Here is a 57,671-nt window from a genome sequence, read left to right on the forward strand (position 1 = left end):
ATAGGGAACACGCCCATGCCCTTGCCCGGGGGCTAGACACCGGGAGCATCATGGCCGAGATGTATGGGAAACAGGAAGGCTGCAGCAGGGGTCGGGGCGGCTCGATGCACATTTTTGACAAGGAAAAGAATTTCTTTGGCGGAAGTGCTATCGTGGGCGGTCATCTCCCCCTGGCCACGGGCATGGCCCTTGCTTCCAAAAGGTTGAAAAAAGATAATATTACTGTTTGCTTTTTCGGTGAAGGTGCCGCAGCAGAAGGTGTTTTCCATGAGACCATGAACCTGGCTGCCCTCTGGAAGGTACCCATCCTCTTTGTTTGCGAAAATAACCTGTATGCCATGGGTACTGCCTTGCGTTATTCTCATTCAGTTCGGGAAATAGAAAAAAAAGGTCCAGCCTACGGAATTGAATCTGTTGCCGTAGACGGGATGGATCTCCAAAAGGTGATGGAGGCAGCCAATAAAGCTGTGCAACAGGTAAGAAGCTCGGGTGAACCTTATTTGCTGGTATGCAACACCTACCGTTTCAGGGCACATTCAATGTTTGATGCGGAATTGTACCGGGATAAAACCGAGGTGGAAGAATGGAAGCAACGCGATCCCATTCCAAAGTTCCGTGAATATCTGCTGAAGGAAAACCTGATAAACGAAGCGCAGCTCAGGGAAATGGAAGAAAAGGTAAAGGCTGAAATTGAGAATGCAGTAGATTTTGCCGAAGCCGGAACCTGGGAACCCAAAGAAGAGCTCACCAGATTTGTCTATACCGAAAAGCCGGCATCATGAGTGACATGATCAAAATAACCTATCGCGAAGCCCTGAAAGCCGGGATAAGGGAAGCCCTTCAAAATGATGAGCGGGTTTTCCTTATGGGGGAAGATGTGGGCCGCTACGGGGGAGCTTTTGCGGTAAGCAAAGGCTTGTTGAAGGAATTCGGGGAAGACCGCATAATGGATGTGCCCCTTTCTGAAGCCGGATTTGTAGGGGCAGGGATTGGTGCCTCGCTGGCAGGACTCAAACCTATTGTGGAGGTTATGACCGTCAATTTCGCACTGCTGCCTATGGACCAGATCGTGAACAACGCAGCCACCTGGCTACATATGTCGGGCGGACAGCTCAATGTGCCTGTGGTGATCCGCATGAGCGCAGGGATAGGAAAACAGCTCGCTGCCCAACATTCCCACAGCTGGGAACCTTTATACGCGCATATTCCCGGGCTGGTGGTGGTTTCTGTAGGCACCCATGAAGACGCGCGAGGTATGCTACACAGCGCCCTGCAAAGTCAGGATCCGGTGCTCATCTTTGAATATACCTCCATGCTCAATATGGAAGGCGAAATCCCCGCCGATGCCGGCCCGACCGATATTTCCCGGGCTAAGGTTCGGCGGGAGGGCAAAGATATTTCTATCATCACCTACGGGATCGGGGTCTATAAATGTCTCGAGGCTGCAAAGCAACTTTCGGAACAGGGTATAGATGCTGAAGTTATTGACCTTCGGGTACTGCGGCCTTTGGATGAAGACTGCTTTTTAGAGTCGGTCACCAAAACCCATCGGGCTTTGCTGGTGGAGGAAGCCTGGAGGTCTGTCAATATTTCTTCGGAAGTGAGCTCCCGCATCATGGAAAAGGCCTTTTATGAACTGGATGCGCCCGTAAAAAGATTGGGCGGGGTCGAGGTGCCTATCCCCTATCCCCTGCACCTGGAAAATGCCTCTGTGCCGCAGGTGGAAGATATCGTGAATGCAGTGAACCAAATACTTGGACCATGACAGAGTTTTTAATGCCCAGCCTTGGAGCAGATATGGAAGCAGGTACCCTGGTAGAATGGAGAAAAAAACCCGGTGACCTGCTGAAGCCGGGGGATATCCTTGCCGAAGTAGAAACCCAGAAAGGCCTTATTGAGATAGAGGTCTTTGAAGCGGGGATCCTGGAAGATTACCTCATAGCCGAAGGAGATAAGGTGCCGGTGGGTACCCCTATGGCAAACATCAGGCCTGAAGGAACTGCCGGTGAGACCTCAGAAAAGACTCCTGAACAAGTGCCCGGTTTACATCCCATTCAGGAAAAAGAGCAACCTGCAGAAAGTACGGTACCTTCGCAAACGGCAGGTATTTCAGAAGAAAAACCTTCAGAAGAACAACTTTCCGAAGAGAAACACAGGATCAAAGCATCCCCCCTGGCCCGAAGCATCGCCGAAAAGAATGGTATAGATCTTTCTACCCTCACTGGCACCGGGGAAGGCGGTGCGATCACGAAAGCTGATGTGGAAAAAGCTATGCCCGTGAAAAAAGAGCCAGTCCCCGAAACTAAAGAAACTTTGGGACCTGCCCCCGTGACAAAAACCATTGAAAAAGAGCAGGAACCTGAACCAACCATGCTTCGGGCACCTGCACCCTTAACAGAGACCGCGGAAAAGGCGGAAGCACCTACCCCTGTGATGAAAACTAGCCCACAGGAAAACATTCGAGCTGCAGTGGCCGCTGCCATGAGCAGGTCCAACCGGGATATTCCGCATTATTACCTGGAAAAAAAGATAGACATGCAGGCGGCGATGACCTGGTTAAAAGAAACCAACCGCCAACGAGAGATCTCCGCGAGGTTGTTACCGGCTGTCCTGTTTATCAAAGCCGTAGCCAAAGCCATAGACAGTGCCCCACAACTCAACGCGGTATGGGACAATGGCCTGCAGCTTAAAAATGAGGTCAACATAGGTTTTGTGGTCTCTCTGCGGGCGGGAGGATTGCTGGTGCCGGCCATCAGGAATGCCGACACTAAAAGTCCGGAGGAGATCATGGCCTCTCTCAACGACCTCATCACCCGTGCCCGTGCCCTTAAGCTCCGCAGTTCTGAGTTAAGCGAATCCACCATCACCATTACCAGTCTTGGAGAGAATGGAGCTGATAAGGTATTTGGGGTGATCTATCCGCCACAGGTCGCCATCATAGGCTTCGGCAGCATATTGAATGAAGCGCTGGTACATGACGGGATGCTGGGAATACACCCGGCAGTTCATGTCACCCTGGCCGGTGACCACAGGGCTACAGACGGCCTCACCGGCAGCCGGTTCCTGGAAGCTTTAAATGATCACTTACAAAAACCCGAAACCCTATGACCCGCGAAGAAATACAAACGGCCATCTTTGAGCTACTCAAAAAAGCAGCTCCCGAAACAGATCCCTCTACCCTCAAACCCAATGAGAACATCAGGGAAGCGCTCAATATTGACTCTTTCGATGCCCTGCAGTTCCTGGTAGCCATTAACGAGAAACTGGGCATCGATATTCCGGAAGAAGATTACGGAAAAACCGCTACACTCGGCTCATTAACAGATTACCTGGAAAAACGATCAGGAAAATAAATACGAAGTTAGAAGTTAGAAGTTCAGTCATGAAACTTATCATTCATCATTATTCATTGATCATTGAAAAAGATCTCGCTGATTTCCGTAGATCACTCTTTAAAACCCCCCAGACTCCGGATACTTTTAGAGCTACCGAATCTCAGCCCTCCCCTGAAGAAATTCCTACGGAAGACAAAAAAAGATCTTCAGTCTTGAACGGCTGGTGCAGCTTTCCAAACAAGATTCTGAAATTCTTCAGAAACTGATCGGGAATTCGCTAAACAATATACAATATACATTATTCCTTTCCGAACCTATAATTCAGGGTTTCCCGGCAACACTTCCCGCCACTTACCACTTTCTGCATATTCTTTGAGCGTCTTGTTACGTCCCTTTAGAAAATTGGTCATATAAGCTTCCAGGAAAAGTTTATTTGCAAGGCTACCTAAAATGCCCAACGGCGCTTCAAATTTGAAGACATCCTTCATAATTGTTTCTTCTCCGGAAGTGGAGAAATAATGTTCATGCCTCATACTCTTAAAAGCACCTTTCTCCATTTCATCGGCAAAGAAGTTAGGCCCGTCAAATTCTGTAACCCTGGAAGTTAGCTGTTGCGACACCCCAAGATGTTTCCCCCGGTAGGTGACCGTTTCATTTAAGCCTATTAATCCGCTGGTTTTTCCTGCCACCGCTTTTTCGTTGGAGGAGGTCACCGCCTTTGTCTGAAAGTCAATACTTCTGGCCAGATCAAATACGATCTGAATGTTCGCTTTTATATGGGTTTCTAATTTGATTACCGGCATTTTGTTGTTTTGAGTTATTACAAGATAAGGAATAATGTAGTGATGATTGATGAGTGATGAGATATGAACCAAAGGTTTCACACAAAGATCACTAAGCCGAAAAATAAGAGCACGAAGAATGTTATCTCGGTATGGTTGCAGAATGCCCGCATTATGAATGCCTCCTACGATGCGGCTGAAGCCATGCCGGAAGTTAATCGTGGAAAAAACATTGGTAATAATCCTATGCATAAGCTTGCAATTATTGTTAGAGAATTAGAGGATTATTGTAATTTCGATCCTTCACCTACATGTGCTAATTATGCAAAATTTTACTCTACTCCTATTAATTCTTATGGTCTATAGTTGTTCTGATCCTATAAAAGAAGCTAAAGAATCTAATAAAATAACAGAACGGGTCGTCTGGAAAAAAGTAGATACTATTGATATTAGATCCTTTAATAAGGATTTGGAAGTTGGTAAACTAACGATGGACGTTGGAGTTTACTTTCCTTCCAATCTAGATACGGCATTCCATAAGGTGACACTGGCGCAGATGATGGAAAGTATACGGAACGCTAAAGAAATTTTCCAACCAACCGGTGTACAAATTAACTTATTGTTTGTAAAGACCGGCGAGGTGAATCCTGAATATTTTTCAATTCAGGCAAACGAGGTACCTGGAATTCCGGAAACAGAATATGTAAACATGTATGTACATGCAAAGCGTCATCCCTCTCAACTCACCGGGCATGCAAAAGAAGCCTTTACAAGTATAATTGAACCTGAAGAGAGCAATGAAAGAACAATCTATCTGATCACGCTTCAGGATGTTTTCTTTCCCTTTATGGAAGTATCGGAAGGTCGTAACTGGACGGTAAAATCTGTACGTACAGGAGGATTATCCTTTCCAACCTATTCTTATTCCAATACAATTCCCAGTGCTTATCGCGGGGTGATTACCATTTCAAATCTTGCCCGGCCAGATCGTTTACGGGGAACGGTTGCTCATGAACTAGGTCATAAGGTGATGAATGTAAGCCACGAATACAAGTCTACAGATCCGGGCCATGAAGTCTTTGCAGACGGTGGTCTGATGTTGTATGGAGATGGCGAAGATATTCCCTCGGGAAAGGAAGGAAGATGGCATCTTGAAAGACTTCATCTTTCACCATTTCTGTACAGAATTGAAGATGGGACGAAAATATGGAATAGCGACTACAAGGAAGGTGGCCATTATTATGATCCCCTTTACGGAGAAAAAGTAATTTACTTTAGCGGTAAGGAAGAAATCGACACCAATTGGTAAAATGGATACCGTTGAAAAACTCCTCCTGGGTGTCAATCTGAAAAAACCTTTGGCATCGGGAGGAATTGGAAAGCATGATCTCAGAAATGAAAGATTTAAGCGGAAACCTATTATTCAATATACATTAAGCGCCAGCGAATTTAAAACGCCACCTTTTGTCGCCGCCTCTCACTATCTTAGTCAGATAAAACAAATACAATGTCTCAACGTCTTCTCACCAAATCCCGTTTTAAACAAGCTCTGGAATGTCCCAACAAGCTCTTTTACACCAAAAAGAGGGAGTACGCCAACCGGAAGCTTGAAGATCCGTTTCTGGAAGCTTTGGCCCAGGGTGGCTTCCAGGTGGAGGAACTGGCGCGGCTTCATTATCCCGATGGAATCCTCATAGAAGACAACGACTGGAACTACGACCTGCTGGCACGACAAACAGAGGAACTACTGCAACGGGAGAACGTGGTGATCTTTGAGGCAGCTTTTAAGTTCGAGAATCTTTTCATTCGTACCGATATCCTGGTGAAACGGGGGAATGATGTCCAGCTCATTGAAGTGAAGGCGAAATCTTTTGATCCCGCAGATGAGCACCTGCTGGTGGGAAAAAAGGGCGGCTTAGTCGCCGGCTGGAAACCCTATTTATTTGATGTGGCTTTTCAGCGGTATGTGATCCAAAAATGTCATCCTGACTGGAAGATAAGATCTTACCTGATGCTGGCCGATAAAAGCAAAGAGGCTCCTGTGGAAGGGCTTAATCAGCTGTTCAGGATCAACAAAACCGCCGGCAACCGCACCGGAATTACAAAAAAGGTGAACAGCCTGGAGGAGATTGGCGGTAGCGTGCTTGGTACGATAAACATAGACACGATCCTGGATGAAATAGAAACCGGCAAGCATCTTTGTTATGAAGACCTGGACCTGCAGCAAAGCATAAAGGTCTTTTCAGAGCATTATGAAACCGATAAATTATTCAACTCCCCTGTCACCTACTCCACCTGCAAAGGCTGTGAATTCAAAGCTACGGAAGAGGAACTGGCAGAAGGAAAGAAGTCGGGCTTCAGGGAATGCTGGAGCAGTCAGCACCGTTGGAGCGAAAGTGACTTCAGCAGACCTTCCACTTTTGAGGTGTGGGATTTCAGGAGGGGCAACAGCCTACTGGAAAAGGAAAACAAGATCTTCCTGGAAGACCTCACCGATGACGACATTGGTTACAAACCCGAAGCCGGGAAACTCTCCCGCACCGAGCGGCAGTGGATACAGATCGAAAAAGCGGTAACGGGTGATGATTCCCCCGTGATCCTGAAAGAGGAACTCAGCGAGGAAATGAAAAGCTGGAAATTTCCGCTTAACTTCATCGACTTTGAGACCAGTGCCACTGCCCTGCCCTTCAACAAAGGCCGCAGACCTTATGAACAGATAGCATTCCAGTTCTCCCATCATACGGTTGACGAAGCAGGAAACATAAAGCACGAAAGCGAATACATCAATTTCGAGCCCGGAAAATTCCCCAATTTTGAATTCGTGCGGGAGCTGAAAAGAAGCCTCTCCAAAAATTCTGGCAGCATCTTTAGATATGCCCCGCATGAGAACAGCATTTTAAATGCCATTTATCAGCAGCTGGAAGAATCTGGCGAACCCGACAAAAAGGAACTGCAGGAATTCATCAAACATATCACCCAATCCACCAAAAGCAATGCGGAAACCTGGTGCGGCGAACGCAACATGATCGACTTGTTCCGGGTGGTCAAGGATTATTATTACAGTCCCCACATGGGTGGCTCCAATTCCATCAAAGCCGTACTACCCGCTGTGCTGAATTCCTCCTCACAACTGCAACAAAAATATTCCCGTTCCCTTGGCGACATTGGCCTCACCTCTAAAAATTTTGAGCAGGATCATGTTTGGCTACAGATGGAAGAAGGTAAGGTGGTGAATCCGTACAAGATGCTCCCTCCCCTCTTTGCAGACTGGAATGAGGAACAGATCGAGGAAACGGTCTCGGGCCTCACAGGCATAGCAGATGGAGGCGCTGCACTAACCGCTTACGGCAAACTTCAATACACCGACATGCCCGAGGAAGAACGCCTGGCGATCAAACAATCCCTCCTAAAGTATTGTGAGCTTGACACCCTGGCGATGGTGATGATCTGGGAGTATTTTTTTGAGGTGATTGGGTAATGGTTAATTGGATAATCGGGGATTGGTTAATTGGGTAATTTGGGATTGGTTAATCTTTAATTCTGAAATTATTTATCTCCAGCCAGGTAATTCAGTTTCGACTTCGGGACCCGTAGGTGGAAAAGACGTTCTGCATCCGACGACCGCAGGGAGAGGAATGCATCTATCCACCTTTCTTAATAATAAAAATTATAGTCCCTTCCCTGAAGGTTTTCATTTTTTTTAGTCTTTTTCACCGTAACGGTGAAAAAGAAAATGAAGACTAGATTTTTGGGTTCTTTTTCATCAATGGAAAAAGAACATAAACCACTCATATAGTCAATCTCCCGGTGGTTAGCAGACCACATGTTCAGACTTCAAAGAAAAAAATAAATTCCCGAAGGGGGAGATTGCCTGCCTGCCGGCAGGCAGGCTTCAGTCGCCACAGGACTCCTTCGCAAAGACGGTAAAAACAGTTACCCGATAATATAGTAGTTGCAACGATCGCAGAATGGGTGGGAAAACACTATCCTTCCAATTACATACTTAAAACTTTTTCTGCACACTGTCCTCTGTCCTCTGTCCTTTAATTCACAATAAAATTCATCCTGTCTACCCCCGTATTCCCGGTGACGGGATCGTAAGCGTAGATGAACAGTTCATAAAGCCCCTTTTCCAGCGTGGTTTCCGCAGAAAAAGTGCTGGGCTTCTCCCCTGCTTTAAGTTCCAGTTCGCTGACTTTTGAACCATCACGGCTGAGGATGGCTTTAACTTCATACTGATTTGCATCCCAGATCCCATCAGGGGTGATGGGACAACCACACATCATTACCACATTGGCTTTTATTTCTATTTGGTTCTCCTCACCTATCCGTTCATGAGTCTGAGGGGAAAGAATATCTATTACAAATCCGGGAACTTCTAAAATTAGTCCGTCCCCGGTGATGTTCTTCCCCGGCAGCAGCCACAGCTGAGTGCTGCTCATTACCCGGGCTTGTTTTTTATTGTAAGGTGCGTACGCTTCTACCGTAACAAATACAGGTTCTTCCAGGTCCAGTTTTGCAGAAAATCCTGCAGTTGCTTCATCGGTGAGTCTTTGATCACGACTGTGGGCCTGCTTCATGATAAGCTCTGTGTTCCCGGTACTTCCCTCGGTCATCCCGCTGGCCAGCAGTTCACCCGTTTCGGCATTTTTAATGAGGATCTTAGCTCCTCCTATCGAGCTGCCAATAAATTTCGCGTCTTTTGATTTTACCCTAACCATTACTTCCGTTTCCTGGGCCTTAATTACCGGAGTCGCTAAAAGAAGTCCCAACACAAACCATAAATTGATATACCACTTTTTCATTTTTCTGTTTTTGATACTTCTAATTTACGTTTTATTCGGTAATTGATGAATTGGAGATTGGTTAATTGGTTAATCGTTACTTCGGGGATCGTTAATTCGGGAATCGTTAATTCGGAAATCGTGATTGATTATTAGGGATTGGTTATTAGGGATTGGAAAATTGGTTAATCTTTAATCCTGAAATTATTTATCTCCAGCCAGGTAATTATAAATTTTAGGTAATTCGTCCTCAGTTTCGAGTTCGGGACCCGTAGGTGGAAAAGAAAATGAAGACAAGATTTTTTGGTTGTTTTTCATCAATGGAAAAAGAACATAAACCATTCATATAGTCAATCTCCCGATGGTTAGCATTTTACGTTTCGGGATTCGTGAGTCGTTAATTGGGGATTCGTGAATCTCAGGCAAAGATTGCAAAGGAGCTACCAAGATCGCAGAACACACCTTTGGTCATTTTGTAAGCCTGACGAAGGAGGGATCTCTTGCAGTGATGCAAGGAAAATTATCTTCAGATTTCAAAATTGAGTGGTATTTAGCGCTCATTCTTATCATTTAGAAGCTCAAATTTCCATCAGAATTTCGTACTTCCCCCTTCGTAATTCCAACTTTATATCCTTTCCTCTCTACTTTCTCAAAGCCAGAACCCAAAAAAAACCGTCCCGGCTACTATTCACTCCCTTAACCCCTACACTATGGGAGAAACAGTGTTGTGCCGAAACGGTTGTAATTCTTGTTCTTTTTTAAACCCGCGGCTGTAAAAAGCGAATCGCTCAACCAGATTAAGCCGGTAAACCTCTGCCCCATCCCGGCCGGCCTCTTTAAGTTCAGCCCTCACCTTCAATTCATCATCAGTCCTGAGCACCGGGATGATCACCCGGAAGCTTTCCTGACGAGGAACCCAACCTTTCAATTTTTCCTTTACCTCTTCAGGCTTCAGAAACAAATAGAGTCGGTTAACCGATTCTTCTGAAGCAGCAGCCAAAGCCGGTACTCCATTAAATTCTTTATACGTTAGAGAAAATCCCTTTTCCAACAGGACCTCCGCGAGGAAATCCATCAAGGGATGTTCTTTATTTATTAGTGTCATAACCTTCAGATTTGTTACAAAACTATTTACGGAAAGCGACAAAAATCGACGTAAGTAAAATAATTTCCGATGAAATTATTAGCGGTATAGTTTAAGGGCTGCCTCGAGCTGTTTCTTTACCTCCTCCCGGAAGCTTTCCGGCTCTATCACCTTTACCTGATCCCCGTAAGACAGGATCTCCATTCTAAGGTCATAGGTGGGAATGAGATTATAAGAAAAGACGGTTTCTTTAGTGGTCTCTTTTACCAGCTTCTGGGAATGATGGAGCGGCAGGGACTTTACGTATTTGCCTTCTGTGGGTGTAAAAGAAAGTACGATGTTCTGTGGACTTACGTCTATCCCGTTAATGATGCCAAAGCTATGCCTGTATTCCTTTTCAACATCATATTCTATAGCCTCAAATTTCCTGTGGCTCAGCTCAAGTTCCGAAATACGGTCCAGGCCGAAAGATTTGACGGATATGCCCTCAGCTTCCCGCGCCAGGAGATACCAGCGGTTACGGGCTTCCTTAATGGCAATGGGTTCAACGGTCCTTCTGCGACTGTCATTTTCACTGTATTTTTCGTAGTCAAAAGAAACCTGCAGCCGGTTCTTTATGGCATGCAGGAGTCCGTATAAATGATCTGTCCCCAGGGGTTTCCGCTTTTCCACGATCACCTGGTTGGAATAGGTGTTGGCAATGTTCAGGGCGTTGTAAACCTCGAAGGCCTCCATAAGCCGTTCATTATGATCCTCATTTTCGTCATATACGATCTCATATACTTTTTGGGAGGGATTGTATTTGATCTCAATATGATAGAGGATATTTATCTGCTCCATGTCGCGCTGAAAGGTGCGCAGGGAGCAGGTAAGTCTGTCTCCGGAAATATCGCTCTGCAGTTGTAAATAATCCTGGAGCTGGTCAAAGTTCAACGGACTCCTCCTGAGTTTGGAGATGATGGCGCGGTGACGCTGAAGACTTATTTTACCGGACATATACCTGAAGTTTTTTGGTTACCGATTAAATGTATGGAATCGCAACGACATAAAATGTCGCAGGAAATAAATGTTCCAGCCCCTTCTTTCACAGCTCATTATATAACAATCCTTTAACGGCAAAACTCCACTAATGGTGGTAATTTAATACAGATAACCAAAAACCATAGTTATGAAATTTAAACCATTTTTTTACAAATCATTACTCCTGCTGCTGGTGCTTGTTCTGGCAAGCTGCGGTTCTACCAAAAAATCGGGCGATGACCTGATGACAGATGCCCGCCAGGAGAAGAATATGATCGAGCGGGAATATCCCAATGTTGCTGAACTCTTTAACACTTCACAAGGTTATGTCATTTTTCCCAACGTTGGGAAAGGAGCCTACGTGATAGGAGGAGCTTCAGGGAACGGGGTCGTCTTTGAAAACGGAAGACATATTGGCTATGCCGATCTAAAGCAGGTAGATGTAGGATTCCAGTTAGGAGGAAAAGCCTTTGTAGAGGTAATATTCTTCCAGACACAGAGTGCCATGGATGATTTTAAACAGGAAACTTTTGAGCTTTCTGCCAATGCCTCGGCAGTGATCCTTGATCAGGGGATATCCAAGAGTGTAGAGTTCCAGGACGGGGTGGCAATAGTTACCATTCCTAAAGGAGGTGCTATGGCCGGTATATCTGTTGGTGGCCAGCGGTTTGGATATGTTCCTTTAGATTAATTTCCTGAAGTATACCCGGGTTTTTCGGGATCAGGAACATAAAAACATGATCATCCCCTTCCTTACAAAATGCGAGGGAGGGTTTTTTATGTGCATTTCATTAATATGTGAAACCTAACAATAGTGAAGGGGTCTAAACCGGAATACGTATCTTGGCTTTGAAGCCTTTCCCTTTTGCAGATTCCAGTTCGATCTTTCCGTTCACAGAGGCCACCCTGTTCTTTACGTTCTTTAGTCCGTTCCCATTAAACATGGCTTCGGGATCACTGCCTTCCCCGTTGTCTGTAAAAGTGATCTCCAGCCCCTGTCCGGTCCTGGAAAAGACGATCGCAACAAGTTTTGCCTTACTATGTTTCTTCATATTGATCATTAACTCCTGTAAAACCCTGTATATAACGATCTTCTTTTCTTCAGGGATCTTATCCCAGGCTACGATGGTTTCTCCCCTCAAAATAAGTTTAGCTCCCCCGGTATTAAGCTTGAGGTTTGAAACAAGACCTTGTATAAAGTCCTTCCCGGTCTCTATTTCACTGTTTTCTCTGGAGATATCACGGGTGCGGTGATAGATGTGTTCCAATTCGTCTACCGTACCTTCCGAAACTCCACTTTCCAGTCTGCTCATGAGGTTATACACATCATTGGCCAGTTCATCATGGATGCGCTTGGAGATGCGGCTTTCGGTGAGGTAAATTTCCCGTATCTTTTCCTTCCTGCTCCTCTGCCTGAAATAATATAGCAGGGCTCCTGCTACAAACAGGATCAATAATCCCAGAAGCGAAATCACCAGGTTTCGGGTTTGCAGGCGCTCGGTCTTTAATGTTTGCAGGAAATTCTCTTTTTCAAGGGAATTTATCTCCTGCTGCTTTCGCTGCTCATCGAACCTTATCTTGGCAAAATGATATTTAGCCTTAAGGTTAGCCTCGTCAAGGCTGTCATGAAGAAAAATATAGCGGTCTACATATTCTTTTTCCCCGGGGCCTTCGATAAGATCAATAAGTTTTTTTAGAACCGATACCTCTCCGGAAGGACTGGAGTTTTTCCTGGCTGCTTCAAGGCTCTGTTTAGCAAACTGAATTGCTTTTTGTTTATCCTTATCCTCATAGTAGGAAGCCAGATGGTGATAACTGTTATAAAGCCCTTCCATATCGTTCAGCTCTTTTTTCGTTTCAAGTGCTTCAAAAAAAAGAGAGTCAACCCGGGCCGAAGGATCTTTCAACCAGCGGGTAAAGGCTAGATTATCCAGGTAACGGCTTTTGGCCCCCGGGCTGGGTACATCTGAAACGGCTATTTTTTCCAAGATCGGAAGGGCGGCATCATAATTCCCGTTATTTTTATAGGCAATGGCGATATTATGTAAGAATGTAAGGCTATCTTGTGGCCTTGCCGAATATCTCAGTGCATTCTGGTACTCTTTAATCGCATCCTCGTGGAAGTCCTGATACAGATAGGCCAGACCAATAAGATTATATGCTGAACTAATAAAAATGGAATCTCTTTCATTGTCCAGATATTTTATTGCTTCGGTCGCCGATTCCTGGCTACCGGCATAATCGGCCATGTCAAGCTGGGCTTCGGCCATTTCCATGGTGCGCCGGGCGGCGAATGAGCTGTCTCCCGCCTGAAGATGCAATTGGCGGGAGATAAAGGCATTCCTGAAATTACCTATAGGGTCGTTTCCGAATTTTCGCAGAATGGATTTCCGGTAATAAGCTTTGGCCAGAAAAAAAGTATCTTGTTGAAGATGGGCTGCTTTAATGAGACTATCTGTCCATTTTTCGGCCAGGTCATATTCCCCCCGCCTCATTAGGACATATACCTTTCCTTCCAGGAGAGCTACCAGATTACTGTCCCTCCTGCTCTTAACCTCACCAAGACCTGTCTCATACAATCTGAGTTTCTCATCCAGGTCTGAAGTCTCCAGGCCCTGCTCATAATAAAAAGCAGGAGAACCCGGTTCTACCGGAGGGGGAGGTATTTCTGAAAGCTCTTCCTGTTTACAGGACGTAAAAAGAAATATTGCCCCCAGGAATACACAAAAACCAATTTTCATAACACAAATTTAACAAAAAAGAAGCATGTGCAGCAGCAGAAGGCCTCTTAATCTCTAACATCGGCAGGATTTTAATTAAACTTCTGCTTCCTGGAAGGGGTGTTACGTTTATACTTGGTTGTTAATCTTCCGGTTAAAGCAGGTGTTTGCAAAAAAGGAGCTCACCTCCTCTTTAAAGAATTCTACCGGGATATTGTGGCCCAATCCGGGGACCAGGTGCAGGCGAAGATCAGTCACGGGATTGAAATCCTCCAGCAGAAATTCCAGCGTGTCACGGGGGATCACTACTTCATCCACCTGCCCGATAACGATCTGTTTCAATCTGTTGAAGGAATTCAGAGAAGGTATATTCTGATGGACAGACCTTTTCTTCACCGCCGGATTGAACAACAGAGCAGGCTTGTCGAGAGCATTGGCCACGTGATACCCGGCAAAACCTCCCATGCTGCTTCCAATCACTGCATCGATCTCCAAATTGGGATAATAATCAAGAATAGTTTGTATGGCATCGCGATCTTCATAGTAATTGACATCGGGAGCATACACATTCCCGAATTGTTCCAGGACCGATTTTTTCTCAGGGCTCAGTTTACTATCGAGGCCATGCAGGTAAATTATATTCATAGTTTGTTGGTTTGTTGGTTTAAATTCCGGCTGAAAGGCCATCCCTAAAGCCGCTCTTTTCCAAATTAAGAAATTCAGCCGGTCAAAACCTGTCGTCATGGACATTTTCTTTTTCCGAAGAAAACCGATTAACGGCTAAAAAATACCATAACTCCCTGAAAACATGAATATTAATTTTTATTTGAAATCATATTTGTTTAACTTCATGTTTCTAATACCATAAAGGAAGATTTCTTTTCCTTTTCCTCTCCCTGTAAGCTCCTCCTAAAATGCCGCCGGATTGATCTGGCACAGTTCCCAAATTGGCCTGACTTTTCTCTGTTGTTATGGAATATTCTCGTGTAACCAATTAAATATTTTATGATATGAGAAATTTTAAATCAACAACCAACCACAATTTTGCAGGTATGATCTGCAGCCTCCTGCTGCTTACCTTCTTGTTCTCATGCGAGACAGAGCAAATTGCAGAGGAAGAAATGGTATTGGATGCCAGGGTGAATGCAGAATTTCCTACCTATCACCAGGGCTTCAATCATGACCTGCACCCCTGGGCAGACAGCAGTATAGAAGGATTTTGGGGCTGGTGCGGCAGCATCGAACTTCAAACCCGCAAAAGCAGTGATCTTGCTCCATCTGCAGGTCAGGGTTTTGCCACGGTAATGAACGGCACCTGTAATGAATACTGGAGTGCAGAATTTGAATCCAGTGCCCCTGCCACTTTCGATGAAGACCTGTGGAGTTCCAGCTGGCCGTCTTCAGGATTCATTCATGAGCTTGATATTTACCTTGACCCGGCTATGTATGATGAAGGTGCTGCCTTTACCTATACCAATTCCTTATACTATCCTGCTCTTGCGTACCCGTTCATTTATTTTGTTGTAGATGTGGTGAAGACCGGGGAAGTTTTGACGGTTGACGGTTATCCTGTTGAAGAAGCAGGCTGGTACACCTTTAGAATGGTCAATGACAGCGATTCTATGGGTATGCTTAGCGTAGATTTTGAATTGCTGGACAAGGGTCGCCTTCTTTATACCGCCTCCATTGACCAAACCATGTATGGTGAAGAAACATCAGACTTTGAGGCAGCCAAACTTGGAAGCGGTTACATCTGGTTTGTTTCAATTGCCGAAGGGGTAGAACTTCCTATAGATGAATATAGGTTGCGGCCCGGGAAATAACTCTGGGAGTAATCTTTTAGTTAGATAAGCATTTTTTAAACCCGCACCAACAGGTGCGGGTTTTTAACAGGTTACCCGGGCTTCTGAAAGAAGCCCGGGTTCATCCCGTATTTTTCCCTGAAGATCCTTGAAAAATAACTTGCATGGTTCAATCCTATGGAGGTAACGACCTCGGCCACGCTCAACTCTGAGCTTATAAGAAGTTCCCGGGCCGCCTTTAGTTTTACCTCCTGCGCATATTTATTAACTGTGAGCCCGTATAATTGTTTAAAGCCTTCCTGCAATTTGTTCACATTGGTGCCCACCTCGTTTGCAAGGTGTTCTACAGAAAAGTTCTTATCCATTTGAACATTGATCAACTCTGCTGCCATTTTCACCTTTTCCATGTCTGATGTCCTTATCATTTGGGGCATCTCATCTTCTCTGTGGTCATCCTGGTACTGTCTTATCTGCGTAACCAGCATTTCCAGGATCTTTCCTTCCATAAACACAGAGCGTAACATGCCTTCATAATTGTTACGGTAAATTTCATCTACAATATCTGCTGCTTTGATACAGTAATTCCCCTGATAGACAAAATTTTTAACCGCAGCTGCATCCCGAAAAAGGGCTCCCAGGACGGGATCCAGATCTGAAAAATCATGGTTCTTTCTTTTACTGAACACAGATCGTACGATCTCAATACTCAGAATATTATTTTTTTCCCCGGCCTTGAACTGTAGTAAGTGTCCTTTGGTCCCGCTACTGGAAACAACGACATTCTGATAGGTTTTTATCTCCCGAAGCACGCCATCTCCTTCAAATGCGTGGTTCACACTACCTACCGAACTAAAAATGAATTTCAGGGGATGATTCTGTTTGACCGAGAACAGGATCTCGTAATCACTGTGGAACTTACATTCATAATTGATGATCCCAATGCCCGATTCAAAACCCATGCCTTTGATCCTTCCCTTACCCAGGTCTTCGGGTAACTCCAGGCTCATTTCTCCGCAATTTTCCACCAGGGGAACCTGCCATTGATTGGCAAGATCATTCATGACTTCATGAACGGGGATTGCTTTTACTGAAATTCTCATAGGTTTTTGTAATTAACAGGTTTTCTGTTCGGTTTTTTAATCGAATAAATGAAGGTTCAGAAATGAAACTAATCTTCTTCATTCGCCGGAAATGTAGTGTTTAAAATTTGGTATGAAGAATAAAATGGGTATTAATCAAGAAACCAAAGAGGCCAAAAAAGCCTGATATTCTTTGATTTCCCTGAAAAAAAGAAAAAAATCTGCGTCTTTTTGTTTGGTTTTCCGTCCTGATGTAAAACAAGTACAACTTCAAAAACTTCAAGAGATGGAACCAATTATAAAGATCCTGGAATTCATATTTGATTCATTCCTTCACATTTGGCCTTACCTGGTCATTAGTATTCCGCTGGCGGTAGCTGTTCAGGTCTCGGGTGCGGCAAAATTCATCAACAGGGCATTAAGCCGGAAGCCATTGATGGCCATTTTCCTGGCGACCCTGGTAGGGGCATTCAGTCCTTTTTGTTCCTGCGGGGTAGTACCCATTATTGCGTCCCTGTTAATGGGAGGAGTGCCCTTGGCCCCGGTCATGGCCTTCTGGATCGCATCTCCTTCCATGGATCCTGAAATATTTTTTCTTAGCACCGCCACCATTGGCTGGAACCTTTCTGTATGGAGGTTAGCCGCCACCTTTACCATCAGCCTTTTCGCAGGATATTTTACCCACTTCGCTATGCAGAGAGGCCTGGTGGGAAATGAGGTGCTGAGAACTTCGGAAAAAAGCGTGAAAACTAATATTATAAAGCTAAACCTGAGCTCTTTCTTAGGCAGGTTGTCATGGTTCCCCGGAAATGCGGTTTTTCAACCCGCTTTGGTAACCACCGGTCCTGGTCCCTACCTTTCTTCCTGTTGTGCACCTGCCAAAGCTGAAGAAGGACAACCGGAAACACAGGCTTCTAAAGGTTGTGCAGAGACCACCTGTGATACTGCCCCTGCGAAAGATCACTTCCAAAGTAAATTATTGAGGGAAACCCGTAAGGCTACAATCATGGTATTTAAATTTATGGCTCTCGCATTTTTTGTGAATGCCCTTATCACCTTTTACGTACCTCAGGACCTTATCGCACAATGGCTGGGAGGTAACAGTGATTCCTCTGTCTTTCTTGCCACCCTTATTGGTATCCCTGCGTACACCAGCAATCTTACTGCCCTGCCTCTTGTAAGCGGATTACTCTCTCTGGGAATGGACCCCGGGGCGGCGCTTTCCTTTCTTATTGCAGGACCCACCACTACCCTCCCGGCGATGGTAGCAGTATATGGATTGACCAGGAGAAGGATCTTTTTGCTCTACATCTCCTTTTCCCTGACTGGCGCCATTCTTTTCGGACTTCTTTTTAACCTTTTCAATTAATCTTAAACCTTTAGCTATGAATCTAATTATTAAACCCGCAACCCATAAAAATCTGGATGAAGTGAAAGACCTGCTTCTTGAAAACAACCTTCCTACCGCAGATATTTATGAAAGGGATATTCAATTCCTAACCGCCATGTTATTTGAAGAAACCGTCGCCGTTATTGGCGTGGAGATCCATAACAAGAACGGACTTCTAAGATCGCTTGCAGTCAAAGAGGAGTATAAGAACAAGGGAATTGGTGAAATGATGATCAAAGAGTTGATTACCCACAGCTTTAGTAATGGCCTTAAAGAGCTATTTTTACTAACCACTACCGCAGACCGGTATTTTGAAAAATTCTTCTTTACCAGGGTGGAAAGAAACCTGGTTCCTCCGGCAATAAAAGCCAGCAGGGAATTCAGCAGGATTTGTCCGGCCTCTGCTATTGTCATGAAAAGGCCTTTGGCATAAAGAAGAGGACAGCTTTCATTTTCGGGAAACCGGCCTACCTGTTAAGGTTGAGTCGGTTTCCTGTTTAGTGCAACATGGCTTTCCAGAGCACCTCGAGAACCTCATAATTAACCTGAAGCCAAATGAAAAAGCTCAGGATGACAGTTAAAAGAATGAACTTCACCGTCTTTAGCAAACCAAGCTGGTTAAATGAATGGTCTGAAACTTCAAGTTCAGACAGAATGGAATTTTTCTCTTTCATAGTTCTTCAGTTGCCGGGGGCAGTTAAACAGAAGGTCGGTGCTTTTAAGAAAACATTACAAAAATATCTTAATTTTTTCTTAACGGTACTTTCCGAAGCTACTTAACGGGCAAATGCAAACTAAAGTATATGAAGCTTAAGTTTTCTGAAAAATAAATTCATTGAGGAAGGGAACCAAAGGCATGGTATATTCCGCCGAAAGTTGGGGAGTCCCAAAAAATCTCTTTCAGGAAAATAAAAAAGAAAAGGTTTGTTAGGGTTTAAAAGGTTAAAACAAATCAGGTTTCTGTCTCAGTTTTATTCCTTTTCACCTGCTCCTCCCTTGAAGTTCGGGACAGCCAGGATTTTTCGACCGGAGCCTGTTTATCTTTTTTATATGGAATCCTGTTTTCCATGATATGCGTTTAAGAAACCTCTTCTCCCCGAAAGGCTTTTTGGAGGGGTTCCAATTCTATCTTCTTCATTTCCAATAAGGCGTTCATCACCCGGTCTGATCTTTCTTTGTCGGCACTCACAAGAAACTCCTCCAGTTCCCGGGGCAGCACCTGCCAGGAGATCCCAAACTTATCTTTTAACCAGCCACATTGCTGGTGGCGCAGATCTGCGTCTTTTGACAGTGCTTTCCAGTAATAATCTATTTCCTGCTGGTCACGGCACATGACCATAAAGGAAACGGTTTCATTAAAGGGGAAATCATTTTCCACTCCACTGTCCATGGCCATAAAGATTTGATCCTCCAGGCGAAACCTTGCGTGTTTCACACCATTCTCAGCATAGGTATTCTCTTTTCCGTATTTAAGGATATTTTCAATTTCGGCTTTTCTGAAGATCGAGGTGTAGAACCTTATCGCTTCCGCGGCTTTGCCATGGTTGTCTCCGGTAAAGAATATCAGAGGGGCGATCCTGATCTCGGGGGTGGCGTGATCCTCCAGCATGAGCTGCCAGCTAAGTCCGTACCGATCTCGTAACCATCCATATTTGGGGCTCCAATCATAAGCCTGCAGGGGCATCATACTTTCGCCCCCTTTTAGAAGTGCCTTCCAGAGATCTGCTATCTCCTTCTCGCTGTTGCTCACTACAAATAATGAAACAGCAGGGTTAAACCCGAGATCACCGGCCCCATTAAGTGCCGTGAACAGGTTGCCGGCCAGGCTGAAATTAACAGACATTGCAGTACCCGGTTCCTGCCGGTGATTTTCCTGGCCCGCTTCGGTATAAGTACTCCGGCTATATATTACCGAATCCCTGAAGAGGGAAGTGTAAAATTTTACGGCTTCTTCAGCTTCTTTATTAAACCAGAGACAGGGAATGATTTTTTGATCCTTTTTCTTCATTTCTTTAATTTTTACATTTCAGGAGGCACTGCATGATCTATTCTTCCAACAGAGAAATAATGTTCCCTGCAGGATCTCTGAACCATGCCAGGCCCTTCCCGGTGGCAGTTCTGAAGATACCTTTGAAATTGGTCTCTATCTCCCCCTCATGCTCAAACCTGATCCCTTTTTGAACCAGTGTATCCACTGCCTTCTCTATATTGGCGACCGGTAAATTGAGTACGGTAAAATCTGCGGGACGATGGGCGGCTCTCAGGTAAATGAGGATCTTGTGATGGTCACTGATTTCCAGCACCAACACCCCCATGGCATTCCTTTTCGCATTTAAACCCAGAATTTTGGTATAGAAATCTTCTGCTTCGGAAATATCATTTACGGAAAAACTGCTGAATATCCTTTCACTTTGAAACACAACTAACTGTTTTCTATAAAGTTAAGATATTTAAAGACATAAAAAGAAAGGGTTTTCCCCTATAATAAGATAAAAGGATATTTATTTGAGATCAACCCGGAATGGACAACAGCGGAATATCCAGACCAGATGCCATTTCGCGGGTCTTACTGCGGTGTACAATTGATTCCCAGAATCCGTATTTTTGAGGGACCATAATAAGTATATCTGCATCTGAAGCCATGATCTCTTTTTCGATCTCACCAATCACATCATTTGACTGAACGTTCTTGTAGAGGTAATTGATCCCTCCCATGTTCCTGTTGAATTGTTCCCGCCGGATAGTCCCGGCCTGCAACTCCTCCACCTTTTCATTGACACTAAATATTTCCACTTCCCCCTGCAGGTTCATGACGGCATCTTTGATCTTTTCCCATATCTTTTCTGGTATCTCCCGGCTTACATCACAGGCAAACAGTAGTTTTTTGGTTCCTGCGAAGCGAGCATGCTGCGGCACAGCCAGTATAGGGATCTTAAGGTCTTTAATCATATTAGCGGTCCTGTTACCCAACAAATCCTGCTCAAGGGATTTCTGGTTCATTCCTAAAACCACCAGTCTGGCCTTGTATTTCTCGATGAGCCTTTTCAACTCATCTTCCACGAACGCAAAGGAAATCTCATGTTTTACAGAAATTCCAAAGGTTTCAGATAGCTCTTTTGCCCTGATCTTAAGACGTTGTTTTCGTTCTTCGAACAATTCCCGAAAGTGTTCCGCAGAAATACCTGAGTTGGCAGCGTGTATTGATAGTGTAAAGGAGTGAAAAACGACAAGGTTGCCATCTACCAGCCGCGCAACATCAGCGGCATAATCAACGGCATTCTCAGCAAGTTCTGAAAAATCGGAGGCAGCAATTATCGTCATTGTAGGGAGCATTTATCACCATTAAAATTAATCCATTTTCTTCTCTTTCAGGAATATTCTGGGAGAAAATATTTACAAAAATTTCATAAATTTTTGATTAAACAGAATTCCGGAATTAATAAAGAATTAGGAATGCAAAACCCTTATTACACCTCGTGCAGCACATCATTTTTAGCTACATGAAAAGGATGGCGGCGATTTTCCCTGTGTCTCTGTAACAGTGGTGCTGATCCTTACCTTTGGCTGCGCTGTTTTCGTGACAGCAGCACCTTCTCCTGCCCTTCTTGCTGTGACCATATAATCAATGTTGTATTTCAACTTTCATGGATCAACACCAGGAGATGGAGATATATTAAACATTTAAAGGAGGTGTTAATGAAGGTATTGGGGATACTAAAAATTTAACATTCTATTTTGATAAAGGGTTGTACCTTGTACACCGATAATTTTGTCGCTGGTCTATTTCTGACAGAATTTTTACAATGTTACGCGAGCTATGAAAAGAGTAAAAATTACAATGTCCGGTAAATGGAATATAACCCTATAGCAGATCAGCAGTTGTTAATCCTGACCGATCGTGAGACCGGGAAAGTTAAATTCATTAATAAGATTGCTGAGAATTATTGTGGATTTGACAGTTCTTCCCTAAAAACCACGACGCGCTGTTTTTATAAAGATTTCCTTCATCCAGATGATCAAGAGGGCTATTTTGGACACCTCCAAACCCTAACCGGGGACTTCTCGAAATACCCTGTAAGGCTCAAGAATAAGAACGGAGAGTGGCACCAATTCCTTTTTAAGAACAGGATATACAATGGAGGGAAAAAATCTGAAATAATTTCCCTTGCCCATCGTCTGGACGCAGCTGTGGGAAAGAAGGGAAGATCACAGGAACACTATAAACCGGGATACGAAGTTCTGGAAAATGAGTACCAGCAGTTGCTGGATTCCCTTGACGAAGGTTTCTCTCTGGCAGAAGTATTATTCGATGAAGAAGGGAGAGCTGTAGATATCCTCTTTTTGAAAACTAACCCCGCCTTCGTCACCCAGAGTAAACTTAGGGGTATAGAGGGAAAAACGATTAGAGAAATTTTTCCAACTCCAAAAGAAAACTGGATCGAGACCTATGGAAAAGTTGCCGTATCTGGTGAATCCATACGATTCCAGGATCTTTCTGAAAACCTTGGAAACACCTGGCTTGATCTTTTTGTTTTCAAGGTAGGTAAACCTGACGACCGCAGGGTTGTAACCCTCTTCAGAAATATAACAGATCGCAAACTTTCCGAATTACAAATACAGGAACAGCTGGACACGCATCATAAAGACCTGCAGGAATCCAAACAGCTCCTGCAAACTGTCTTTGATGTCACCAATCTCGCAACTGCAGTACTGCGTACCGTCTACAACGAAGACGGCACCGTCAAGGACTTCATCTTTGTAAGGACCAATAAGGTTTTAAAGGAAATGTACCTGGAACAGGACGTGGTAGGTCTCACCTATCTTGAAACCTCCAAGCACGGGGTGGAAATGGGAATATTTGATGCCTTTATTAAGGTAATGGAAGGTGGAACACCCCTTGACAAGGAATTCTATTATGACAGGGAAGGATATAAGAATTGGTTCAGGGTGACTGCCAGGGCGCAGAATGATCTCTTGATCGTGAGCATTGAAGATGTGACCGACAGGAAGATAGAAGCCCAGGAACTTAAAGATTCTATTAAATTCAAGGAAGAACTTGTACGTACCACTCCAGATGTCATCATGATCATCAACATGGATACATATGAGGTGCGCTACATCAATAAAGATATCATGCCCCAGGCGGGCATTACCAGAAAAAGGGTTCAGGGAATGACCCTGCCAGACCTTCTTCCCTTCGTTCACCCGCGAGACCGTGAGGAGGTAATGGAGCTGCACAAGAAGATCCTGAAATCTGCCCAGAACGAGATCCATGAAATTGAGATAAGGGTTAAATTAAAGGGGGTAAGCTGGGAATATTTCAACATTCGTGGAAAGATCTTCCACCGCCGGGATGAAAACTGGGTGGAGGAATATGTATTACTGGTGCGAAATGTCAGCGAACAAAAAAGTACCCAGAAAGCCCTCCTCAAGGCAGAGACGCTTTCAATACAAGGAGAGGCTGCGCGTACCTTTGCCCATGAACTTCGAAATCCACTCGCAAGTATTGGGATGGTGGGGGAAGTTCTCAATAAAAAACTGGATGAGGAACAAAAGAAGGAGCTAAGCAACTATTTTGAGATCCTTAAAAGAAGTACTTCCACTTTGAACAACCTTGTTACCAATCTACTGAACGCGTCCAATTATACCCCATCTGTTCTTGAGAAGGAAGATCTTACAGAGATAATGGACCGTACCATACATAAAGCTGCAGACAGGGTCTATTTAGCAGGTATTAAGGTGATAAGGAATTTTAAAGGTTCGTTTTTAGTCTATGCAGACAAGGAGAAGCTAGAAATCGCCCTCCTTAATCTAATTGTAAATGCCAGTGAAGCAACCATTCCCGGAAAAGGGGAGATCGATATTGAGATCCTGGACGACGGAACAGATGTGATCCTGGCAATTTCTGACAATGGTCATGGGATGGAAAAGGATGAAATAGACCGTCTTTTTGACGCTTTCTATTCCAAAAAGGAAACAGGAATGGGCATTGGTTTAAGTTCAGTGAAGAATATTCTGGAAGAACATGATGCCCAGATCAAGGTGAGCAGTATACCTAATGAGGGCTCTACATTCCGGATCTATTTTCCAAATGCCGCCCTGATCTAACTTCCACAAACAGGTTAAAAAATTGTGAAAATTTTCCCCAGTCTCTTAAAAACTGGGGAAAAATTCCCCTCTTTATTTATTGAGGTAAATGCACCGTACGGAAAAACTCATTTATAATATTCCCTTTGAAAGCCACCAGATGAAGAAGAGCATTCCTATAATGATAAGCACTGCGAAGATGATGTGACTCTTCTGAAAGAGCCAGTTCCAGGTTATAATAAAATTTTCCTTGCTCTCTTTGGAAAGGAAGTCTGATTCTGATTTTTTGATCTGGTCCATAATTTAAAAATCTTTAGTAGTTGGGGTTACTACAGAACAATAGTCAATTACTGAACCACTATCTTAAAGGATCGTTAATCACACCTCTTAATTTCTTTCACTTTTTTCACTTCTTTCACTCACCTCTTTTGCTGCCCTAACGCCGGAACGCAATGCCCCCTCCATGGTACTCCGCAGAATGCTGGTATGTTCCCCGGCAAAAAAGACTTTCCCGTGAGGAGCCTGCAGGTCCCTGAGATAAGCTGTGACATTGCCCGGTGCGGGCCAGCTGGGTCCGCCCAGGGAAAAAGGATCCTCACTCCAGGCTTTCACGTAGGCCTTTTCAAAATGTTCTTCTGTACCCGGGTGCACCTTTTCCATTTCCCTTTTTATTTCCCTCACCGTTTCTTCCTGTGGAAGTTTACCTAAAACTGCAGCTGAAGGTCCGGCCACAAAACTTTCTATAATAGCTCCCTTATTTGCATCTGCGGGATTGGTATAAACATTTACCTGCCCTACCGGAAGATCTGTATAAGCAAAACCTGAGACCCCGTCTTTGGTCCAGAAGGGTTTATCCACCTGCAAGTAGGTACGGGTGATATTCAGCACCGGCATATTTTCAATGGCCATAACCTTAGCCTGATTTAGCTGTGGCTCAAAATCGATTTTCTTAAGCACCTTTAAAGGTACGGTCACGATCACCTCATCTCCCCGGAATTCCCCACCTTGAGCCGTGTTCACCAGGATGCCTTCCCTGTTTTCTGAAATTTTGGTTACCTGCACTCCATATTTTATATCCTCTTTCATCCTTTTTGCCATCTCCCGTGGCAGCAGATCATTTCCCCCTTTTAGAATGAAAGGAGCATCTGCCATGAACAGGCCAAAATCTGAGACTGCCATGGAAAGACCTGAAGTCTCTCCCGGTACTGCAGCGAACCACATTGTGTTCTTAAGAAGTTCTACTGCACCTTCACTGGCCCCCTGCTCCCGCAGGTATTCTACCATAGATGCCTGGTCCATTTCCACAATGGGTGCCTGGCTCCAGTTATCAGAATTCTTTATTTCTGAAGGAAGAGTGTCTATTATGTATTTCTGAACGATACCCATCGGCCCCAACTCCTGCTCCTCCTTTGTAAGGTCAAATGGCCAGGTAACTTTATCGCCTGGTCCCACCTTAATTTTTTCTCCGTTGAGATGATAGGTCACCGGATCTTCCGGAAGGGCCCATGGTATCCTTTCCAGTCCAAATTCCTCGATAAGTTTGACTGCATAGGTATAAGATGCAGAAAAAGCAGCTGCCCCCTCTTCGGCATATAGTCCGTGGTCAAATGGCTCCCGCACGGTTGAAACCCTTCCTCCCGGCCGGTCCCGGGCCTCCAGTACTGTGACCTCATGTCCTGCTTTTCTAAGTTCCCATGCAGCTGCCAAACCTGCAAGTCCTGCCCCTATCACTACTACTTTTTGGGGGGATTTTGTTTTGGTGTCCATTAAAATACCGGCCGAGAGACCTCCTGGGAAAAAGAGCCCGGCACTTAACGCTCCAAGGCCCATTTGTTGTAAAAAGATCTTCCTGCTAATCAAGTTCCTGTTGGTTTCCATAATAAATCTATTTTTGGTTAATAGTCTAATGTGGGGAGACCCGGAACAGAGGAGCAAAGCGGCTTCAAAAAAGCTGGATTAATTCCGGAGATCCTAAATTAATGAAAATCAAAGAATTTTCTGTAATCTTTTAGGGGGAGAGGGTAACTGCTTTTCCTTGTAAAACCTTTTGAAAAACGTATTTTTAGATCAGAAGCAAAGATGAAATGATCGAAAGCAAGAAGAACGTACGATATTCAATTTTAGAACTGGATGCCGTTGGCACCGGTATCAGCATACAGGAGACCTTTGAGAACAGTCTTGACCTCGCCCGGCAGGTTGAGGCAATGGGCTATCACCGCTTCTGGCTGGCAGAACATCACAACATGGTTAGTATTGCCAGTTCGGCTACTGCGGTATTAATAGGTCACATTGCAGGTGGTACAAAAAAGATAAGAGTTGGTTCGGGGGGCATCATGCTGCCCAACCATTCCCCGCTTATCGTCGCCGAACAATTCGGAACGCTTGGCTCCCTTTACCCCGGAAGGATCGACCTGGGATTGGGTCGTGCCCCGGGAACAGATCAGGTGACGGCACATGCCATTAGATCTGACCGAATGCAGGCCGTGTTTAAATTTCCCGAAGAGGTAAGTCAGATTCGGCAGTATTTTTCCGAAGAGAATAAGAACGCGAAAGTGAGGGCCACGGTGGCAGAAGGGGTAGAAGTACCTATATATATTCTTGGATCCAGCACAGACAGTGCGCATGTTGCAGCCAGCAAAGGCCTGCCCTACGCTTTTGCAAGCCACTTTGCACCCGCACAATTGTTTGATGCTCTTAACATTTACTATAATCACTTTCAACCCTCCAAATTCCTTGACCGCCCATATACTATAGCGGGTATCAATGTGATCGCTGCGGAAACTGATGAGGAAGCAGAGCGAATTTCCACTACCCTGCTACGCATGATGCTGGGGGTAATGACCGGACAAATAGATTATATGCAGAAACCCACCGAAATGACTCCCCAGTTACGGGAGCTTGCTCAAAATCCTGCTTTTCAACGCATGCTTAAATACGCCTTTGTCGGGAGTAAAGATTCTGTCAGGGAAAAAACAGAAGATTTCCTGAGACAGACCGGGGTTGACGAAGTGATGGTAGCCTCCCATATCTATTCCCATGAAGACCGGATTGAGTCTTACAGATTATTTTCTGAAGTAATGAAAGAAATATAGCCGGCTGTCCCGCAACCCGGTTGCGGGAAAAATAATTATTCCAGGATCACAAATTATTTCCTGACACTAAGTTCTTCGTCTGTACCCCGAAAATGATCGCTGAGGATCTCTGTTTGTACCTGCAGGGTGCGGGTATCGAGATCAAGCTTTTCAGGAGTATCCTTAGGCCTGAAACCTTCGAAATACTTTTGGGCAAAAAAGAATGCCTTATTAAAATTATCTGCTATTCGCGGGGTAAACCAGCCAAGTTCTGCGAATTGTACCGGCCATTTCCAGACCGGTCCCATCCTGGTCTCTTTGATCTCCCAGATCTTGTCTGTACCCAGGAATATTTCGGGAAAATTTTCAGGCCGGCCTATGAGTCCCACCTTCTCATCAAAGATCCAAATTCCATACTGCACCATCATATTAATTATTAGGGGTTTAAGTTTAAATGTAATTGAAAATCAATGTTTTCCGGGCGCCTGTTGTACTAAAGTTTTCCTATTGATATTCCAATACTTCGTTAAAGCTCAGGCATTTGCCCGTACGTTCTCTGCTGTTCTTTAAAGAAACTATTTTTTTTTAACTTATCCACTATTAAAATTTAGTTGGGCCACAATTTATAATTATATGTACCGGGAGCGATATTAGAAGCTATTATAAAATCTGGCTTTTAGAGACGTAAAGTCAAGATCATAAATTTTTGATCCCAGGTTTACCCTGTACCAAATTGATCACAATGTTAGTGGCTTCCGCAAACAGGATATTATCCAGGGAAAGATGGAAAATCCCCGGAACATTTCAGCGACACTTACCTGCAAGCAAATTATTTGGACAACTGTACTTTTACCGGCTCCACCTTCCAGATCTCTTCAGCATATTCGTGAATAGACCTGTCTGAAGAAAATTTACCCATTCTGGCAACATTAAGGATAGACATTTTTGCCCATTTTACCGGACTTCGCCATACCTCATGGATCTCTTCCATCTTCTCAATATAGGATTGATAGTCTTCCAGTAACAGGTAAGGGTCCTGTTGCAGTAAATTATCATGAACCGGCCTGAAGATCTCTGTGTTCCCGTTTTCAAGTTCCCCCGAAATAAGAAAATCAATTACCTCCTGAAGCTCCTCATTCCTGTCATAGATCCTGTAGGGATGGTACCCACTTGCCTTTTTGGTCTGCACCTCCTCGGTGTTCAACCCGAAAAGGAAAAAATTCTCCTCCCCTACTTCTTCCCGTATCTCGACATTTGCCCCATCAAGGGTTCCAATGGTAAGAGCACCGTTAAGTGCAAATTTCATATTTCCCGTTCCCGAAGCTTCTTTCCCGGCCATGGAGATCTGTTCAGAAAGATCGGCTGCAGGATATACACGCTGTGCCTGTTTGACGCTGAAATTTGGCAGGAAGACTACCTTCAGCCTGTCCTGCACCTCTTTATCATTATTCACCAACTCTGCCACCGAGGTTATCAATTTAATAATTCGTTTAGCCATGAAATATCCCGGAGCTGCCTTCCCTCCAAAAATAAAGGCGGTAGGTGAAATTCCTTCCCCTTTTCCATTTTTGAGACGTAGGTACAGGCTGAGGATATGCAATACTTTTAGATGCTGTCTTTTATATTCATGTATTCGCTTCACATGAACATCAAATAACATGGAAGGATCAAGCTCTACTCCTGTCCTTTCTTTTATATGACGGGCCAACCCTATTTTATTCTGAAGTTTCACCTGCATCCATCTCTCCCGGAAATCAACATCATCTGCATACTTTTCCAAACCTTTAAGTTGCGGCAGGTCTGTGAGCCATTGCTTTCCTATTTTTTCTGAAATGAGTTCTGCAAGCCCGGGGTTGCTCACGGCCAAAAATCGGCGATGAGCCACCCCGTTGGTAATATTAGTGAACTGGGACGGCCATAGATCTGCAAAATCATTGAGTACCTGGCTTTTTAACAATCGGGAGTGAAGCCGGGATACCCCGTTCACTTTAAAACTTCCCACCGTTGCCAGGTGCGCCATGCGAACTGATTGTTCCCCCCTCTCGTCTATTATGGACATTCGGGCGATCTGTTCTCCGGTATAATGTTTCTCCCTCAGCTCATTCAAAAAACGGCGGTTTATCTCATAGATGATCTCCATGTGGCGTGGCAGAAGCCTGCCCAGCAGATGCACAGACCATTTCTCCAAAGCTTCGGGCAATAAGGTATGGTTGGTATAGGCGAAAGTGTGCCGCGTAACATGCCAGGCCTCCTCCCACTCCATGTCGTGCTCGTCTACCAGTAGTCTCATAAGTTCAGGGACCGCGATGGAAGGATGAGTATCATTCAGCTGAATGCTGAACTTTTCGGAGAGGGTGTTCAATTTCCGCCCCTGCATCAGGTGAAGTCGTATGATATCCTGGAGGGAACAACACACAAAGAAATACTGCTGTTTCAACCTCAGCTCCTTTCCGGAGAGATTTTCATCATTGGGATAAAGCACCTTGGTTATGTTCTCTGAGCGCATTTTCTTTTCCACGGCCCGGTAATAATCCCCCATGTTATAAGCCGAAAAATCAAAGGAATCTATAGCCTCTGCTTTCCAGAGCCTCATAACGATCCCATTACTGTTGTAGCCCAGGATGGGAGTGTCATAAGCTGTACCTTTCACTTCCGAATCGGGGGTCCAGGTTACTTTAAGTGTACCGTCCTCATTCTTTCCGTGCTCTGTCCTACCTCCAAATCTTACCTCAAAAGCGATCTCGGGGCGAACCACTTCCCACGGATTACCGTAGTGCAACCATTTATCGGTCACCTCAGCCTGCCAACCCTCCTTAAGGGTCTGGTTGAAGATCCCGAATTCGTAACGTATGCCGTATCCTATGGAAGGAATTCCTAAAGTGGCCATAGAGTCAAGATAACAGGAGGCAAGCCTTCCCAACCCTCCGTTCCCGAGTCCGGGTTCTACCTCCTGCTCTAAAAGTGCCTCCAGGTCAATATCAAGCTCTGCCAGTGCCTCCCGGGTTTCTTCGGTTATTTCAAGGTTCAACAGATTATTTCCCAGGTGTGGACCCGGCAAATATTCTGCAGAAAGGTAAGCGATCCCCCTGCTGTCCAACTCGGCATATTCTTCCAGGGACCTTACATATCTTTTAAAGACCTGGTCTCTCACCGTTAGGGCAAGGGCTGTATAAAAATCATTCGTGGTAGCAACAGAGGGGATGCGTCCAATTCCGTAGAAAAGTTTTTCCAGAAAAGCGGTTTTGATCTCCTCTTTTGAAAGTTCAATTCCCCCCAGGCTCTCATGAGAGAAATAACTTTCGATCTTCTTGTTCTGTGTCTTCATAGGGATATATTTTCTCGTTCATTCCCCTTTTGTAAACAAAAAAAGGGAGTAATTTCTTTTATTTTGGAGCCCTTCAGATCTTAAGATCGAGGAGCTTTCCAAAAATTAATAAATAAATACAGCAACAGAAAACGGGAAAGGGTATTATATGATAATTTTATGACTGGCAGGAAGTTATTTAATAAGGCAAGACACGCCCGGCATTCCTTCGGAAGTGAAAAGCTGTAAAATGAAAAAGACCCCCTGTAGTCTGGTGGCCTTTTTTGATATCTTTTCTCTACCAAGGAATTATACGGTCTTACAATACGACTAAAATGATCGTTAGTAAGCTATCTGAGGTTTAACACCACCAAAGTCATACAGCAGCTTATAATATTCATCCACAGATTTCTTCCAGGTGAACCTCATCTTGCGGGCATTGTCCTGAATTTGTTTCCAGGAACTTTTTTTGTTCTGAAAGAAATGAAGCGCCTCCCTAAAACTTTCTACCATATTGTACACTTTTTCATCATAGGTCTTCCCGTCAAAGGCAAATCCTGTATGCACGTGCTGTACCGTATCTTTTAATCCCCCCGTATGGTGAACCAGGCATGGCTGGCCGTTTCGCATCGCCAGCATTTGGCTTATTCCGCAGGGTTCAAAAAGACTGGGCATAAAATACAGGTCTGAATCGCGGTAGATAGAATCTACCACATCCTCGCTCTGGTAATTGATGAAAATGAAATTGTTCCTTTTGTAGCTAACAGTCCTTAGCAGCTCCTCATAATCTGTGGCCCCGGTTCCCAATAACACATATACCCCGTCAACTTCTGCAAGCTGGTCCAGGATCTGTAGTAAGGCTTCGGGAGAGTGTTTAAAGAAATAGAATTTTTGCTCGGTAAGCCTGGCCACACTGGCACAGATGAATTTAGGCTTCTTCTTCAGTAAAGGGATCACCTTATCACCGGTATGCGCCAGAAAATCTGACTTCGCCTTATCGGTTTCCCTTTGAAGCTGCCTGAAAAGGGTGCCAGCAATATTCTGAAAGAGCTGGTTCTTTTTAACCACTTTTACATTTTGATATTCAGAACCGTTCAGGATCCCGTAAAACCTGCCTTCTTTATCGGCCTGTTTGAGATCGTTCTCCAAACCTTCCCCGCCAATGAACTCGGGCGGCAGACTGGGCTGCATCACATCTTCCTTATAGGAGGGTGAAACGGTATGAACAGCATCTGCAAACCTTATACCCATGGCCATAAGGTTATAGCACTCATGATACCGCGGATCTTTAAGTGACTCTGTATCATAGTTTACGAACGGAAACCAGTTTCTCAGGGAAGAATAACTATTCTCGAAGGGACGTATTCCCTGGATCGCAAGGTTATGAATACAGTAAATGAACCTTATATTCCTGAGATCTGAATACCCCGGAAAATAATTCCTAAGGAATAACAACAAACTGGCATGCCAGTCGTGCAAATGTACTATATCCAGTTTCCCGAAATGTCCCTGTTTAATTGCTTCTGCTACAGCGGTACAGAAAATGGTATATTTTACTACATCTGAATAGAATGGTTCCTCCAGATCATTATGGTAAATCCCACCAATATTCCCGGCTTCGATCTCAGGATGATGGATCACAAAATGTCTTATGTTATCGTATTGTTCTTTGGCAGGTACTTCATACAGGTAGGCAACATAGGTCACATCCCGTAACAGAAGGTTTAGTTTTGCTTTTAACACCCCCTCCTTGTGAAGTCGGGAATACGCGGGGACCACGACGTCAACCTTATCGCCCCTGTCTGAGATCTGCCTCGGCACATCGCGTATCACATCACCTACCCCACCTACTTTGCAGTTTTCTATACCATCATTTTCTGATGCAACAAAAAGAAATTTGTTCATGAAATCAACCTTTTAAACAGCAATTATTTTTTGGTGAAAATACCCTAATTTAACCTAACTGATAGTATATCAGAAAGTTAAAGATGTCACAATTATGTCAGAATGATTTTAGGAAATCGGGCAGACCTAAGAGGGAAAACCCATTTTAACAGCGGGTGACAAAATACATTTTCATCATCCCTTTATTCTTAACCTGGATCTCCCCACGGTAATCACATTTAAAATGATCCTTGACCAGTTGATAGGTGTTTTCAGATACATTGATCTTTCCGGTCTCTGAAGTAGACTCCATACGGGCGGCGATATTAACCGCATCGCCCCAAATGTCATAGGAGAATTTCTTGGTTCCCACTACCCCGGCCACCACCGGCCCGGTATTGATCCCAATTCGAATATCAAAACGGGTTTCTTTTTCTGAATCCAGGGTTTTGGATTGGTTCACGAACTCTACCATTTCACAGGCCGCTTCCACAATTTTAATCGCGTGATCTTCTGTGGGGAAAGGTACACCCCCCGCGCACATATAAGCATCTCCTACGGTTTTGATCTTTTCGAGACCATATTTTTCAACGATCACATCGAACTGGGAGAAATAGAAATCCACACTTTCCACCAGTTCTTCCGGAGAAAGATTTTCGGCAAAGTGGGTGAAATTCTTGAAATCTGTGAACAGCACCGAAACAGATTCGAACCTCTTGGCCCTAACTTTTCCATTTTCCTTTAGCTCCATTGCGGTCTCCTGCGGAAGGATGTTGAGAAGCAACAACTCAGATCTGTTCTTTTCCTTTTCGATGATCTTTCGGGTTCTGCCAATATACCTGTTGCGCCGGTACAGCCCAATAGCCAGTAGCACGAGAAGGAATAAAGCAATAACGGTAGCGATCACCACCGTTCTTTGGTTCCTTTTTTGCTCGTTCAGGAGGTCAACTTCGGTCTGTTTCCTGGCCACTTCAAAATTGGTTCGTAAATTGGCCATTTCCTCTACCGTTTCAACATTCCTTATGCTGTCCCTGAAAACTACGTATTTCTTAAAGTGACCATAGGACTCTTCGGTATTGCCGGCTGTATCATAGATCTCAGACAGCTGGTAATGAGCTTGTGCCATCTCATTTTTGAGTCCATAGGTTTCAGCCGCTTCCAGGCTTGCGTTGGCATAACTAAGCGCAGAAGATATATTGCCCATGTCCAGATAGATCTCTGCGAGAGAAGACAAGAAAGCGGTTCTGCCTCTATAATCCTTTTCCTCCTCAAGCACCTTAATTGCTTCAGAGAGATTTTCCTCTGCCCTTACTTTATCCCCTTTAATGGCATAAATTATCCCCAGGTTTCCAAGGCTATAAGCTTCATGAAACCTTTTATCATATCTTCTGAAAATATCCCTTGCTTCAATAAGATATACCAGGGCAGAATCTATTTCACCATTTTCAAGAAGATCATCCCCCACATTGTAAAGCGCTTTTCCCAGTTGAAATGTATCCTTGTGCTTTCTCAGATATTCCAGCCCCCTGCGGTAATAAACCATAGCGATCTCACTGTTCTTGCTTTCAGAGTAAATATTGCCGATCTCAATATTGATATCCCCCTGGTCCCTTTCTGAATTAATTTTCTCTGCAAATTTAAGGGCCTTGAAAAGATCTTCAAGGGCTGCATCCCAATTCCCTTTAATACCCCTTGATGCCCCTCTTTTATAGCGACCATACATAGCCGACTTCTCATCGCCAGCATCTAAAGACCTTTCGATAAGTAGATCGGCATATTTGATCGTACTGTCAGGGTCCTCCACTTCACCCAGGATCTCCCGTAACAGCTCCAGGTCATTTTGTCTTTGAGGGTCGGAATAATAAATAGACTTAAGACTATCTGCCACAGAGGTCTCCTGTCCAATCCCTTTTTGACAAAAGGTTAGAGCTAGCAGAAACAGCAGGAAGTACCTGTATGGAATCATAAATTTTCTAATCCTTCATCGCCAGTTTGGGATCAACAGGGTAAGGATCTCCTCCGTTGATGCTGAACTTAACTTCGTAATTTTCAAGACCATCAACCTTTTTATCCTTGATCTTCCCCTCAACCGTTCCGTCATTTTTTGAATTGAACTTTTCGACGATCTCGGCCCCTCCATCCTCTTTTTTCCTGTACACTTCAAGGATCTTTACGGTATCACTACCTTCTTTGGCCTTTCCCTGCCACGTTACTTTTTTGTTCCGGTTAACGGTAGAAACATAATCTTTGGGATTTCCCGGCTCCTGGGGTTTATCTTCTTCCCTGTTATCTGAGAAAACCACACAACTGTTGATATTATTATTATTGATCTTACCTGTGTCAACAGTTAACGTTATCAGGGTATCTTTTTTCTCTCCCATAGCACTTGTCTTTTTTTTGTTTATAAATTACTGATTATTAAGATACTAAAGAATAAACGACTTTTCAATAATTTTCGGTGAAGCACGATAATCACCTTTGAAATGCAGGTAATAAAGGAGTATCCTTAATTAAGATGGAGGAAAGGTTGAAAATTCGTGAAAAATTGGTAAGTTAGAGAAACAGTCTGCTTTTCAGGTAATTAAACACGATAGAATGAATCAAACAAACAGGATCAACTGGCGGTCGCTCTTTTCGGTTAGCTCTATTGTATATTCTGTTTTGGGTGTGCTTTCTGCTATGATCGCCCTTGAAGGTTTCATGCTACCCAACCATTTCCTGGACGGTGGAGTTACCGGGATCTCAATTCTGGCTGAAGAAGTACTACAGATCCCTTTCACGTTCCTGCTGGTCGCTTTCAATATTCCATTTCTCATACTGGGTTATAAAAAAATAGGGAAGACCTTTGCTTTAAGGGCTCTTATCTCCATTCTCATTCTCACCGTTTTAATGCATTTTATAGACCTTCCTGCAGTAACCAATGATAAATTGCTGATCGCCTTTTTTGGGGGATTTTTCATAGGATTGGGAATAGGACTGGTAATAAAGGGAGGCGGGGTCCTTGACGGGCTCGAGATCATTGCCTTCTACACCAATCGCAATACCGGCTTTACAACGGGTGAAATCATACTGGCCTTCAATGCCCTTATCTTTTTGGGGGCGGCTTTTGTATTTTCTGTGGAAACGGCCATGTATTCTTTCCTGGTCTATTTTACGGCCGCCAAAACCTCAGATTATGTGGTAGACGGCTTTGAAGAGTTTACAGCCCTCACCATAATTTCAAAAGAGTGTGACGAGGTAAAATCACTTATTGTGAATGACTTTGGAAAAGCCATTACGGTTTATAAAGGGAAAAGAGGATATCTTCCAAATTCCTTTGAAATAAGCCATGACTGTGACATTGTAATGACCATTGTCACCAGGCTGGAAATTCATCGTATTAAAGAAGCCACCCTGAAGATAGATCCCGCTGCTTTCTTTTTTGTCCAGAGGATAAAAGAAGTAAGAGGAGGGATTGGTAAGCAAACCGCAAAAGATCCTTTTAATGACAACGTTCGAAAAGATATACCGGCAGGTAATATCAAAGCTGGAGAATGAGCTTCCTCCGGGTTTGTATTATCACAGTACAGATCACACCAAATATGTCCTTAGGATGGCCGAATTCCTGGCTGAAAAGGAAGGTGTCTCCGGCCGTGACCTGTTCCTGCTCAAGGTAGCGGCACTTTATCATGACACGGGATTCACTGTAGGCCGGGAGGATCATGAGGAAACAAGTTGCTCGATCGCTTCAGAAGAACTGCCCGGTTACGGACTCACTTCTGAAGAGATCAAAAAAGTATGCAGTATGATCCTCGCTACCCGACTTCCGCAGCAGCCAAAAAACAAACTGGAAAAGATCCTCGCCGATGCCGACCTGGAATACCTGGGAACCGACAAATTTGAAAAAGTTGGAGAACTTTTGTATAAAGAGATGGCCTTTCTCCAACCCGAAATGGATAAGGAAAAATGGCATGAAATTGAAAAGAAATTCCTCCACAACCATAAATACCACACCAAGTTTTGCAGAGAGAACCGGGAACCAAAAAAATCTGAAAACCTTGAAAAAGTAAAAAGAAAACTGGAGATCATTAAAAGTGATACTTCCCGATGAACCTGTATAAATTTACTAAAAGCAAGGGTTTATAAAATACCTCTTTTCAACCCAATTTCGTAGTTTAGCTTCTGCTTTTAGCCTTAACTCTTGGAAGAAAAAACCGTTTATACTTTATCCCAGCTTACCCGCTCTGTCCAAAATGCGATTAGCAGGCACTGCAGTAAAGTGGTGTGGATTAAAGCGGAAATAGTCAAACTCAATTATTATTCAAAATCGGGTCACTGCTATCCTGCCCTGGTAGAAAAGAAGGACGGGAAGGTGATCGCAGAGATGCGGGGAAATATTTGGAGCGCCACTTTTGACAATATCAACCAAAAGTTCAGGGCTGTCTTAAAAGAGGAACTAAAAGATGACATGACCGTCGTGATCCAGGGGTCGGTCACCTTTCACCCGGTACACGGGCTGGCACTTAACATCATAGATATCGATCCCGCCTATACGCTGGGGGAGCTGGCGCGTGAAAAAGCTGAAACCATTGAAAAATTAAAAGCCGACCAACTTTTTAATGCTAATAAAAAGACTTCGCTGCCGCTCTTACCAAAGACCATTGCCATAGTTTCTGTAGAGACCAGTAAAGGTTATCAGGATTTTCTGAATGTGATCAATTCCAACACCTGGGGCTATAAATTTCATCACCTCCTGTTTCCGGCTATTCTGCAGGGAGACCGTGCGGTGAGCACCATTAGTATGCAACTGGAAAAGATCTCAGGATTTTCTGATGTTTTTGATGCGGTAGCCATCATTCGAGGAGGCGGTGGGGAGATTGGGTTGAGCTGTTTTGACGATTATGGTCTGGCGAAGAAGATCGCCAAATTCCCTATTCCGGTACTAACGGGGATAGGACATTCCACCAATGAAACGGTGAGTGAGCTGGTGAGCTATGAGAGTTTCATCACCCCCACAAAAATAGCCGAATTCCTGCTGCAGAAATTCCATGACTTCTCTGTACCTGTACATCAGGCCGGGGAAAAACTGGATAAAGAAATAAACTGGTTATTCCGGAATCAAAAAACGGGCCTGCAGGAGAGTGCAAGGCTGTTCAATTCCCTTACCAATAGGGCCATGGACAGGAATAAAGTGAATCTGGACCGCCTTGCACAGGAACTCTATATAGTTTCAAAAGAGATCTTTAGATGTAAGGACGAGGAGATAAAACAGCTGGAAAGATCCATTTTATCTGCTGCGAAAAATCCTTTTAAAGAATCCCTTCAGAAATTACAATTTTCAGAGGAAAAGCTGCGGCTGCTTTCCCCTGATAATGTACTGAAACGGGGTTACAGTATTACCCGGCAAAACGGGAAAGCCATTAAACAACCTGAAGAACTCGACCCTGAAAAGGTACTGGAGACCCGCATTTTTGGAGGGACCATTACAAGCCGAATTGAAAGAACAGAAAAAATACCTAAGAATGACTGAAGATATAAGCTACACTGCTGCCTATAAGGAATTGCAGGAAATAGTTTCGGAAATGGAAAATTCTGAGATCAACATTGATGACCTGGATGTACGCATCAAAAGGGCTTCGGTGCTTCTCAAGACCTGTAAAGACAAACTTTTTAAGACGGAAAAAGAGGTGCAGGAAGTTCTGGAAGAAATAAAGAACTATTCTGTAGACCAATAAACACACGCCCTGACTTAAAAAAGAAAGTGCCGGAAATTAAATTTCCGGCACCCTAAGTTTAAACTTTATCTGTAGCCACTTTCCAGGTTGGATCTTCAAAGATATTCACTTCGATGATCTGGTCGGCATTTTTAAGGAGTTGTTTGCAATCCTTACTAAGATGCCTTAGGTGCAGTTTCTTTCCTTGTTTCAGGTATCTTTCAGTAAGCTTGTTTACCGCTTCGATCCCCGACATATCTACTATTCGACTTTCAGAAAAATCAATAACTACCTCATCTGGGTCACCAAGCACATCAAATTTCTCATTGAAAGCAGTGACACTTCCGAAGAAAAGTGGACCATAGATCTCATAATGCTTCGTCCCTTTGTCATCAACATACTTCCTTGCCCGAATCCTTTTAGCATTGTCCCAGGCGAAAACAAGGGCAGAAATGATCACTCCTACAAGTACCGCAAGGGCCAGGTTGTGGAGGAAAATGGTAACCAGAGTTACCAGTACCATGACGAGCACATCAGACTTCGGCATTCTGCGGAAGGTCCTTAAACTCGCCCATTCAAAGGTTCCTATTGCCACCATGATCATCACCCCCGTAAGAGCGGCCATAGGCAATAACTCAATGATGTCTGCAGCAAACATGATAAAGAAAAGCAACATTACCGCGGCCACGATGCCCGATAATCTTGCGCGTGCCCCCGAAGAAACGTTAATAAGGCTTTGACCAATCATGGCGCAACCACCCATTCCCGAAAAGAACCCGGAAAGTACGTTGGCAGTACCCTGGGCCACACATTCCTTGTTCCCGTGACCACGGGTCTCTGTGATCTCATCAACGATATTAAGGGTAAGGAGGCTTTCAATAAGGCCTACCCCGGCCATGATAGCTGCATAAGGGAAAATGAGTGCAAGAGTTTCCCAGTTGAAAGGTACCATGGGAATGTGGAACGGAGGAAAACCACCCTTGATAGAAGCGATATCCCCCACTGTTCTGGTATCTATCCCTAAAAAGGCCACTGCTCCAAAAATGACCAGGATGGCCGCAAGGGAAGATGGAAATACTTTCGTGAGTTTTGGCAGTCCCCAAATGATAAGCATGGTGGTCAATACCAGGGCAAGTAAAATAAAGAGAGGTTCTCCTGTCATCCATACCAATTCTCCCGCTTCATTAACGGTCTTGAACTGGTTAAGCTGCGACATAAAAATGATAATAGCCAACCCGTTCACAAATCCGAAGATCACCGAGTGCGGTACAAGTCTTATGAGCTTCCCGAGTTTTAATACGCCCGCTAACATCTGTATCAATCCTGCGAGAACCACTGTAGCAAAAATATATTCAGGCCCGTGTGAAATGGCAAGCCCCACGATCACGACTGCAACTGCTCCCGTTGCGCCAGAGATCATACCGGGTCGTCCTCCCAGGATGGAGGTTACAAGACCCATTACAAAGGCAGCATACAGACCCGTCAAAGGTGAAAGTCCTGCGATCATAGCAAAGGCAACTGCTTCAGGAATAAGGGCCAGAGCTACGGTTAGCCCGGCAAGAACCTCGGTCTTGTAATTCACTTTCTGTGAAAAATCAAAAAGATTGAAGATCTTTTTCATAAGAATATTTTAATAATAAAGGGAAAAAATGAAATATAAAGGAGATCCTCCGGGATGGAAGATCGTGGTACAGACTACTACCTGTTATTTCAGGGCGGCGTAACCGGGGAGGTGAATGTTTTTTTCTTGCTCGTCATAAGAGCCGGCAAAAGTAATTATTTTTTTGAGAAGAGAGGAGTAGATGGTTCGGAGTTTTTTGGTTCTCGGTTCTCGGTTCTCGGTTGTCGGTTGTCGGTTGTCGGTGATCGGTGGTCGGAAAAGGGGAATAGCTCCTCTCCCTCCGGGACGGGCGGGGTGTAGGATGAATATCTGAAAATTAAATTGAGATAAAGAAGTTAGGTCTCGACTGCGCCCGGCCAGGCAACTAAAAACGAATTAACGATTCTACAATAACCAAAAATTTAAGCACCAATTCCAAACCCGGAATTCGAATTAACGACTCACCGATTCCCCAATTGACTAATCACGAATTAAACATTTCCCAATTAAACAATCGCGAATTAACGCTTCTCAAACAAATGCGCAACTTGCTCGAGCTCCATGATCTCAAGCAGGTGTTCCTGTTTAAGGGGCTTTACGTAATAACCTATTACCTGTTCAAATTGAGCAGCTTTCCTGCTGTCTTCATTGAACATGGAAGACGTTATGATCACGACATGGATCTTGTTGGAGTAAGGTCGCAGTCCGCAGTTCTTGAGGAAATCCCAGCCATTCATTACCGGCATATTGAGATCCAGAAGCACGAGGATCTCTTTCTCTTTTCCAGAACCCTCGTCCAGATAGTCCAGGGCTTCCCTGCCATTAAGGAAGATCTTTGGATCTTCGGGCACAAGTTTGCCTATCACGTGTTTGTGTAACCGTGAAATAATAAGATCGTCCTCTACGATAAGTACTTCTGCTTTATTTGACCTCAATTTCTTCAGTTTTCCTTATTATTTTTACAATAACCTCATCAAGCTCATCTGCCGATTCCCTGATAAGGTCTATTAGTTCCTCCCTGGTCCATACTTCGTAGCAGTCACTATCCAGAAGATCCAGCAATCCTTTTAACCTGGCCAAAGGTGCCCTTACAACATGAGATTGTTCCCAGGCTACCTCTTTCAGGATCTTATTCTGTTTCTTTATTTCCCTGAGCATTTTTCTTGACTCGGTCACATCAAGAGCGGCTCCTACCATGCGAATAGCCTTTCCATCCATATCCCTTAAAATGTATCCGCGGTCAACAACATAAGCATAATCCCCGTTCTTTTTTACGAAACGGTATTCCTGGCGCCATTTGGAGATTGCCGGATCTTCCAAAGCCTTTTTTAAAGAGGTTTCCACCCTGTGCCTGTCTTTACCTGCTATTTTCATAAACCAGAAATTCTCTACAGAGGGTTGATGGGAGGGATCATACCCATATACCTTCTTAAAAGACCGACTTCTGTGAATAGCATCTTTAACAATATCCCAGTCCCAGATCATCTCCCGGGTGGCCTTCATGGCATAGGAAAACCGTTTATTGGCGATTTTTAAGGCTTCGCGCCTGTTCACTATTCCCGAAATATCGCTGGTTGCCCCAATGAGCCTTATGGCTTTGCCATTTTCATCCCTTACTATCTGGCCCCTGTCTATAATGTGCGCATAAGTACCGTTGGCTCTTCTAAACCGGTACTCGGTTTTTATCTGATTTTTCATAGGATCCTGCAGGGTGTCCCTAAGAGTATTTCCCAGGTCTGCAACTTCATCGGGATGGACGTGCTCTTTCCAGAACCCCCTTCTTCCCAGTTTCTCGGGGGAATAACCAAACAGATTTTTATTCCCTTTAAAGAACCTCTCTACCTTATCTGCTTCCAGGTCCCAGTCATAAATGAGATCTTCTGTGGCCGCCGCCGCCAGGCTATAACGTTCGTAAAGTTCACGAATTTCCTGATTTTTCTTAATAAGATCGGTCACTTCCCTTGAATTCGTAACCACCCCCTGTACGTTTGGATCATCACTCAGGTTAGTAGCGGTGGTTTCGAGCCACCTCCATTCCCCGTCTCCGGCTTTAAATCTAAAAGGAGAAATACATACCTGTCTTTTATGTTGTAATTCAGAAAAAGAGGCTTCGACTGCAGAGCGATCCTGGGGATGTATAAGATCAAAAGCGTTTTTCCCCAGATAGTCTTCCGGGGATGTACCCAGAATACTTTTCACAGATTCACTTATATAGTTGCAATTGCCATCCATATCAAGAATCCCTATAAGGTCTGAGGCATCTTCTACCAGGGCTTTAAACTTTTTACGGCTGCTTTCCAGTTCAAATTCCTGTTTCACCACTGTGGATTGAGCCTTCACCTTATCTGTCACATCCTTCGCAATACCAAACACCCCCTGCACCTGCCTGTCTATCACCATAGGCGATAATGAGATATGAATGATCAATTCCCTGCCCTTTGCTGAAAAAAACCTAGCCTCAAATTCCTGGTTTTCACCTCTAATACCCTTATTAAAATGATATTTTATCCTGTCCATATCTTCGGGGGAACAAAACGGCAGGAAGGACATTCCCCTGAGGTTTTCCTCAGGAACCTCTGTTAAACGGCTAAGGCCTTCATTCACATGCAGAAATCTTCCTTCTTTATCCAGGGAGTAAAGTCCGTCGGGGTTTTTATCAATAAAAATTTTTTGCTGCTCCCTCTTCCGGTCGAGTTCTTCCTCAAGTTCCCTTCTTCTTAGCTCCTCCCTTTCCTGCAGGGTTTTTTCAATGGCATAAAGCAAAACGTATTTAACCTTCGCATTTCTATCTGTTTTCACCGGCACAATTTCCATCTGCCAGTATTTTTCAGTGAAATCAAGCGTTTCTGAATTATAAAGGTCGTATCGAATAAAAGGAAGAGTAACGGGTTTCCCGCGCTTCATGGCCTCTTTTATCGAACCAAGCAAGGCACCATTACCAAGATTGGCCTGCCCGGGATTTTCAGGAAAAGCCACCTGAAATTCCTGGCCAACAAGGTCACTGGAGGTAATTCCTGTAAGGTCACTAAAACAGGAACTGGTATCTTTAATGATAAGGCTCCCCTCCCGGCATTCCAGGAGAAGACATGGAAGAGTAATTGCAGTAAATATCTTCTTATAATCTTCCATGGTGGCGGGGCTGATCTTCTGCATCTATTTCCTGAAAATAATTATCCTTCCCTGTATGGGCATAAAGCTCACCAAGGTTATTACCGGGGGACAAAAAAAAGAAAAAAATATACTCGTTACCTGATAAAATTCGATTTTAACCGAATTATTTTGCTCTTTATTGAATTAAATGTAAGAAAAAACTACGGAAAGTACAATACTTTTTTACCTCCCAGTTTTAGACAGGATAATTCACGGGTATTTTAATTTAGAGTTCCCGGCGGAAAAAATTTGGAAGAAAGATACTTCAGGCGGAACAAGTCCTAGATCTCCTTTACCGAAATGATCTTTACAGGGCATGCGGCGGCTGCAGCTTCAGAGGCTTCAACAATGGAATGATCGGCAGATTTTAAGGTGTGAAATCCTTTTTTATCTGTGGCCCGTAAAAGTACAGATTTACCGTCTTTTTTTGACATACGAAACTGGCCGGGAGCAAGCTCCACGCAATAATTGCAGCCAATGCATTTGTTCCGTTGTAAAGTAATTACTACCATTATGCCTCGACCAGCTTATAAAGTTTGTCTGAAAGTCTTATCCTGAAGGGCAGTTGTATGGTACAGCTGTCACCTTTGACGGCCTTATCAGCCGAAACGTCATTCACGAACATTTCTTCAATGGCCAGTTCTTTCGCTCCGGTGGTTGGACCGGTGACCAGGATCTTATCCCCTCTTTTAATATCGTAGGCTTCAATAAGGAACTCCCCTATCCCGGCTTTCGGGAAATAATGCATTCCTTTCCCTACATAAACTTTCTTCTGGATGGCTTGTGAGCCGGAGGTTTTGCTCCATTCCCCCAGTTTCTGCCCCAGGTAATATCCGCTCCAGAATCCCCTGTTGTAGACCGTGCTTAGCCGGTCCATCCACTGCTCTGTTTTTTCTTCGGAATAAGTTCCTTCATACCAGGAATCTATTGCCTCCCGGTAAGCTTTAGTCACAGTAGCTACATATTCAGGTGCCCTTCCCCTGCCTTCGATCTTCAACACCTGCACCCCCGCCTCCATCACCTCATCCAGGAAGTTGATGGTACAAAGGTCTTTGGGGGACATCATGTATTCATTGTCGATCTCGATCTCGAAACCGGTCTCCTGGTCTATCACCGTATATTTCTTACGGCAGTTTTGCTTGCATGCGCCCCGGTTGGCCGAAGAGTTGTGGGAATGAAGGCTGAGATAACACTTGCCTGAAACTGCCATACATAGGGCACCATGACCAAAGATCTCCACCTTCACCAATTCCCCTGAAGGGCCTTTGATCTGTTCTTTTTCGATCTCTTCTGTGATCTTTTTCACCTGGCGCAGGCTAAGTTCCCTGGACAGCACCATGGTTTCAGCAAACAAACTGTAGAATTTCACAGTTTCGATATTGGTGATATTAAGCTGAGTTGAAATATGTACATTCATCCCTATTCCGCGTGCAGAAGCGATCACGGCCTGGTCTGAAGCGATCACCGCAGAGATCTCTGCCTCTTTGGCTGCCGCAAGCAGGGTCTTTATCAGGGAAAGATCATGGTCATAAATGATCGTATTCAGGGTGAGATAAGTACGTACGTTCTTTTCCCGGCATCTGCGGCTTATTTCAGGAAGATCTTCCAGGGTGAAATTTATGGAAGCCCTGGCCCGCATGTTGAGTTGATCAATACCAAAGTAAACTGAATCTGCACAGTTGTCAAGGGCTGCCTGCAGGGATTCAAAATTCCCGGCCGGAGCCATGAGTTCCATTTTCTGAGATCTTTCCATCATAAAATCTTTGCTTTACACCAATAAAAATGCACCCGAAGGAAACTTAATTTTTTTCGGGTACCTGATTTGAGCTGCAAAGAAACTTTGTTCCCCAATGAGAGAATATGACTAAAATCACAATCTGGTATTTTTTCGTTTGAGGCCACTCTTCCTTATCTAATGTGACCAAAATCATAAATTAGGACAAAAGAGTCCTTTTTCTTTGCAAGGAAATCAAAGTGTACCAAAATGAACGAGACCATAGATATTTCCTCCCTGCCACAAGGGCATCCTGTGAGCATTTATTTCAGGGAAAAGGAACTCATAAAACAACTTATTGAAGAGCTGCAGGATACAGATCCTGAGGCTGAAACTCAAAAATATTATAACATCTTCAACCAGCTTTCAGAAATCGAAAGACGATTTGAAAGAAAAGAGAACCAGCTTTTCCCCTTTTTGGAAAAACGGGGCTGGAACGGCCCTTCTCAGGGAATGTGGTCTTTCCATGACAATTTAAGGGAACAATTCCGCCTGCTTCGGAAGAAGATCGGGGACCGCGATTTTGAGGTGGTAAGGACTGACTCCAACTATCTCATTAGTGGTATATACAGGTTGTTGCTGGTTGAGGAGAATGTACTGTTCCCAAATTCCCTGGAGATCCTTACCGAAGAAGACTGGAAGGACGTACGCAAGGGCGAAGAGGAAATAGGCTGGATGTTACCTGAAGCTCCAGCAGCTTTTCCGGAGCAAAAAGAAGATGAATATATTCACCCCAGCCAGGACCATACGAAAAGGGAACTTTCATTTTCCCTTGAAAATACCGCTCATTATGACGAAGGGTACATGACCGTAGACCAGGTGAATTTACTGTTGCGTACCATGCCCCTTGATATTACCTATGTGGATGAAAATGATAAAGTGATCTTTTACAACCGCGGGGAAGAACGTGTATTCCCCAGGAGTGCAGGGATCATTGGTCGGGAAGTAAAATTCTGCCATCCTCCAAAAAGTGTGGGCACGGTTTTACGCATCCTTGAAGAATTCAGAAAAGGGACACAGAACGAATCTTCTTTCTGGATCAACTTCAAAGGCCGCCTTATCTACATAAGGTATTTCGCAGTACGGGACAATGAAAAGAATTATCGCGGGGTCATAGAGATGTCCCAGGATATCACAGATATAAAAGAAATAGAAGGCGAAAAAAGATTATTGGACTGGGATTAAAAAATGTAGCAGTGAAGTTGTAAATTCGCTGCTTCTAATTCTAAAGATAATGATCATGAACAGGAGAAAAGTTTTAATCATTTCTTTTCTGTCAATCGCATTGATTGCTTTTGTTTTCCAGGGATTTTTACCTGAAACTTCGATGCCTCACGCAGAGGAAGAAATGACGCAACAGGAAGAAGTATGGAATGAGGACCAGTTACTGGAACCTGCACAGCTTGCTGCCACCCTTAATGATCCACAGAGAACAGCTCCTGTGATCATTGACCTGGGAGCGGGAGGTGCCATAAAAGGTTCTGTAGAAGTAGGTGAAACACGGTTTAAAACAGGGATGGACAACCTGAAAAAACAAGTGGAAAATCTTCCAAAAGATGCAGATATTGTGATCTATTGCGGATGTTGTCCCTTTGAGAACTGCCCTAATATTCGGCCGGCATTTGGCCTTTTGAACGACATGGCTTTTGAGAATCACAAATTGCTTAACCTCACACGGAATATTAAAGTTGACTGGTTTGACAAAGGATATCCGGTGAACTAAAAGATCATATAATACATTTTCAAACCCTTCGGGAATATTTTCTGAGGGGTTTTTTTATGGTCACTACAAGGTTACGGTTTTCCGTAAAACATTTTAAGCAGGGAGGTGTATCTTTATTTTTAAATGATTTTTTCCTGAATGTTTGAGATCCTGCTCATTTTTGTGTTATTCCCGGCTTTTATCCTGCTGCTCATCCTGTTGATCAATAACCGGAAGCAGAGCAGGCTGCTGAAGAAAGAATTAAAGACCTTCAGGGATGCGCTAAAAAACCCGGGGAGGTATTAAATCATTAAACACAAGGCTTTTTCAGGCTCATTTCAGCTTCAGCAGGGTCAGAAAATTTAAATGTTTTTTATCTTTCAATACGTCATTTTGAACCCCTTCAACTTCCGGAGCGACATTCGTATGCCCACCTAATCAAGATTTTTTCTTAACTTAGAAAGATCAACCAATTTTAATTGCGCTATGAAAATCCCATTTTTTACTGCCTTTGTTTTTCTGGCTTTAAGCCTTAACGCACAGGATAAACAAACCCAAATTCCATCACCCGAGATCCAGATCAAAACTGCGAATCTTGCCGCCCCTGAAGACCTGCGTGATGCAACCCGGGTTTACGGATACGACCGGGAGGGTAATTTTACCTTGCTAAGAGAAGGAACCAACAACCTGGTATGTGTGGGCGATGATCCCAACCAGGAGGGCATAAATGTTTCCTGTTATTCTGTTAAGCTGGAACCTTTTATTAACCGCGGAAGGGAACTTACCGCAGAAGGTTTGGGAGAAATGGAAAAGCGGGAAGCCCGGCAGCTTGAAGCAGAATCAGGGGATCTGGAAATGCCCGATGCTCCCAGTATGATGTATATCTACAGTGGTAACCAGGAAGATTATGATCCCGCAACAGGTGATTTGAAAAACGGACATTTCAGGTACGTGATCTATATACCTTATGCGACCACAGAATCTACTGGATTGCCCGATAAACCACATGCTCCCGGAATGCCGTGGCTAATGGATCCCGGTACCCACCGGGCCCATATCATGATCACTCCTCCAAGAGATCAGCCAAAAGAAGAGCCGAAAGATCATTCAAAAGATCATTAATTCGGTACTTCTTTAATTTTATTCAAGTTCTGCGAGCAGGTCCTCCACGTCCAGCCTACGGGTGTACATTTGAATGGAACCATCCTCTTTACGCGGCCATTGCTCTTTTGGGCGGTCATAATAAAGTTCTACCCCGTTACCGTCAGGATCATCAAGATAAATAGCTTCAGAAACTCCGTGATCTGCCATTCCCGAAAGGGAAACCCCTTCCTCCAGAAGTCTTTTCAGAACAACCGCAAGATCCTTACGGGTTGGATACAGAATGGCAGTATGATACAAACCTACTCCAGATCTTGAAGCCCTGGCTGCATTTTCACTGTGCCAGGTGTTGAGGCCAATATGATGATGGTATCCCCCGGCAGAAAGAAAAACCGCCGTATCCCCTATTCTTTCGGTGATCTCAAAACCCAGCAGATCCCGGTAAAATTCCAGTGCCCTTTCCAGGTGTGAAACCTTTAGATGTATATGACCTATCCGGGTTCCTGAAGGAACCTTGTAAACCTCCTTTTTCATACCCTTGATTTTTCAGAATACAAGTTAAGAAATTGCGTCACAAGACCGATGTGAAGAGCCGGAAGGAATAAAAATTCCAGCCGGGGTGGTTTCAAGTGCCGGAATTTTGTAACTTTTATGTAGAATGCTGAAGTATCACTAACCACTAAACCTGGAAGCATGCAAACAATACTGGGATCTGGAGGCCCCATTGGTACCGAACTCGCCAAGGCTCTTACCCGATACACAAACGACATAAGACTGGTGAGCAGGGTTCCCGTGAAGGTCAATCCTTCAGATGAACTCTTCCCGGCAGACCTTCTGCAGATCCAGGCAGTAAAAAAGGCGGTAAAAGGATCTGAGATAGTCTACCTAACAGCGGGCCTTCCATACAATTACAGTACCTGGGCAAAAGAATGGCCGGTAATTGTTACCAACGTCATAGAGGCTTGTATGGAATTTGATACAAAACTGGTGTTTTTCGATAATATGTATCTCTATGATTCAAACCAGCTGGGAAAAATGACCGAGACCGCAACGGTCAATCCTCCTTCTAAGAAAGGGGTGGTAAGAGCAAAGATAGCCGAGATGATCATGCAGGAGGTATGGACGGGAACACTATCTGCACTCATTGCACGCTCTGCCGACTTCTACGGGCCGGGGATCAAAAACAACAGCATATTAATTGAAACGGTATTTAAACCTCTTTCCCAAAATCAAAAAGCGAAGTGGATGGGGTCTGCCCATTACAAACATTCCTTTACCTATACTCCAGATGCAGGTAAGGCCACTGCCCTGCTGGGTAACACCGAAGATGCCTATGGCCAGGTGTGGCACCTGCCAACAGCCCCAGACCCTTTAACGGGCGAAGAGTGGGTGAACTGCATAGCCAAAGCCATGGATAAGAAACCGGGTTACTGGGAAATCCCTAAATGGATGGTACGAGCAATGGGGGTTTTCATGCCGATAATGAGGGAAACTGTGGAGATGATGTACCAATATGAGCAGGATTACGTTTTTGATAGTAGTAAGTTCTGTGACCGCTTTAAAATGAGACCTACCCCCTACAAGGAAGGAGTCAGGGAGGTGGTACAGGCAGATTTCAGAAACTTATAAAACAGATGAATAACGAAAACATATAGATCTTTATGAAAACAGGATGGATTGGATTGGGAAAAATGGGAAGCCTCATGTCCCGGAAGTTACTTGAAGCCGGGTATCCACTTTCGGTTTATAACCGCACGAAGAAAAAACAGGAGAGTCTCAAAAAGGAAGGTGCATCAACGGCCGGTTCCCCCAAAGAACTTTTGGAAACGGTAGATGTGGTTTTCCTAATGGTCTCAGATGATGAGGCCACCCGCCAGCTCTTTGAAGGAGAGAACGGACTTCTGAAGGCTGAGGTGCAGGGAAAGATCGTGGTTAATATGAGTACCGTTTCGCCGGACATTAGCCGGGAAATGGCTGCTGCCCTAAGAGAAAAATCCAATTACTACCTTGATGCCCCGGTATCTGGAAGTGTAAAACAAGCCCGGGAAGCTTCCCTTGTGGTGATTGCCGGGGGCGAAAAAGATGTTTTTGCAAAGGTGAAGCCGCTACTGGAAACTATCGGAAAAAAAGCGATTTTGGTGGGGGAAACCGGTGCCGGAAATGTCACCAAACTCGCTGTGAATACTTTTCTGGGAATCGTCACTCAGGGTCTGGCCGAAGTCATTTCTTTTTCGGCCACAAAAGGTATCAGGACTGAAGACCTTATGGAGATCATCAACAACAGTGCTTTAGGAAGTCCTTTTATTAAGATCAAAGGGAATGCAGTAATGGAAGATAATTACGAGGCGGCTTTCACTTTAAGTCACCTGAGCAAAGACCTGAGACTTGCAAAAGAAGCGGGATTGGATTCCCCTCTGGGCAATGCTACGCATGAAACCTTTATCAGGGCAAATGAAGATCTTGGATCTGAAGATGTCATCTCTATAATTAAGAAAATCAGGAAATAAGTACCCAAGCCAGGTTATTCGGTAATGAGGTTAAAGGCTCCCCGGGTTAGGAAACGGGTATCCTCAGGGAAATCTTTTGCATTGACGATGCTGATATACCCCTTTCCGGAGGGACCCGGGGTTACTTCGGTTTTTCTAAAAATAAACCCGTCCGGATTATCTTCCTGCAAGACCAGCACATAGTAGAGGTCTTCAATGTTCACCACTGCCTCTTCAGGCAGGGAAAGCAAATATTCAGAAGACGTCTGTATCTCAGCTTCCACATACATTCCGGGATTGAAAAGGTCTTTATCCTGTTCATTTTTAAGATGGCCGTGAACTTCAATGGTTCGGTTTTCAGTATCTATTGATTTCCCTACCAGGTAGACCTCAGCCTCATAAGAAACCTCCGGGTTATCCTGGAGCCTGAAGATGATCTCCTGTCCCTGTTTTACCTTCGGAAGATCACGTTCAAAGATCCTAATCTCGAGGTGAAGGTGTTCAGGGTCGTTGATCTCAACAACTACATTTGAAGGATCTACATAACTACCAATATTGGCATTCACCCGGGTAATAAATCCGCTGATGGGAGATAGTATGGTAATAATGGACCTAAGGTTTTCTTCGGCAACTGAATCAGGCTCCATTCCCATGAGCCGCAGTTTCTTTCCTAAGGAATGATACCTGGCTGAAACTACTTTAAAATCTGATTCTGCCTTTAAAAAGCTTTTTTGGGAAGCAATATTATCTTTTGCCAGATTTTGCTGTCGTTCATAATCTGATTTCAGATATTTTAACTGCCCTTTGGCTTCCAGATAATCCTGTTGTATCTGAATATATTCGGGATTTTCAAGGGCAAATAAAACTTGTCCCCTGTTCACTTTTTGGCCCGGCAACAGGTCCAACCGCTTTACATAACCGCCATAATATGGATGAACAGAGGCTTTATATTGAGGAGGAACCTCAAAAACTCCGTTTGCGCTGGCGGTGGTATGGAAATTTTGCTGTCGTAATTCCCCAAGTTCCATTCCCGAAGATTCAAACTGGGTGCTGGTAATTTCAAACCGGTTACGGTCAATTTCCTTCGGCTCGGTCTCCTCTTTCTCTTTCCCGCTGTTGCATGCGGCTATCATCATGACAGGTATAAGAAAAAGGAATGTTTTGATCCTGTTTTTCATTTTATTGGAGTAAATAGTTCAATTCCAGGACTGCACTGTTGTATTTCAACAGATTGTCCAGGTATGACAGTTCAATATTTTTCGCATTTTCCAGCAGCTGTATATACTGGAAAAAATCGATCTCTCCTCCCTGGAAAGCGAGGTTGGCGTTCTTGATTATTTCCGAAGAAAGATCCTTTCCGGTACCGGTATAGAACTCTACCGCCAGCCGGTATTGCTCGATTTCTGTTTGAAGGGCTTGAACACGGCTTATGAGCTTAGAGAGGTAATCTTCCTGTTCCTGCCTCGCCACATCAATGGCGACCTTTGCAGCGTTAATTCGGGCTCGCTGTGCCCCAAACCACAGCGGTATGGCTATCCCAGCCTGGAACCCGGAATATATTTCGGCGTTTGCAGCATTGTTGGTCCCCCTAAAGACTGAAAACCGGAGGTCTGGCCATAAGTGTTGTTTTTCAAGGTATAGCAGCCGTTCATTGACCGCCACCGTTTGTTTCTTAAACTCTATTCCCACATGATCTTCCAACGGCACAAAATCGGGTTCCAGCACGGGTAAATGGCGTGCTTGTATAACAAAGGTTGTATCTGTCTGCATCCAGCCACCAAGTTCAGCATAGGCTTTTTTGACCTGGGTCTCACTCTGCCTTCTTAAAAGTGTCATCTCCTGCTGCTTGGCATTCGCGGTAAGCTTTTCCAGATAATTAGTTTCCCCGGTTTCATACCTTCGGTTTGCCGCATGGGCAAAGCCTGAAAAAAGGCTGTCCAGATAGCGGTAATTCTCATTCACATTCTGCCAGTAGACCACTGAATAATACGCTTTTGAAACTTCTTTGGTTATGAATACTTCTTCCAGTTCATACCGCCTCTGCTCCAGACGGGTTCTTTCATTAAAAAGTTTTCTACGGGCATCGTAAACCAGCGGGAAACTGAGAGACTGCTCCACACCCCACACCCGCAAGGGCTCCCCATTCTCGGCAATGTTCATTTGATCATAGTTGTAATAGATCCCGGTCTTGTCAATGTCCCATGCACTGCCGGCAAGTTTCTCACTCTCTTCAACCCTGTCAGCAGCAGCCATTAGCTGCTTGTTATTCTCAAGAGCGATCTCTATTGCCTGCTCCTGAGAGAGAGGTTCAATCTGTCCAAGCACTGGATTACTGTAGATCATAGAGATCAAAAATAACAGGATCACCGTCACCCCTGCGGAAGGCCGTTTTGGTTTCTTGCCTTCAAACATGGCATACAGTACCGGCAACACGATCAACGTAAGGGCAGTCGCGGTCACCAGTCCCCCAATCACAACGGTAGCCAATGGCCTTTGCACCTCAGCCCCGGCAGAAGTAGAAACCGCCATGGGAAGGAATCCAAGCGCGGCTGCAGATGCGGTTAACAGCACCGGCCGCAACCGGTTCATGGTTCCCGTAATGACCCTCTTTTTAATATCTTTTATTCCCTGTGCCTTCAAATCCTTAAATTCATCAATCAATACGATACCGTTCAGCACCGCAATTCCAAACAGTGCAATGAACCCCACCCCTGCTGAGATACTGAAAGGCATTCCCCTTAGATACAGTAGTAATACTCCTCCCACTGCAGCCAGAGGGATCGCACTATAGATAAGGAGTGCCTTTTTAACAGAGTTAAAGGCGAAATGCAGCATGATAAAGATAAGAAGCAGGGCGATAGGAACCGCTACCATAAGCCGGTTTTTGGCAGTGCGAAGGTTCTCGAATTGCCCGCCATAGGTGATATAATATCCCGGTGGAAGTCCTATTTGCTCATTAATGATCTCCCGCACATCGTCAACGACAGATTGCAGATCACGGTTCCTCACATTTACCCCCACCACTATTCGTCGTTTGGTATCATCCCGGGAGATCTTTGCCGGACCTTTTGAATAAGAAATACTCGCGAATTCGCTTAAAGGGAGTTGATTGCCATTTGGCAGCTGCACAGTAGTGGTTTCCAGATCTGAGATATCCCCCCGGTGTTCCTTATCGAATCTTAGCACCAGGTCAAACTGTTTTTCCCCTTCGAATATAGTTCCCGCAGTAGAGCCGGCAAATCCCGTCACGATAAGATCGTTGAGATCTTCAATGTTGAGGCCGTATTTTGCAATTTTCTGCCGGTCAAATCTTACCGTCATTTGCGGCAGCCCGGTGATCTTTTCAACAATAATATCTGATGCCCCCTCTACATTCTCAATGGCCTTTTGGACCTCAAGACCCTTTTGGTACAGCAGGTCAAGATCTTCCCCGAAAATTTTAATGGCGACGTCTGCCCGTACTCCGGTGATCAATTCATTAAATCTCATCTCTATGGGCTGGGTAAACTCAAAATCCACTCCGGGTATTACAGATAAGGCTTCCTTGAACTCATCGGCCAGTTCGTCTTTACTGCCTGCACTGGTCCATTCCCCTTTGGGGCGCAACCTGATAATGACATCAGTCTCCTCCATTGACATAGGGTCTGTAGGGACCTCGGCTGCACCAATCCGGCTAACCACCTGTTCTACCTCAGGAAATTCCATAAGGATCTTTTCTATCCTGGTGGTGGCTTCAATGGTCTTGCTGAGGGATGTTCCCGTTTTCAACACCGGCTGGATCACAAAATCCCCCTCGTCAAGGGTAGGCACAAATTCACCGCCCATTCGGGAGAAAAGAATACCTACGGCAATAAGCATTAAAACCGCCAGGACCAGAACAAGTTTTCCTGAACGTAAAGCCCATTCAATGGAGGGTTTGTAAACTTTTTTAAGGGAGGTCATCAGCCTGGAAGAAATGGTCTTTTTATTAGGGTCTGTAGGTTTAATGAACAGGGCAGACATTACGGGTACATAGGTAAAACAGAAAATGATGGCTCCTATCAGGGCAAAACAAAAAACAAGTGCCATAGGTCTGAACATTTTTCCCTCCACATTGACCAGGGAAAGAATCGGGATAAAAACAATAATTATGATGAGTTGACCGAAGATAGCCGAATGCATCATTTTAGAAGCGCCTTTTAAGGTAAGGGCGTCCATCATTTTTCTTCGTTTCTTCCCGGTAAGCTCTTTTATCTTATCCCTTTCTGAAGTTATGGTATGAGAAACAAATTCAACGATGATCACCGCACCATCGATAATGATCCCAAAATCTATCGCCCCCAGGCTCATGAGGTTGGCGTCTACTCCAAAAATATACATTAGCGAGAGTGCGAAAAGGAGACATAATGGAATCACTGAAGCAACCACCAGGCCGGAGCGCCAGTTGCCCAGTAATAGTACGACCACAAAGATCACGATAAGACATCCCAGGATAAGATTTTCGGCAATTGTTCCGGTGGTCTTTCCAATGAGTTCACTGCGTTCCAAAAATGCATTGATCCTTACCCCTTCGGGCAAACCGGGTTGTATTTCTGCCACCCGCTCCTTTACCGCTTTGATCACGGCATTGGAATTGGCATCCTTCAGCATCATCACCTGCCCCAGTACCTTTTCCCCTTCCCCGTTACCGGTGATAGCCCCAAATCGGGTAGCGTGGCCAAACCCAACTTCAGCAATGTCTTTTACATACACAGGTATCCCTTGACGGGTACTCACAACAATATTTTCTATATCTGCGATCTCTGCTGCCAGACCTTCTCCGCGGATAAAATAACTCTCGTTACCTTTTTCTATATAACCTCCACCTGCTACAGAATTGTTATTTTCAAGAGCTTTAAAGACTTCTGAAAGAGAAACGTTCATTCCCCTGAGCCTTGATGGGTTTACCGCTACTTCATATTGCTTGAGATATCCTCCCCAGGTGTTCACCTCCACCACTCCCGGAATACCTGAAAGCTGACGTTTTACAATCCAGTCCTGAATGGTCCTAAGGTCTGTAACCGAATATCTTCCCTTGTATTCAGGCTCCACCTCTAGAACATATTGATAAATCTCACCGAGTCCCGTACTTACGGGTCCCATAAAAGGAGTTCCAAAACCTTCCGGGATCCTCTCTTCTGCACTTTTGATCTTCTCAGCGATAAGCTGTCTTGGGAGGTAAGTGCCCATATCGTCATTAAAAACCACAGTCACTACAGAGAGCCCGAATTTGGAGATGGATCTTATCTCCTGCACATCGGGCAGGTTCGCCATCTCGAGTTCCACCGGGTAGGTCAGGAATTTCTCCACATCCTCTGTTGCCAGATTGCGGGAAGTAGTGATCACCTGCACCTGATTATTGGTAATATCAGGCACGGCACCAATGGGGATATTTAAAAGGGAATAAGTGCCAAACCCAACAATTGCTGCCATAAAGAGCAGGATGATGAGTTTGTTGCGGATGCTGTATTCAATGATCTTTTCTAACATGACAAGATTATCATTAAAATCTGTCACATCCCAAGCTCACCGGCCTTTTCATTATTTCATCACCCGAAACGGGCTGTAGAATCCTTTTGGGCTTTGACAATTTGGGGGTCGTATATAAAGGTACGAGGAAATGAGCTCATTTTAAAGAAGAAAAGAAACAGAATTTCAACCTCTTTGAGGAGCAAAAACAGTCCTTCGGGACCTTCGGTTAGGATATTCTTAGGCCTTTATTAACAACACCTTAACCATTCCCAATGGTAAAACTCTTGGCCAACATCTGTTTTCTTCTGAAATTGTATAAGCACTTAAATCCAAAGTTTATGGTTTCTATCCAGACAGCTCAAAATGTGATCTACACAATTGCTGAAGAAAAACTCACCGATGAGGATTATGACAGGATCATCCCCCTGCTCCAGGAGAAGGTAAGAAGCTACGGGAAGATACGCTGGTACTTTGAAATGAGTGATTTTGACGGCTGGACGCTAAGTGCCCTGTGGCGTGATCTTAAATTCGATATTAAAAACCTGGAGAATATTGAAAGGATCGCGATGGTAGGCGAAGAAAAATGGCAGAAGCATCTAACAGAGCTCATGAAACCGTTCACGACAGCAAAAATCGAGTTTTTTCCGCTGGCCGAAAGGGAGAGAGCCAGGAACTGGATAGGAAAATTCAAATAATGAAGATCGACGAATCATACAATGCGTGGGCGAATTCCTATGACTCTGTAGTTAACAGGACCCGGGACCTGGAGGCTCAGGTGATACGCCAAACCTTTTTAAATCCGCACTACGGAAACATCCTGGAGCTGGGTTGCGGTACCGGAAAGAATACGGAATGGCTTTCTAAAAAAGCAGATTTTGTAGAGGCTTTGGATATTTCCGAAGAGATGATCGCCAGGGCAAAAGCAAAAATCGCTGCCGAAAATGTCACTTTCAACCATGCTGATATTACCCGGGAATGGCCGGTAAAACCGGGGTGGGCCAATCTTATCACCTGCAGCCTCGTCCTGGAACATGTCGAAGAACTTAATTTTATTTTTAAGCAGGCTGCAAGGGCTCTAAAGCGGAAGGGGAAATTCTACATTTGTGAACTTCATCCCATGAAACAATACTCCGGGAGCCGCGCTAAATATGAATCCGCAGAAGGAGTCCAGATGCCACAGGCGTTTGTGCACCATATTTCAGATTATCTGAATGCTGCCAGGACTGAAGGTTTTAGTCTCCTCGACCTGAATGAGTATTTTGATGATAAGGAAAATGACAATATCCCCAGGCTGATCTCCCTGGTCTTTGAAAGCAGGAATTAAAGGAACATTTATTTTACAGCCGCAACTGAAAAACCGGTTTGAAAAACCTTCCTGAAATACCTGAAGGTAGCTTTGGCCATTTGGGTAGCCTGCTCCTTTTCTTCTTCTGAAAACTCCTGTAATGAAAGTTCCTCCTTAAATTTCTTCCAGGCTGTGATATTATTTTGATCTCCGTTAAAGAAATGGTGGGAATTAATGTGACTTAACTTTTCGCACCTGGTAACATTTCTCGCCAGGACCATGCCACCCAGGGCAGAACCTTCAACCACGTAGGCCGCACCGTAAGCCTGGGGCCTGGTTTGACACCGGAAGTCTCCCTCAAAACTGTGTAAAGAAACCGGAACATTAAGTTGCTCCAAATCCTTTGCAAGCTCCTGATGTTTTTTCCCTTCATAAAATGGTAAATGCCTTGCAATCTCCTCCTCTGTGGTTTTATAAGCCACATAATTCTGGAGCAGTAAAAGTTTATAGGTTGCTTCGTCAATACTGTAATCCATTATAAAACGGGCCAGATTCTCCTGCTCTACCTGCTCATGCAGTTCTCTGGTAGCTTTTTTAAGGGTTTCGATCATAGTCTTCATCTTCATTTCCTAAATTGAACTTCCTGAGACTGGTTTTGATCCTGGTTATATTTTCTCTTTGCTCTTTATTATCTGAATCAAGATTGTCCAGGTAATCGTTGATCTGGTTTACCGAAATTCTGTTCTTGCGAATCTGTTCTCGTAAATCGGCTTTTGTATTCAGGTTAAAAACCACCTTTTTCAGAAGAGGCTTAAGTTTTTCACCGAGAACATTCATATGCTTCTTAAGGATAAAACCTGAGGCACCTGAAAGAATAGTATTGGCAGCCAATTCTTCATCCTGTAAGGTTCCCGTCAGGAAAATAAATGGAGTAGTTGGATCGATCTCCCTCACCAGATCCAGGATCTCAAGACCGGTGCAGGTTGGGAGATTATAATCGGAGATCACCACATCTGGCACAAAATTGATCATCTTATCGCGGCAGGAA

At 44.4% G+C, this 57,671-nt stretch carries 54 protein-coding genes (2 of these 54 only partly in view); 25 read left to right on the forward strand and 29 right to left on the reverse strand.

The features are described from left to right. The 5 genes in view from pdhA to ACFSTG_RS10595 are tightly spaced (at most 29 nt apart) and all read left to right on the forward strand, a layout consistent with a single transcriptional unit that may run on beyond the window. Positions 1-782, forward strand: partial view of a pyruvate dehydrogenase (acetyl-transferring) E1 component subunit alpha gene (pdhA, locus tag ACFSTG_RS10575; RefSeq protein ID WP_380752269.1) — the 3' portion only. The gene continues 196 nt to the left of window position 1, outside the view; only the last 782 of its 978 coding nucleotides appear in the window; its start codon lies beyond the left edge, outside the window; its stop codon occupies positions 780-782. Next, positions 779-1,765, forward strand: a complete 987-nt coding sequence (locus tag ACFSTG_RS10580) for an alpha-ketoacid dehydrogenase subunit beta (protein WP_380752272.1) — start codon at positions 779-781, stop codon at positions 1,763-1,765. The genes pdhA and ACFSTG_RS10580 overlap by 4 nt, the downstream gene beginning before the upstream one ends. Next, positions 1,762-3,108: a dihydrolipoamide acetyltransferase family protein gene (locus ACFSTG_RS10585; protein ID WP_380752274.1), complete on the forward strand. Its 1,347-nt coding sequence runs from the start codon at positions 1,762-1,764 to the stop codon at positions 3,106-3,108. The genes ACFSTG_RS10580 and ACFSTG_RS10585 overlap by 4 nt, the downstream gene beginning before the upstream one ends. Further along, a complete protein-coding gene (locus ACFSTG_RS10590; protein ID WP_380752277.1) occupies positions 3,105-3,353 on the forward strand; it encodes an acyl carrier protein in 249 nt (82 codons plus the stop codon). The genes ACFSTG_RS10585 and ACFSTG_RS10590 overlap by 4 nt, the downstream gene beginning before the upstream one ends. A 29-nt stretch (positions 3,354-3,382) precedes the next feature. Beyond that, a complete protein-coding gene (locus ACFSTG_RS10595) occupies positions 3,383-3,601 on the forward strand; it encodes a hypothetical protein (protein ID WP_380752280.1) in 219 nt (72 codons plus the stop codon). Between the two features lie 48 nt (positions 3,602-3,649). Here the strand turns inward: ACFSTG_RS10595 and ACFSTG_RS10600 are convergent, their stop codons facing one another. Continuing rightward, positions 3,650-4,369 (reverse strand): SRPBCC family protein, encoded by a 720-nt coding sequence (locus tag ACFSTG_RS10600; RefSeq protein ID WP_380752283.1) that lies wholly within the window; start codon positions 4,367-4,369, stop codon positions 3,650-3,652. A 70-nt stretch (positions 4,370-4,439) separates the two neighbouring features. Between ACFSTG_RS10600 and ACFSTG_RS10605 the strand changes: the two genes are divergently transcribed. Both ACFSTG_RS10605 and ACFSTG_RS10610 read left to right on the forward strand, forming a co-directional pair. Further along, positions 4,440-5,426 (forward strand): ImmA/IrrE family metallo-endopeptidase, encoded by a 987-nt coding sequence (locus ACFSTG_RS10605; RefSeq protein ID WP_380752286.1) that lies wholly within the window; start codon positions 4,440-4,442, stop codon positions 5,424-5,426. A gap of 198 nt (positions 5,427-5,624) precedes the next feature. Beyond that, entirely contained in the window at positions 5,625-7,595 is a 1,971-nt protein-coding gene (locus ACFSTG_RS10610; RefSeq protein ID WP_380752289.1) for a DUF2779 domain-containing protein, read from the forward strand. A gap of 565 nt (positions 7,596-8,160) precedes the next feature. On the opposite strand, the gene ACFSTG_RS10615 is transcribed toward ACFSTG_RS10610, so the two are convergent. The 3 genes from ACFSTG_RS10615 to ACFSTG_RS10625 form a co-directional block, all read right to left on the reverse strand. After that, on the reverse strand, positions 8,161-8,922 hold the full coding sequence (locus tag ACFSTG_RS10615; RefSeq protein WP_380752291.1) for a hypothetical protein: 762 nt from the start codon (positions 8,920-8,922) through the stop codon (positions 8,161-8,163). Between the two features lie 682 nt (positions 8,923-9,604). Beyond that, complete coding sequence (locus ACFSTG_RS10620) at positions 9,605-10,006, reverse strand: hypothetical protein (protein ID WP_380752294.1); 402 nt, start codon at positions 10,004-10,006, stop codon at positions 9,605-9,607. Positions 10,007-10,084: 78 nt separating this feature from the next. Continuing rightward, the gene (locus ACFSTG_RS10625) at positions 10,085-10,981 is read right to left on the reverse strand and encodes a helix-turn-helix transcriptional regulator (RefSeq protein WP_380752297.1); all 897 of its coding nucleotides are present in this window, start codon (positions 10,979-10,981) and stop codon (positions 10,085-10,087) included. Positions 10,982-11,153: 172 nt separating this feature from the next. On the opposite strand from ACFSTG_RS10625, the gene ACFSTG_RS10630 reads away from it, so the two are divergent. Beyond that, on the forward strand, positions 11,154-11,696 hold the full coding sequence (locus ACFSTG_RS10630; protein WP_380752300.1) for a lipid-binding SYLF domain-containing protein: 543 nt from the start codon (positions 11,154-11,156) through the stop codon (positions 11,694-11,696). Between the two features lie 133 nt (positions 11,697-11,829). Here ACFSTG_RS10630 and ACFSTG_RS10635 read toward each other — a convergent pair whose 3' ends face one another. Then, the gene (locus ACFSTG_RS10635) at positions 11,830-13,746 is read right to left on the reverse strand and encodes a tetratricopeptide repeat-containing sensor histidine kinase (protein WP_380752303.1); all 1,917 of its coding nucleotides are present in this window, start codon (positions 13,744-13,746) and stop codon (positions 11,830-11,832) included. 108 nt (positions 13,747-13,854) lie between these two features. Then, positions 13,855-14,370 (reverse strand): YqiA/YcfP family alpha/beta fold hydrolase, encoded by a 516-nt coding sequence (locus ACFSTG_RS10640; protein ID WP_380752306.1) that lies wholly within the window; start codon positions 14,368-14,370, stop codon positions 13,855-13,857. Between the two features lie 365 nt (positions 14,371-14,735). On the opposite strand from ACFSTG_RS10640, the gene ACFSTG_RS10645 reads away from it, so the two are divergent. Further along, on the forward strand, positions 14,736-15,548 hold the full coding sequence (locus ACFSTG_RS10645) for a hypothetical protein (RefSeq protein ID WP_380752309.1): 813 nt from the start codon (positions 14,736-14,738) through the stop codon (positions 15,546-15,548). 71 nt (positions 15,549-15,619) lie between these two features. Here the strand turns inward: ACFSTG_RS10645 and ACFSTG_RS10650 are convergent, their stop codons facing one another. Then, a complete protein-coding gene (locus ACFSTG_RS10650; protein ID WP_380752312.1) occupies positions 15,620-16,627 on the reverse strand; it encodes a helix-turn-helix domain-containing protein in 1,008 nt (335 codons plus the stop codon). Between the two features lie 265 nt (positions 16,628-16,892). Between ACFSTG_RS10650 and ACFSTG_RS10655 the strand changes: the two genes are divergently transcribed. Both ACFSTG_RS10655 and arsN2 read left to right on the forward strand, forming a co-directional pair. After that, positions 16,893-17,975 (forward strand): permease, encoded by a 1,083-nt coding sequence (locus ACFSTG_RS10655; protein WP_380752315.1) that lies wholly within the window; start codon positions 16,893-16,895, stop codon positions 17,973-17,975. A 16-nt stretch (positions 17,976-17,991) separates the two neighbouring features. Further along, a complete protein-coding gene (gene arsN2 / locus ACFSTG_RS10660) occupies positions 17,992-18,429 on the forward strand; it encodes an arsenic resistance N-acetyltransferase ArsN2 (protein ID WP_380752318.1) in 438 nt (145 codons plus the stop codon). Positions 18,430-18,493: 64 nt separating this feature from the next. Here the strand turns inward: arsN2 and ACFSTG_RS10665 are convergent, their stop codons facing one another. The 5 genes from ACFSTG_RS10665 to ACFSTG_RS10685 all read right to left on the reverse strand — a co-directional run bounded on the left by ACFSTG_RS10665 (position 18,494) and on the right by ACFSTG_RS10685 (position 21,635). Next, positions 18,494-18,670 (reverse strand): hypothetical protein, encoded by a 177-nt coding sequence (locus ACFSTG_RS10665; protein ID WP_380752321.1) that lies wholly within the window; start codon positions 18,668-18,670, stop codon positions 18,494-18,496. Positions 18,671-19,074: 404 nt separating this feature from the next. Continuing rightward, positions 19,075-20,004, reverse strand: a complete 930-nt coding sequence (locus tag ACFSTG_RS10670; protein ID WP_380752324.1) for a VOC family protein — start codon at positions 20,002-20,004, stop codon at positions 19,075-19,077. A gap of 37 nt (positions 20,005-20,041) precedes the next feature. After that, positions 20,042-20,416: a VOC family protein gene (locus ACFSTG_RS10675; protein WP_380752327.1), complete on the reverse strand. Its 375-nt coding sequence runs from the start codon at positions 20,414-20,416 to the stop codon at positions 20,042-20,044. Positions 20,417-20,507: 91 nt separating this feature from the next. Next, the gene (locus ACFSTG_RS10680) at positions 20,508-21,317 is read right to left on the reverse strand and encodes a universal stress protein (protein WP_380752330.1); all 810 of its coding nucleotides are present in this window, start codon (positions 21,315-21,317) and stop codon (positions 20,508-20,510) included. A gap of 171 nt (positions 21,318-21,488) precedes the next feature. After that, positions 21,489-21,635 (reverse strand): hypothetical protein, encoded by a 147-nt coding sequence (locus ACFSTG_RS10685; RefSeq protein WP_380752333.1) that lies wholly within the window; start codon positions 21,633-21,635, stop codon positions 21,489-21,491. Positions 21,636-21,845: 210 nt separating this feature from the next. Here ACFSTG_RS10685 and ACFSTG_RS10690 point away from each other — a divergent pair, with 210 nt between their 5' ends. Then, a complete protein-coding gene (locus ACFSTG_RS10690; protein ID WP_380752336.1) occupies positions 21,846-24,104 on the forward strand; it encodes an ATP-binding protein in 2,259 nt (752 codons plus the stop codon). 111 nt (positions 24,105-24,215) lie between these two features. Here ACFSTG_RS10690 and ACFSTG_RS10695 read toward each other — a convergent pair whose 3' ends face one another. Both ACFSTG_RS10695 and ACFSTG_RS10700 read right to left on the reverse strand, forming a co-directional pair. Beyond that, the gene (locus ACFSTG_RS10695; protein ID WP_380752339.1) at positions 24,216-24,383 is read right to left on the reverse strand and encodes a hypothetical protein; all 168 of its coding nucleotides are present in this window, start codon (positions 24,381-24,383) and stop codon (positions 24,216-24,218) included. A gap of 87 nt (positions 24,384-24,470) precedes the next feature. Next, complete coding sequence (locus ACFSTG_RS10700) at positions 24,471-25,961, reverse strand: flavin monoamine oxidase family protein (RefSeq protein ID WP_380752342.1); 1,491 nt, start codon at positions 25,959-25,961, stop codon at positions 24,471-24,473. Between the two features lie 206 nt (positions 25,962-26,167). Between ACFSTG_RS10700 and ACFSTG_RS10705 the strand changes: the two genes are divergently transcribed. After that, the gene (locus tag ACFSTG_RS10705; RefSeq protein ID WP_380752345.1) at positions 26,168-27,175 is read left to right on the forward strand and encodes an LLM class flavin-dependent oxidoreductase; all 1,008 of its coding nucleotides are present in this window, start codon (positions 26,168-26,170) and stop codon (positions 27,173-27,175) included. A gap of 53 nt (positions 27,176-27,228) precedes the next feature. Here the strand turns inward: ACFSTG_RS10705 and ACFSTG_RS10710 are convergent, their stop codons facing one another. The 5 genes from ACFSTG_RS10710 to ACFSTG_RS10730 all read right to left on the reverse strand — a co-directional run bounded on the left by ACFSTG_RS10710 (position 27,229) and on the right by ACFSTG_RS10730 (position 34,723). Further along, positions 27,229-27,582, reverse strand: a complete 354-nt coding sequence (locus ACFSTG_RS10710) for a hypothetical protein (protein ID WP_380752347.1) — start codon at positions 27,580-27,582, stop codon at positions 27,229-27,231. Between the two features lie 401 nt (positions 27,583-27,983). Then, a complete protein-coding gene (locus tag ACFSTG_RS10715) occupies positions 27,984-30,479 on the reverse strand; it encodes a glycogen/starch/alpha-glucan phosphorylase (RefSeq protein ID WP_380752349.1) in 2,496 nt (831 codons plus the stop codon). 321 nt (positions 30,480-30,800) lie between these two features. Next, on the reverse strand, positions 30,801-32,363 hold the full coding sequence (locus ACFSTG_RS10720) for a glycogen synthase (protein ID WP_380752352.1): 1,563 nt from the start codon (positions 32,361-32,363) through the stop codon (positions 30,801-30,803). 145 nt (positions 32,364-32,508) lie between these two features. Continuing rightward, positions 32,509-34,308 carry an adenylate/guanylate cyclase domain-containing protein gene (locus ACFSTG_RS10725; RefSeq protein WP_380752355.1) on the reverse strand — a complete coding sequence of 600 codons (1,800 nt, stop codon included), beginning with the start codon at positions 34,306-34,308 and terminating at the stop codon, positions 32,509-32,511. Positions 34,309-34,315: 7 nt separating this feature from the next. Next, entirely contained in the window at positions 34,316-34,723 is a 408-nt protein-coding gene (locus tag ACFSTG_RS10730; RefSeq protein WP_380752358.1) for a hypothetical protein, read from the reverse strand. Positions 34,724-34,937: 214 nt separating this feature from the next. Here ACFSTG_RS10730 and ACFSTG_RS10735 point away from each other — a divergent pair, with 214 nt between their 5' ends. The 4 genes from ACFSTG_RS10735 to xseB all read left to right on the forward strand — a co-directional run bounded on the left by ACFSTG_RS10735 (position 34,938) and on the right by xseB (position 38,056). Next, positions 34,938-35,879 (forward strand): YitT family protein, encoded by a 942-nt coding sequence (locus ACFSTG_RS10735; protein ID WP_380752361.1) that lies wholly within the window; start codon positions 34,938-34,940, stop codon positions 35,877-35,879. Next, positions 35,827-36,432 (forward strand): HD domain-containing protein, encoded by a 606-nt coding sequence (locus tag ACFSTG_RS10740; RefSeq protein ID WP_380752364.1) that lies wholly within the window; start codon positions 35,827-35,829, stop codon positions 36,430-36,432. The genes ACFSTG_RS10735 and ACFSTG_RS10740 overlap by 53 nt, the downstream gene beginning before the upstream one ends. 90 nt (positions 36,433-36,522) lie before the next feature. Beyond that, a complete protein-coding gene (gene xseA / locus ACFSTG_RS10745; RefSeq protein WP_380752367.1) occupies positions 36,523-37,851 on the forward strand; it encodes an exodeoxyribonuclease VII large subunit in 1,329 nt (442 codons plus the stop codon). Then, positions 37,844-38,056 (forward strand): exodeoxyribonuclease VII small subunit, encoded by a 213-nt coding sequence (xseB, locus tag ACFSTG_RS10750; protein WP_380752370.1) that lies wholly within the window; start codon positions 37,844-37,846, stop codon positions 38,054-38,056. Before xseA ends, xseB begins: the two co-directional genes overlap by 8 nt. 58 nt (positions 38,057-38,114) lie before the next feature. On the opposite strand, the gene ACFSTG_RS10755 is transcribed toward xseB, so the two are convergent. The 5 genes from ACFSTG_RS10755 to ACFSTG_RS10775 all read right to left on the reverse strand — a co-directional run bounded on the left by ACFSTG_RS10755 (position 38,115) and on the right by ACFSTG_RS10775 (position 44,538). Continuing rightward, a complete protein-coding gene (locus ACFSTG_RS10755; RefSeq protein ID WP_380752373.1) occupies positions 38,115-39,656 on the reverse strand; it encodes a SulP family inorganic anion transporter in 1,542 nt (513 codons plus the stop codon). A 500-nt stretch (positions 39,657-40,156) separates the two neighbouring features. Next, positions 40,157-40,570 (reverse strand): response regulator, encoded by a 414-nt coding sequence (locus ACFSTG_RS10760; RefSeq protein WP_380752376.1) that lies wholly within the window; start codon positions 40,568-40,570, stop codon positions 40,157-40,159. Further along, positions 40,557-42,788 (reverse strand): PAS domain-containing protein, encoded by a 2,232-nt coding sequence (locus tag ACFSTG_RS10765; protein WP_380752379.1) that lies wholly within the window; start codon positions 42,786-42,788, stop codon positions 40,557-40,559. The genes ACFSTG_RS10760 and ACFSTG_RS10765 overlap by 14 nt, the downstream gene beginning before the upstream one ends. Positions 42,789-43,066: 278 nt before the next feature. Further along, a complete protein-coding gene (locus ACFSTG_RS10770; RefSeq protein ID WP_380752382.1) occupies positions 43,067-43,297 on the reverse strand; it encodes a ferredoxin in 231 nt (76 codons plus the stop codon). Beyond that, positions 43,297-44,538, reverse strand: coding sequence for a peptidase U32 family protein (locus ACFSTG_RS10775; protein ID WP_380752435.1), 1,242 nt, complete (start codon positions 44,536-44,538; stop codon positions 43,297-43,299). Before ACFSTG_RS10775 ends, ACFSTG_RS10770 begins: the two co-directional genes overlap by 1 nt. 231 nt (positions 44,539-44,769) lie before the next feature. On the opposite strand from ACFSTG_RS10775, the gene ACFSTG_RS10780 reads away from it, so the two are divergent. From ACFSTG_RS10780 to ACFSTG_RS10795, 4 genes are all read left to right on the forward strand, one after another. After that, entirely contained in the window at positions 44,770-45,744 is a 975-nt protein-coding gene (locus ACFSTG_RS10780) for a DUF438 domain-containing protein (protein ID WP_380752385.1), read from the forward strand. A gap of 55 nt (positions 45,745-45,799) precedes the next feature. Beyond that, entirely contained in the window at positions 45,800-46,282 is a 483-nt protein-coding gene (locus tag ACFSTG_RS10785; protein ID WP_380752388.1) for a rhodanese-like domain-containing protein, read from the forward strand. Between the two features lie 138 nt (positions 46,283-46,420). Further along, positions 46,421-46,567 (forward strand): hypothetical protein, encoded by a 147-nt coding sequence (locus ACFSTG_RS10790; RefSeq protein ID WP_380752391.1) that lies wholly within the window; start codon positions 46,421-46,423, stop codon positions 46,565-46,567. Between the two features lie 180 nt (positions 46,568-46,747). Beyond that, entirely contained in the window at positions 46,748-47,383 is a 636-nt protein-coding gene (locus ACFSTG_RS10795; protein WP_380752394.1) for a hypothetical protein, read from the forward strand. Positions 47,384-47,401: 18 nt separating this feature from the next. On the opposite strand, the gene ACFSTG_RS10800 is transcribed toward ACFSTG_RS10795, so the two are convergent. Then, positions 47,402-47,896, reverse strand: a complete 495-nt coding sequence (locus tag ACFSTG_RS10800; protein ID WP_380752397.1) for a VOC family protein — start codon at positions 47,894-47,896, stop codon at positions 47,402-47,404. 159 nt (positions 47,897-48,055) lie between these two features. Here ACFSTG_RS10800 and ACFSTG_RS10805 point away from each other — a divergent pair, with 159 nt between their 5' ends. Both ACFSTG_RS10805 and ACFSTG_RS10810 read left to right on the forward strand, forming a co-directional pair. Continuing rightward, positions 48,056-48,991: an NAD-dependent epimerase/dehydratase family protein gene (locus ACFSTG_RS10805; protein WP_380752400.1), complete on the forward strand. Its 936-nt coding sequence runs from the start codon at positions 48,056-48,058 to the stop codon at positions 48,989-48,991. A gap of 32 nt (positions 48,992-49,023) precedes the next feature. After that, positions 49,024-49,869 carry an NAD(P)-dependent oxidoreductase gene (locus ACFSTG_RS10810; RefSeq protein WP_380752403.1) on the forward strand — a complete coding sequence of 282 codons (846 nt, stop codon included), beginning with the start codon at positions 49,024-49,026 and terminating at the stop codon, positions 49,867-49,869. Between the two features lie 14 nt (positions 49,870-49,883). On the opposite strand, the gene ACFSTG_RS10815 is transcribed toward ACFSTG_RS10810, so the two are convergent. Both ACFSTG_RS10815 and ACFSTG_RS10820 read right to left on the reverse strand, forming a co-directional pair. Beyond that, positions 49,884-51,026 carry an efflux RND transporter periplasmic adaptor subunit gene (locus ACFSTG_RS10815; protein ID WP_380752406.1) on the reverse strand — a complete coding sequence of 381 codons (1,143 nt, stop codon included), beginning with the start codon at positions 51,024-51,026 and terminating at the stop codon, positions 49,884-49,886. A 1-nt stretch (position 51,027) separates the two neighbouring features. Then, entirely contained in the window at positions 51,028-55,356 is a 4,329-nt protein-coding gene (locus ACFSTG_RS10820) for a CusA/CzcA family heavy metal efflux RND transporter (protein WP_380752409.1), read from the reverse strand. Between the two features lie 320 nt (positions 55,357-55,676). On the opposite strand from ACFSTG_RS10820, the gene ACFSTG_RS10825 reads away from it, so the two are divergent. Both ACFSTG_RS10825 and ACFSTG_RS10830 read left to right on the forward strand, forming a co-directional pair. Further along, a complete protein-coding gene (locus ACFSTG_RS10825) occupies positions 55,677-56,033 on the forward strand; it encodes a SpoIIAA family protein (RefSeq protein WP_380752412.1) in 357 nt (118 codons plus the stop codon). Further along, complete coding sequence (locus ACFSTG_RS10830; RefSeq protein WP_380752415.1) at positions 56,033-56,662, forward strand: class I SAM-dependent DNA methyltransferase; 630 nt, start codon at positions 56,033-56,035, stop codon at positions 56,660-56,662. The genes ACFSTG_RS10825 and ACFSTG_RS10830 overlap by 1 nt, the downstream gene beginning before the upstream one ends. A gap of 8 nt (positions 56,663-56,670) precedes the next feature. Here the strand turns inward: ACFSTG_RS10830 and ACFSTG_RS10835 are convergent, their stop codons facing one another. Both ACFSTG_RS10835 and ACFSTG_RS10840 read right to left on the reverse strand, forming a co-directional pair. Continuing rightward, positions 56,671-57,249 carry a biliverdin-producing heme oxygenase gene (locus ACFSTG_RS10835; RefSeq protein WP_380752418.1) on the reverse strand — a complete coding sequence of 193 codons (579 nt, stop codon included), beginning with the start codon at positions 57,247-57,249 and terminating at the stop codon, positions 56,671-56,673. Continuing rightward, a protein-coding gene (locus ACFSTG_RS10840; RefSeq protein WP_380752421.1) for a response regulator crosses the window boundary here: on the reverse strand, positions 57,218-57,671 show its 3' portion. 122 nt of this gene lie beyond the right edge of the window; 454 of the gene's 576 nt are visible here — the last part of the coding sequence; its start codon lies beyond the right edge, outside the window; it ends in the stop codon at positions 57,218-57,220. The genes ACFSTG_RS10835 and ACFSTG_RS10840 overlap by 32 nt, the downstream gene beginning before the upstream one ends.

It is taken from the genome of Salinimicrobium flavum (assembly GCF_042684505.1).
Lineage (GTDB): Bacteria > Bacteroidota > Bacteroidia > Flavobacteriales > Flavobacteriaceae > Salinimicrobium > Salinimicrobium flavum.

Bases quoted from the DNA above. Each gene is read 5' to 3' on its own strand.
- ACFSTG_RS10580 (WP_380752272.1), top strand. From the start codon at position 779: ATGAGTGACATGATCAAAATAACCTATCGCGAAGCCCTGAAAGCCGGG.
- ACFSTG_RS10585 (WP_380752274.1), top strand. From the start codon at position 1,762: ATGACAGAGTTTTTAATGCCCAGCCTTGGAGCAGATATGGAAGCAGGT.
- ACFSTG_RS10590 (WP_380752277.1), top strand. From the start codon at position 3,105: ATGACCCGCGAAGAAATACAAACGGCCATCTTTGAGCTACTCAAAAAA.
- ACFSTG_RS10595 (WP_380752280.1), top strand. From the start codon at position 3,383: ATGAAACTTATCATTCATCATTATTCATTGATCATTGAAAAAGATCTC.
- ACFSTG_RS10600 (WP_380752283.1), bottom strand. From the start codon at position 4,369: ATGCATAGGATTATTACCAATGTTTTTTCCACGATTAACTTCCGGCAT.
- ACFSTG_RS10605 (WP_380752286.1), top strand. From the start codon at position 4,440: ATGCAAAATTTTACTCTACTCCTATTAATTCTTATGGTCTATAGTTGT.
- ACFSTG_RS10610 (WP_380752289.1), top strand. From the start codon at position 5,625: ATGTCTCAACGTCTTCTCACCAAATCCCGTTTTAAACAAGCTCTGGAA.
- ACFSTG_RS10615 (WP_380752291.1), bottom strand. From the start codon at position 8,922: ATGAAAAAGTGGTATATCAATTTATGGTTTGTGTTGGGACTTCTTTTA.
- ACFSTG_RS10620 (WP_380752294.1), bottom strand. From the start codon at position 10,006: ATGACACTAATAAATAAAGAACATCCCTTGATGGATTTCCTCGCGGAG.
- ACFSTG_RS10625 (WP_380752297.1), bottom strand. From the start codon at position 10,981: ATGTCCGGTAAAATAAGTCTTCAGCGTCACCGCGCCATCATCTCCAAA.
- ACFSTG_RS10630 (WP_380752300.1), top strand. From the start codon at position 11,154: ATGAAATTTAAACCATTTTTTTACAAATCATTACTCCTGCTGCTGGTG.
- ACFSTG_RS10635 (WP_380752303.1), bottom strand. From the start codon at position 13,746: ATGAAAATTGGTTTTTGTGTATTCCTGGGGGCAATATTTCTTTTTACG.
- ACFSTG_RS10640 (WP_380752306.1), bottom strand. From the start codon at position 14,370: ATGAATATAATTTACCTGCATGGCCTCGATAGTAAACTGAGCCCTGAG.
- ACFSTG_RS10645 (WP_380752309.1), top strand. From the start codon at position 14,736: ATGAGAAATTTTAAATCAACAACCAACCACAATTTTGCAGGTATGATC.
- ACFSTG_RS10650 (WP_380752312.1), bottom strand. From the start codon at position 16,627: ATGAGAATTTCAGTAAAAGCAATCCCCGTTCATGAAGTCATGAATGAT.
- ACFSTG_RS10655 (WP_380752315.1), top strand. From the start codon at position 16,893: ATGGAACCAATTATAAAGATCCTGGAATTCATATTTGATTCATTCCTT.
- arsN2 (WP_380752318.1), top strand. From the start codon at position 17,992: ATGAATCTAATTATTAAACCCGCAACCCATAAAAATCTGGATGAAGTG.
- ACFSTG_RS10665 (WP_380752321.1), bottom strand. From the start codon at position 18,670: ATGAAAGAGAAAAATTCCATTCTGTCTGAACTTGAAGTTTCAGACCAT.
- ACFSTG_RS10670 (WP_380752324.1), bottom strand. From the start codon at position 20,004: ATGAAGAAAAAGGATCAAAAAATCATTCCCTGTCTCTGGTTTAATAAA.
- ACFSTG_RS10680 (WP_380752330.1), bottom strand. From the start codon at position 21,317: ATGACGATAATTGCTGCCTCCGATTTTTCAGAACTTGCTGAGAATGCC.
- ACFSTG_RS10690 (WP_380752336.1), top strand. From the start codon at position 21,846: ATGGAATATAACCCTATAGCAGATCAGCAGTTGTTAATCCTGACCGAT.
- ACFSTG_RS10695 (WP_380752339.1), bottom strand. From the start codon at position 24,383: ATGGACCAGATCAAAAAATCAGAATCAGACTTCCTTTCCAAAGAGAGC.
- ACFSTG_RS10700 (WP_380752342.1), bottom strand. From the start codon at position 25,961: ATGGAAACCAACAGGAACTTGATTAGCAGGAAGATCTTTTTACAACAA.
- ACFSTG_RS10705 (WP_380752345.1), top strand. From the start codon at position 26,168: ATGATCGAAAGCAAGAAGAACGTACGATATTCAATTTTAGAACTGGAT.
- ACFSTG_RS10710 (WP_380752347.1), bottom strand. From the start codon at position 27,582: ATGATGGTGCAGTATGGAATTTGGATCTTTGATGAGAAGGTGGGACTC.
- ACFSTG_RS10715 (WP_380752349.1), bottom strand. From the start codon at position 30,479: ATGAAGACACAGAACAAGAAGATCGAAAGTTATTTCTCTCATGAGAGC.
- ACFSTG_RS10720 (WP_380752352.1), bottom strand. From the start codon at position 32,363: ATGAACAAATTTCTTTTTGTTGCATCAGAAAATGATGGTATAGAAAAC.
- ACFSTG_RS10725 (WP_380752355.1), bottom strand. From the start codon at position 34,308: ATGATTCCATACAGGTACTTCCTGCTGTTTCTGCTAGCTCTAACCTTT.
- ACFSTG_RS10730 (WP_380752358.1), bottom strand. From the start codon at position 34,723: ATGGGAGAGAAAAAAGATACCCTGATAACGTTAACTGTTGACACAGGT.
- ACFSTG_RS10735 (WP_380752361.1), top strand. From the start codon at position 34,938: ATGAATCAAACAAACAGGATCAACTGGCGGTCGCTCTTTTCGGTTAGC.
- ACFSTG_RS10740 (WP_380752364.1), top strand. From the start codon at position 35,827: ATGACAACGTTCGAAAAGATATACCGGCAGGTAATATCAAAGCTGGAG.
- xseB (WP_380752370.1), top strand. From the start codon at position 37,844: ATGACTGAAGATATAAGCTACACTGCTGCCTATAAGGAATTGCAGGAA.
- ACFSTG_RS10755 (WP_380752373.1), bottom strand. From the start codon at position 39,656: ATGAAAAAGATCTTCAATCTTTTTGATTTTTCACAGAAAGTGAATTAC.
- ACFSTG_RS10765 (WP_380752379.1), bottom strand. From the start codon at position 42,788: ATGCAGAAGATCAGCCCCGCCACCATGGAAGATTATAAGAAGATATTT.
- ACFSTG_RS10770 (WP_380752382.1), bottom strand. From the start codon at position 43,297: ATGGTAGTAATTACTTTACAACGGAACAAATGCATTGGCTGCAATTAT.
- ACFSTG_RS10775 (WP_380752435.1), bottom strand. From the start codon at position 44,538: ATGGAAAGATCTCAGAAAATGGAACTCATGGCTCCGGCCGGGAATTTT.
- ACFSTG_RS10780 (WP_380752385.1), top strand. From the start codon at position 44,770: ATGAACGAGACCATAGATATTTCCTCCCTGCCACAAGGGCATCCTGTG.
- ACFSTG_RS10785 (WP_380752388.1), top strand. From the start codon at position 45,800: ATGAACAGGAGAAAAGTTTTAATCATTTCTTTTCTGTCAATCGCATTG.
- ACFSTG_RS10790 (WP_380752391.1), top strand. From the start codon at position 46,421: ATGTTTGAGATCCTGCTCATTTTTGTGTTATTCCCGGCTTTTATCCTG.
- ACFSTG_RS10795 (WP_380752394.1), top strand. From the start codon at position 46,748: ATGAAAATCCCATTTTTTACTGCCTTTGTTTTTCTGGCTTTAAGCCTT.
- ACFSTG_RS10800 (WP_380752397.1), bottom strand. From the start codon at position 47,896: ATGAAAAAGGAGGTTTACAAGGTTCCTTCAGGAACCCGGATAGGTCAT.
- ACFSTG_RS10805 (WP_380752400.1), top strand. From the start codon at position 48,056: ATGCAAACAATACTGGGATCTGGAGGCCCCATTGGTACCGAACTCGCC.
- ACFSTG_RS10810 (WP_380752403.1), top strand. From the start codon at position 49,024: ATGAAAACAGGATGGATTGGATTGGGAAAAATGGGAAGCCTCATGTCC.
- ACFSTG_RS10815 (WP_380752406.1), bottom strand. From the start codon at position 51,026: ATGAAAAACAGGATCAAAACATTCCTTTTTCTTATACCTGTCATGATG.
- ACFSTG_RS10820 (WP_380752409.1), bottom strand. From the start codon at position 55,356: ATGTTAGAAAAGATCATTGAATACAGCATCCGCAACAAACTCATCATC.
- ACFSTG_RS10825 (WP_380752412.1), top strand. From the start codon at position 55,677: ATGGTTTCTATCCAGACAGCTCAAAATGTGATCTACACAATTGCTGAA.
- ACFSTG_RS10830 (WP_380752415.1), top strand. From the start codon at position 56,033: ATGAAGATCGACGAATCATACAATGCGTGGGCGAATTCCTATGACTCT.
- ACFSTG_RS10835 (WP_380752418.1), bottom strand. From the start codon at position 57,249: ATGAAGATGAAGACTATGATCGAAACCCTTAAAAAAGCTACCAGAGAA.